Raw genomic sequence first — 57,671 nt, forward strand, 5'->3', positions numbered from 1 at the left:
CGGCGCGGCGCAACGTGATTCCCTCGCTCCCGGGTCCGGTCATCGTGCGTCTTCGCACATGGAGGCGGCGCGACCGTACCAAAGGGTCGCTTCGCCGTAACGGCGGGACCTCAACGGCTCGAAACCCTCCGGCCAGCCGAATCCCCCGCCTCTGGTGGCTCGTTCCACGGTGACGAGTGCGCCCTCGGCAAGCCAGCCCCGCGAGCCGAGTGTGAGGAGGATCTCCCGAAGATCGTCGTCGGTGACGACGTAGGGCGGGTCCAGGAAGACCACGTCGTACGGGTCGGCGGGCGCCGGTCCGGCGACCGCCTGTTCGGCCTTGCCGGTACGGACCTCGGCGCCGGGCAGGCCCACGGCGCGGACGTTCTCGCGGACGGTACGGACGGCCTTCGGGTCGGCCTCCACGAGCAGCGCGTGGACCGCGCCCCGGGAGAGCGCTTCGAGACCGACCGCGCCGGAGCCCGCGTACAGGTCGGCGATCCGGACGCCCTCGAGCGTGCCGAGCAGCGCCTCCCAGGTCGAGAAGAGGCCCTCGCGCGCACGGTCGGAGGTGGGGCGGGTGCCGTTGCCGGGCGGTACGGCCAGGCGGCGTCCACCGGCCGAGCCGGCGATCACGCGGGTCATGGGAGTCGGTCCTCGGGTCGCGGGACGGCACGCGGGGGTCGCGCGCCTCTGGGGCTCTCGCGCGGACCGGCGGCCCGGTCCGCGCGAGAGGACCCTGGTTCCACGATATGGCGTGCGGACGGCACGGACCCGGGCACCTCCCCGGCCGTCGGGTCACCCCTTGTCGAGGAACTCCTCGCGGTCCTTGTCGAGCAGGGCGTCCAGGGCGGTCCGCAGCTCCGGGTGGCCGGTCAGCTCGGGGTCGGCGGCGACGATCCGGGTGGCCTCGGCGCGCGCGGCGGTGATGATCTCCTCGTCGTCGATGACGGTGAGCATCCGCAGCGAGGAGCGGACCCCGGACTGGGCCTGGCCGAGCACATCGCCCTCGCGGCGCTGTTCGAGGTCGATCCGGGAGAGCTCGAAGCCGTCCAGGGTGGCGGCGACCGCGCCGAGCCGGGCTCGGGCCGGGCTCGCCTCGTGGGCCTCGCTGACCAGCAGGCAGAGCCCGGCGGCGGAGCCGCGGCCGACCCGGCCGCGCAGCTGGTGGAGCTGGGAGACGCCGAACCGGTCCGCGTCCATGATCACCATCGCGGTGGCGTTGGGGACGTTCACCCCGACCTCGATCACGGTGGTGGCCACCAGTACGTCGACCTGGCCGGCGGCGAACCGGCGCATCACGTCGTCCTTGTCGTCCGGGTTCATCCGCCCGTGCAGCACCTCGGTCCGGAGCCCGGCGAGCGGTCCCGCGGACAGCCGGGCCGCGACGTCGAGCACGGCGAGCGGGGGCCGCTTGTCGCCGTCGGAGCCGCTCGGGGCGCCCTGCGCGTCCGGCGCGTCCGGTTCCTTCGCGGCGGTCCTCGCGGGGGCCTTCGCGCCCGTCTTCGTACCGGCCTTCGCGCCGCCCTTGGCTCCGGTCGCCTCCTCGGGGTCGTCACCGATGCGGGGGCAGACCACGTACGCCTGGTGGCCGCCCTCCACTTCCTCGCGGACCCGTTCCCAGGCCCGCGCGAGGAAGTGCGGTTTGTCGGCGGCGGGCACGACGTGGGTGGCGATCGGCGAGCGCCCGGCGGGGAGCTGGTCGAGGACGGACGTCTCCAGGTCACCGAAGACCGTCATCGCGACCGTGCGCGGGATGGGTGTGGCGGTCATCACCAGCAGGTGCGGCGGCTGCTTGCCCTTGGAGCGCAGGGCGTCGCGCTGCTCCACTCCGAAGCGGTGCTGCTCGTCGACGACGACGAGACCGAGGTCGTGGAAGGAGACCTTGTCCTCGATCAGCGCGTGGGTGCCGATGACGAGTCCGGCCTCGCCGGTGGCCAGGTCCAGCAGCGCCCGGCGGCGGGCCGCCGTCCCCATGGAACCGGTGAGCAGGACCACCTTCGTGCCGAGCGCGGAGCCGCCGAGCATCCCGCCCTCGGCGAGGTCGCCCATCATCTCGGTGATGGAGCGGTGGTGCTGCTGGGCGAGCACCTCGGTGGGGGCGAGCATCGCGGCCTGCCCGCCGCTGTCCACGACGGCGAGCATCGCGCGCAGGGCGACCATCGTCTTGCCGGAGCCGACCTCGCCCTGGAGCAGCCGGTGCATGGGGTGTTCGGTGGCGAGGTCGCCGAAGATCTCGCCGGACACCTTCCGCTGGCCCTCGGTGAGGGTGAACGGCAGCCGGGCGTCGAAGGCGTCGAGCAGCCCGTCGGGGGCCGGGCGGCGGGCGACGGCGGGGAGCTGGGTGTCGGCGTACCGGCGGCGGGCCAGCGCGACCTGGAGGACGAACGCCTCGTCCCACTTCAGCCGCTCCCTGGCGTCCTCGATGTCCGCCTTGGTCTGCGGCCGGTGCACCTTGACCAGGGCCTCGGGCAGGGAGACGAAGCCCCGTCCGTCCCGCAGCGCGGCGGGCAGCGGGTCGACGGCCTCCTGGGCGCTGGGCAGCACGGTGTCCACGGCCTTGGCGATGCGCCAGGAGTCGAGCTGCTTGCAGGCCGGATAGAGGGGCAGCAGGCGCCCCGCGAAGGCGTCCACGGCCTCGCGCACGCCGGCCTCGCCCTCGGGCGCTTCGGCGTCGAGCAGCTGGTACGTGGGGTGGGCGAGCTGCGTCTTGCGGTTGAAGACGCCGACCTTGCCCGCGAACATCGCCCGGCGGCCGGGCAGGAGTTCCTGGTGCGGCTTGTGCACCCCGTGGCCGAAGAAGACGAGCTGGAGCCGGCCGCTGCCGTCGGTGAGGGTGACCTCCAGGCGTTTGCCGCGTCCGTTGTTGAAGCCCAGCACCCGGGCGTCGGCGACCTGGGCGACCACGGTCACGTGTTCGTCCAGCGGGAGGTCGGAGAGCGGGGTGAGCCGGCCCCGCTCCTCGTACCGTCGCGGGTAGTGGTGCAGGAGGTCGCCGACGGTGTGCAGGCCGAGGTGTTCGGCCATCACCTTCGCGGTGGCTCCGCCGAGCAGCTTCTTGAGGGGTTCATCGAGCGCGGACACGGGTTCCATTGCACACCACGCCACCGACAGTCGTCCGGCGGGAGTGCCCGGGGCGTGTCCGGTGGCCGGGCCGGCGTGGGCGGGGAGTGCGGCTACTCGACGCCGATGAGCAGCGGGGTTCCCGGGTGCCCGCCCCGGTAGACCGTGGTGTCGACGGCCAGGTGCCCTTCGCGTACGTACGCCTCCAGCGCGTCGCCGAGGGTGTCCGGTACGTGTTCGCCGAGGACGAGGGTGACCAGTTCCCCGCCGGCGGCGAGCATGCGGTCGAGGACGGTGCGCGCGGTGCCGGGGAGGTCCGCGCCGATGACGGCCACGTCCCCGTCGATCAGGCCGAGGATGTCGCCGGCCTGGCAGATTCCGGCGGTGGTCCACGACTGCCTTTCGGCGACGGCGAGTTCGGCGTGGCGGGTGGCTCCGGCGGCGGCGGTCATGGCGACGACGTCCTCGTCGAAGCTGCGGCCGGGCTCGTGGACCGCGAGGGCGGCGATGCCCTGGACGACGGCGCGGGTCGGGATGACGGCGACCCGGATGCCGTCGGCCCTGACCTGCTCGGCGGCGACGGCCGCGACGTGGCGGAGGTTCGCGTCGTTGGGGAGCAGGACGACCTCGCGGGCGTGGGCGCGGCGGATGGCCTCGACGAGTTCGCCGCTGGCGGGCGGCTTGCCCGGGCGCGCGAGGACGGTGACGGCGTCGGCCTCCTCGCAGAGGCCGCGGAGTTCCTCGCCGGGCACGACCACGACCACGGAGCGCGGGGCGGGTTCGGCGTGCGGCTGGACCCGTGCGGCGCCGAAGTGGGTGATCCGGATGCGGTGCGGGCGTCCCGCCGCCACGCCCGCCTCCACGGCGGCCCCGGCGTCGTCGACGTGCACATGGACGTTCCACAGCCCGTCGCCGCCGACCACGACGAGGGAGTCGCCGAGGGTGTCCAGCCGGTCGCGGAGCCGGTCCACCGCCTCGTCCCCGGCCTCCAGCAGGTAGATGACCTCGAAGGCGGGCCCGTCGCCGGGCACCGCCCCGTCCCCGGTGCTCGCGGGGCCGGCGCACGCTCCGCCGTGCTCCCCCGCGGAGGAGGCGTGTTCCCCTGCGCGGGAGTCGCCACCCCCGGCCCGCGCGGGGAGCGCTCCGGGCGCCTGCCGGGGGACGTGTACGGGCGCCCGCCCGGTCACCGTCTCCAGCAGCGCTCCCAGGACGGTCACCAGGCCCTGGCCGCCGGCGTCCACGACTCCGGCGCGGCCGAGCACCGGCAGCCGCCCCGGGGTCTCCTCCAGTGCCTCGGCGGCGCCCGCGTGCGCCGCCCGGGCGACGGCCGCCAGACCGCTCCCGGCCGTGACCTCCCCGGCGGCCCGCGCGGCCGCTGCGGCGACGGTGAGGATGGTGCCCTCCACGGGGTGGGCGACGGCCCGGCGGGCGGCAGTGGCGGCGTGTGCCAGTGACCGTGCCAGGTGGTCCGCGTCCCCGCCGTCCGCGAGCACGGCCGCCATCCCGCGGAGCAGCTGGGCGAGGATGGTGCCGGAGTTGCCCCGCGCCCCGATGAGCGCCCCGTGCGCCATGGCGCGTACGGCCTCGGCGGCGGCCGGTCCGGTGGAGGGGGGCCCGGCGGAGTCCGGCCCCGAGTGGTCCGTGCCGTGGGCCGCGAAGACGGCCTCGACGGCGGCCCGCGCGGATTCCACGGTGAGGAAGAGGTTGGTGCCGGTGTCCCCGTCGGGGACCGGGTAGACGTTGATCGCGTCGATCGCGGCGCGCTCCCGGCCCAGCGCTTCGAGGGCCAGGGAGCACCAGGTGCGTACCGCGACGGCGTCGAAATCGTCGGGGAGTTGCGGCACCTGGGTCCTCCTTGAAGCGGCCGTGTACGGCGGGCTGCACCGCAGGTTAACCCCGGGCCGCCGGTGAGTGGACCGGGACAGGGGGGCGGGAGGGCGGCCTGCGGAACCGTGGTAGTTTCGTTGTACCGAGGCAGCCGTTGTATGGTGTTTCGGTTGCCCGATGAAAGTCGGGCCATTCCTCCGGTGCCGTCACTTCAGTTCGCTGATTCCGGCGCGCCGGAATTCACTGTAAGTGCACCTGAAGTCTTTGGAGTGACCCGTGGCTGCCAACTGCGACGTCTGCGGCAAGGGGCCGGGCTTCGGCAACAACATTTCGCACTCGCACCGCCGTACGTCTCGTCGCTGGAATCCCAACATCCAGCGCGTGCGTGCCGTGGTCGGTCGGACGCCGAAGCGGCTCAACGTCTGCACCTCGTGCATCAAGGCCGGCAAGGTCGCGCGCTGACGTTCCCGTCGTAGCGCAGCCTTCCGGTTGCCCAAAAAGCCGGTCCACCTCGGTGGACCGGCTTTTTGCTGTGCCCGGACGGGGGTTGCCCGCCGTCGGCCCGGGGGCCGACGGCGGCCAGGGCCTCAGCCGCGGCGGCTCCGCCAGCCGTGGTCGACCGGGCCGATCCCGGCGCCGAGCGGGAATCCGGCCTCGATCGCCCCGGTGACGTAGGTCTTCGCGTTCCGTACCGCCGTGGGCACGTTCTGGCCGCGGGCGAGGCCGCAGGCGATGGCCGAGGCGAGGGTGCAGCCCGTGCCGTGGGTGTGCCGGTTGTCGTGGCGCGGGGCACGCAGCCAGTGTTCCTTGTCGCCGTCGGTGAGCAGATCGACGGCCTCGCCGGACAGATGGCCGCCCTTGATCACCACCCAGCGCGGGCCGAAGGCGAGCACGGCGGCGGCGGCCCGCCGCATGTCCTGCTCCTCGGTGACCTCCACGCCCGTGAGCTGTGCCACTTCGTCCAGGTTCGGGGTGGCGACGGTGGCCAGCGGCAGCAGCTTCGCGCGTACGGATTCCAGGGCCTCGGCGGCGAGCAGCGCGTCGCCGTGCTTGGAGATGCCCACCGGGTCCACGACGACCGGGGCGGCGGTCTCCGCGAGGAGTCCGGCGACGGTCTCGACCAGGGCGGCGGACGCGAGCATGCCGGTCTTCACCGCCTGGACGCCGATGTCGTCGACGACGCTGCGGTACTGGGCGCGTACCGCTTCGGGCGGCAACTCCCAGGCGCCCTGCACGCCCAGGGAGTTCTGGGCGGTCACGGCGGTGAGCACACTCATCCCGTGCACGCCGAGGGCCAGCATCGTCTTGAGGTCGGCCTGGATGCCGGCACCGCCGCCGGAATCCGATCCGGCGACGGTGAGGACACGGGGCGGTACGGCGGCAGTTGTGGGCATGGACCGCAATCTACTTCGGGCCGCGAGCACCCGTGCGAGCGGTCCGACGGGCGGACGGGCAGGCGAGCGGACGGGCGGGCCGGCCGACGGTCCCGCCCGGACGTCCGCCTACGGGGCGTCCTCGACGTCGCCGAAGTGGTCCCAGCCTCCCCTGCTGGTCCAGGGTGCGCCGTCGACGGTGACCTGGGGCAGGGCGGACGGGTTGAGGACCTCGCCGATCACCTTCCAGCGGGCGGGGAGCTTCACGTCGGGCGGGAAGGTCGCCACGATCGCGTGGTCCTCTCCCCCGGTGAGCACCCACTGGAGCGGGTCGACGCCGACGGCCTGTCCGATGTCCGACATCTGGGACGGGATGTCGATGAGTCCGGAACGCAGGTCGATGCGGACCTTGCTGGCCTCGGCGATGTGTCCGAGGTCGGCGACGAGGCCGTCGCTGACGTCGGTCATCGCGGTCGCGCCGAGTCCGGCCGCCGCGGGGCCCGCGTGGTACGGCGGTTCGGGGCGCCGGTGGGCTTCGACGAAGGCGCGGGGCGAGCGGAATCCCCGGGAGAGTACGGCGAAACCGGCGGCGGACCAGCCGAGCCAGCCGGTGACGGCGACGACGTCCCCGGGCCGGGCGCCGCCCCGGGTGACCGGTTCGTGGTTGCGGAGGTCGCCGAGGGCGGTGATCGCGACGGTGATGAGGTCGCCGCCGACCACGTCGCCGCCGACGACGGCCGCCCCGGCGACCTGGCACTCGTCACGGAGCCCGTCCATGAGTTCGGTCGCCCAGGTCACCGGGAGGGTCGCCGGGACGACGAGGCCGAGGAGGAGCGCGGTGGGAACGGCGCCCATCGCCGCGATGTCCGCGAGGTTCTGCGCCGCCGCCTTGCGCCCGACGTCGTACGCCGTGGACCAGTCGCGGCGGAAGTGGCGTCCTTCGATCAGTACGTCGGTACTGGCCACGACCCTGCGGTCCGGAGCGGCCACGACCGCGGCGTCGTCGCCGGGCCCCAGCCGTACCGCCGGAGTGGTGGTGAGGCGGGCGGTGAGCTCTCTGATGAGCCCGAACTCCCCCAACTCACCCACGGTTCCCTTCACCGGGTGTCACCTCTCGTTCGTCGCACCGGGCGTCCGGTGCGGGCTGCTCCGACGTGTCCGCGCACCGGACGCGGCCCTCCCCCGGGCCGGGCCGGTCCGCGGTAGCGGGCGGTCACCGCTGTCTGTAGTGTCGGGAGACACGTCGTTCCGTGTCGCCCGTACGCCACGCTACGGACCTCTCCCGGTCCCCGGGTCTCCCCGCTCCCGTCGGTGACGCGATAACGTGGCGTTCCTCTCCCCCACATGATCCTCGTGGCCGCCCTGGAGGTTCCGTGGTACAGGCGTACATCCTTATTCAGACCGAGGTGGGCAAGGCGTCGATCGTCGCCGAGACCATCGCGAAACTTCCGGGAGTGATCCAGGCAGAGGACGTCACCGGCCCCTACGACGTGATCGTGCGCGCCCAGTCCGACACGGTGGACGAGCTCGGCCGCATGGTGGTCGCCCGGGTCCAGCAGGTGGAAGGCATCACGCGAACCCTGACCTGCCCCGTAGTCCACCTCTGACCCCCGTCTACGCTGGTCCGGTGACGTCTTCCCGCCGCCGGTCGCTCCGCCCGTCGTTCCTCGTGCCGTCCGCCGCCGCGCTCCTGCTGGCGGCGGGCTGCTCCGGCGGCTCGCAGCCGTCGGTCGCGGTGCCCACTCCGTCCAAGGACGCGGCCGCGTACTGTTCGGCGCTGCACAAGGCGCTGCCGAAGACCGTGGCCGGGCTGGAACGCAGTGATCCCGCACCGGAGTCGGAGCTGACCGCCGGCTGGGGGGACGGGGCGATCGTACTTCGCTGCGGTGTTCCCCGGCCCGCCGCCATGGCGGACGCGGCTTCCAAGGGGATCGACGCGGACGGCGTCAACTGGCTGCTGGAGCAACGCCCGGACGAGGGGCCCCGGTTCACGACGACGTACCGCAAGGCGTACGTCGAGGTCTCCATGGGGACGCGGTTCGCCCACGACGCCAGCCCGCTCGCCGAGTTCGCGAAGCCGGTCCGCGAGACGGTCCCGGACAGCCTCTGAACCGCTGCCGCCGTCGCTGCGGCCGTCCCGCCGGCAGGTCGTCACCGGCCGGCGGGAGGTACGCGGTCAGCGCAGGCCGGTGGACCGGGTCAGGGCCGCCTGAAGGAGCCGGTCGATCAGCTCCGGGTAGTCGACGCCGCTCTCCTGCCACATCCTCGGGAACATCGAGATGGGCGTGAACCCGGGCAGGGTGTTGATCTCGTTGATGACGAACTCGCCCTCGTCCGTGAGGAAGAAGTCGGCGCGCACCAGGCCCTCGCAGGAGACGGACTCGAAGGCGGCGACGGCGAGGCGCTGGACCTCGGCGGTCTGCTCCGGGGTGAGCGGGGCGGGCACGAGTCCAGCGGCCGCGTCGATGTACTTGGCCTCGAAGTCGTAGAAGTCGTGCGCGGTGACCGGCGGGATCTCGGCCGGCACGCTGGCACGCGGCCCGTCCTCGAACTCCAGCACCCCGCACTCGATCTCGCGACCGCTCAGCAGCGACTCGACGAGGAACTTCGGGTCGTGCCGGCGGGCCTCCTCGATCGCCGCGTCCAGGCCGCCGGGCCCGTCGACCTTGGTGATGCCCACCGACGAGCCGCCGCGCGCGGGCTTCACGAAGAGCGGCCAGCCGTGCTCGCCGGCGAAGTCGACGATCCGCTTCCGGGCGGCGGCGGGGTCGTTCCGCCACTCGCGGGGCCGCACCACCAGGTAGGGGCCGACGGAGAGGCCGAAGGAGATGAAGACCCGCTTCATGTACTCCTTGTCCTGGCCGACGGCGGAGGCGAGGACGCCCGCGCCGACGTAGGGGACGCCGGAGAGTTCCAGGAGGCCCTGGAGGGTGCCGTCCTCGCCGTACGGGCCGTGCAGCACGGGGAAGACGACGTCGACCTCGCCCAGCGCCCGGGGCACCGATCCGGGCTCGTTGAAGACGACTTCGCGGCTGCCCGGGTCCACGGAGAGAACCACGCCGCCCTTCTCCGACTCGGCGAGCGCGTCCACGTCGGGCACCTGCCGGTCGGTGATGGCCATGCGGGCCGGATCGTCGCCGGTGAGGGCCCAGCGGCCGTCCTTGGTGATGCCGATCGGCAGGACGTCGTAGACGGTCCGGTCGATGGCGTTCAGGACGGCGCCGGCCGTGACGACCGAGATGCCGTGTTCGGAGCTGCGTCCGCCGAACACGACAGCCACGCGCGGCTTGCGGCGCTGCTGCTCAGGGCTCTTCGGACGCTCAGGGCTCTGGGGGAGGTTCTCGCTGCTCATATCGCGATGAGCGTACCTGCTGGTACCGAAAGGAGTCAGCGCCGCTCGGGCTTGGCGCTCCGCGACATCAGCTCCTTGACCGCGACCGCGGGCGGCTTGCCCTCGTGGACGATCCCCACGACGGTCTCCGTGATGGGCATGTCGACTCCGTGCCGGCGGGCCAGATCGAGCACCGACTCGCAGGACTTGACGCCCTCCGCGGTCTGGCTGGTGGCGGCGATCGCCTCCTGGAGCGTCATGCCCCGGCCGAGGTTGGTGCCGAAGGTGTGGTTGCGCGAGAGCGGCGAGGAGCAGGTCGCCACCAGGTCGCCGAGGCCCGCGAGTCCGGAGAACGTCAGCGGGTCCGCGCCCATGGCGAGGCCCAGTCGGGTGGTCTCGGCGAGTCCGCGGGTGATGAGCGAACCCTTGGCGTTGTCGCCCAGCCCCATGCCGTCGGCGATGCCGACCGCGAGGCTGATGACGTTCTTGACGGCGCCGCCGAGTTCGCAGCCGACGACGTCGGTGTTGGTGTACGGGCGGAAGTACGGGGTGTGGCAGGCGGCCTGGAGCCGCTGGGCCACCGATTCGTCCTGGCAGGCCACGACGGCCGCCGCGGGGCGCCTTTCGGCGATCTCACCGGCGAGGTTGGGGCCGGTGACGACGGCGATGCGGTCGGCGGAGACCTTCGTCACGTCCGCGATCACCTCGCTCATCAGCTTGGCGGTACCGAGCTCGACGCCCTTCATCAGGGAGACGAGGACGGTGTCCGGTTCCAGGTGCGGGGCCCACTCCGCGAGGTTGGCGCGCAGCGTCTGGGAGGGCACCACCAGCACCGCGAACTCGGCGCCGCGCAGCGCCTCGGCGGGGTCGGTGGTGGCGCGGACGGACTTGGGGAGTTCGGCGCCGGGGAGGTAGCCGGGGTTGGTCCGGGTGGTGTTGATGGACTCGGCGACTTCGGCACGGCGGGCCCAGACGGTGACGTCGCAGCCGGCGTCACCCAGGATCACGGCGAAGGCGGTGCCCCAGGAACCCGCCCCGAAGACGGCCACTCTGCGCGGGTCGGTCACTGGGAGCCCTTCTCTTCGGCCTCGCGGCGCTTCTTCGCGCGGGCCTTGCGGTGGTCGTACGGCTCGGCGGGAGCCTTCTCGCCGCGCACGGTCTCCAGTTGCTCGGTGATCGCGGCCATGATGACCTCGGTGACCTCGCGCAGCACGTCGGGCGTCGGCTCGGAGCCGTAGAAGCGGCTGAGGTCGACGGGCGGCCCGGCCTGCACCCGGAGGGTCTTCCGGGGGAAGAACCGGTACTTGTTCTCCTTGGCGTACGGCGGCATCGCGAGGTTCGCGCCCCACTGGGCGACCGGGATGACGGGTGCGCGGGTCATCAGCGCGACGCGGGCGGCGCCGGTCTTGCCGTTCATCGGCCACATGCCGGGGTCGCGGGTCAGGGTGCCTTCGGGGTAAAAGGCGACGCACTCGCCGTCCTCGATCGCGGCCACGGCGGCGCGGAAGGCGTTCAGCGCGTCGGTGGTCTCGCGGTAGACGGGGATCTGGCCGGTGCCGCGCAGCATCATGCCGACGAACGGGGCCCGGAAGAGGGCGGCCTTCGCCAGGAACCTCGGCACCCGGCCGGTGTTGTACTGGAAGTGCCCGTACGAGAGCGGGTCCAGGTAGGAGTTGTGGTTGACGGCCGTGATGAATCCGCCGTCGGCCGGAATGTGTTCCATTCCCCGCCAGTCACGCTTGAAGAGAACCACCAGTGGCGGCTTGGCGATGACCGCCGCCAGGCGGTACCAGAAGCCGATTCTGCGGCGGGACACACGGACCCCTTTCACTCGGGTTTCTCATCGACCGGACCTGCTGCTCGGCCACGGACGGTCATGTCCCGCCCCAGGCCCCTGCTCTGTCGAGAACACCGTACGCCCCGCTTCCCGGGCCGTCCCGGCAGGCTGTCGCACCGGCAGGCGAGAATGGGGGCCGACGTTCACGGAGGGGGAGATCGCCACGAACACCGACCCGGCGGGCCGCTGGTCCCTGGTCGTCCCGCTGAAGCCCTTGGCGTACGCCAAGAGCAGGCTGCGGGATGCCCTGGGCGACGCTCTGCGGCCCCGACTCGCCCTGGCCTTCGCCGAGGACACGGTCGCGGCGGCTCTCTCCTGTACAGACGTGCGTGATGTGGTGGTCGTCACGGACGACACGGTGGCGGCGGACCGTCTGACGGCGCTGGGGGCCCGTGTCGCACCGGACTTCCCGGCCGCCGGTCTCAACGCGGCGCTCGCGTACGGAGCGGGGCTGGCCCGTGCCGCCAGGCCGTCGGCTCCGGTCGCCGCGCTCAACGCGGATCTCCCCGCACTGCGCCCCTCGGAATTGTCGCGGGTCCTCGAATTCTCTTCCGGATTTCCCCGGACATTCCTTTCGGACGCCGCGGGAATCGGGACGACATTTCTCTCGGCGGCCGCCGGAGTGGAATTGCGGCCCGCTTTCGGCGGCCCTTCGCGCGCCCGGCATCTCGCGTCGGGTGCGCGGGAGGTGCCGCCGGAGGGGCTGGATTCGGTCCGCCGGGACGTGGACACCGGGGACGATCTGCTGGTGGCGCTGGCCCTGGGCGTGGGACCGCGTACGGCGGAACTGCGGGGCGCGGTACGGCTGGGGGCCGTCCCCGGCCCGGCGGCCGGGCCCACGCGGTCCGCGCCCACCGGGCGATAGGCTGCGGCCCATGCAGGCGACCGCGTACACGTACGACCCCGAGACCCGCAGCGGCAGTGTGCTGCTCGACGACGGCACCCCGGTGGACTTCCCGGCGGCCGCGTTCGACGCGGGCGGCCTGCGGCTGCTCCGCCCCGGTCAGCGGGTGCGGATCGAGGGTTCGGGCGAGGGTGCCTCGCTCCGGATCGACCTGGTGACCCTGCAGACCTTCTGAGCGGGGCCCGTTCGGCCGAACGGGCGGGAACCCGCCGGGACTCCGACCGGCTCCCGGACAGCCCGCGGGCCGGGCTCCCCGAGGGGAACCCGGCCCGGCGCGTCGTGCGAGAGCGAGCGGGTGCCCGGTCTCACTTCTTGCGAGCGGTGGCCTTCTTGGCCGTGGTGGTGCGCGCCGTGGTCTTCTTGGCGGGCGCCTTCTTGGCGGTGGCCTTCTTGGCCGGGGCCGTCTTCTTCGCGACGGCGGCGGTCTTCTTCGCCGGCGTGGCCGCCTTCTTCGCGGCCGCCGTGGTCTTCTTCGCCGCTGCGGCGGTCGTCGCCTTCTTGGCGGGCGTGGCGGTGGTCTTCTTCGCCGTGGTCGCGGCGGCGGTGGTGGTCTTCTTCGCCGTCGCGGCCTTGCGGGCGGTGGCCTTCTTGGCCGCGGCCTTGGTGGTCGTACGGGTGGAAGCACCGCCCGAGAGGCTGCCCTTGGGGGCCTTCTTGACGGCCACGTCGTTCTTGGGGAGCTTCTTGGAGCCGCTCACCAGGTCCTTGAAGCCCTGCCCCGCGCGGAAGCGGGGCACCGAGGTCTTCTTGACCCGGACGCGCTCGCCGGTCTGCGGGTTGCGGGCGTACCGCGCCGGGCGGTCGACCTTCTCGAACGAGCCGAAACCGGTGACCGAGACACGGTCTCCGGCCACGACGGCGCGGACGATCGCGTCCAGTACCGCGTCCACCGCGTCCGCGGCCTGCTGGCGGCCGCCGACCTTCTCGGCAATCGCTTCTACGAGCTGTGCCTTGTTCACGTCTTCCCCTTCGGAGACATTGCCAGAACGAAAGTGTTCAAGCGTTTTCGCACGTTAGGCAGATATATACCGCAAATCAAACACGAAACGGGCTAATCACCCTAGTGCCGCAACGAAGTCGACTGATGCGGACTTCCGCGGAGTCAGTCACCTTCGGGGAATCGGCCCTCATCGAGGTCCTTCATCAACCGGTCCAGACGCCTTGCCGCGCCTGAGAGATCGTGCTTCGCCGTGGCCGTGACGGCCAACAGCTTCCGGGACAGCGCCATCCGTACGCCCTCCGGGACTTGCAGTGCGCGCACCCTTCCGTGCGCTTCCTTCAATTGGTCGGCGACTTGGCCATAGAGCTTGAGTTGGTTGTCGCCTTCCATGCACCGATTGTGCCATCTGAGGCGAGTTGTCGCCCGACAGGGTCTCAACAAGCGACTGCGCCCCCTACCCGAAGGCAGGGGGCGCAGTCTGGAAAAGCGCTGCTCAGACCTCAATTGTACGCGGCTTGAAGGTCGGCCTTGCCACCTCATATGCCGCGATGTCCGCTTCGTTCTGAAGGGTGAGGCTGATGTCGTCCAGCCCGTTCAGCAGACGCCAGCGGGCGTTCTCGTCGAGCTCGAACGCGGCCTCGATGCCCTCGGCCCGGACCTGGCGGGCCTCCAGGTCGACGGTGACCTCGGCGGTGGGGTCGGCCTCGGTCAGCTCCCACAGCGCGTCCACGACGGACTGCTCGAGAACGACGGTCAACAGGCCGTTCTTCAGCGAGTTGCCGCGGAAGATGTCCGCGAACCGGGCCGAGATCACGGTCTTGAAACCGTAGTTCTGGAGGGCCCAGACGGCGTGCTCGCGGGAGGAGCCGGTACCGAAGTCGGGGCCGGCCACCAGGACCGAGGCACCCTGCCGCTCGGGGCGGTTGAGGACGAAGTCCTCGTCCTTGCGCCAGGCTTCGAAGAGGCCGTCCTCGAACCCGTCGCGGGTGACCTTCTTCAGCCAGTGCGCGGGGATGATCTGGTCGGTGTCGACGTTGCTGCGGCGCAGCGGGACGGCCCGGCCGGTGTGCGTGGTGAAAGCTTCCATGGTTCTCAGACTCCGGCAGGCGTGCGGTCGTCGGACAGGTCGGCGGGCGAGGCCAGGTGGCCGAGCACCGCGGTGGCGGCGGCGACCTGCGGGGAGACCAGGTGCGTCCGGCCGCCCTTGCCCTGCCGGCCCTCGAAGTTGCGGTTCGAGGTGGAGGCGGAGCGCTCACCGGGCGCCAGCTGGTCCGGGTTCATGCCGAGGCACATCGAGCAGCCCGCGTGGCGCCATTCGGCGCCGGCCTCGGTGAAGACCTTGTCCAGGCCCTCGGAGACGGCCTGGAGGGCGACCCGGACCGAGCCGGGGACGACCAGCATCCGTACGCCGTCGGCGACTTTGCGGCCCTCGAGGACGGCTGCGGCGTTGCGCAGGTCCTCGATGCGGCCATTGGTGCAGGAACCGACGAAGACGGTGTCCACGCCGATCTCGCGGAGCGGCTGTCCAGCGGTCAACCCCATGTACTCCAGGGCCTTTTCGGCGGCGAACCGCTCCGATGCGTCCTCGTACGAAGCGGGGTCGGGGACGTTCGAGGAGAGCGGAGCGCCCTGGCCGGGGTTGGTGCCCCAGGTGACGAAGGGGGCGAGCCGGGTGGCGTCGATGACCACCTCGGCGTCGAAGACCGCGTCGTCGTCGCTGCGCAGGGTCTTCCAGTACGCGACGGCGGCGTCCCAGTCCTCGCCCTGGGGGGCGTGGGCACGCCCTCCGAGGTAGGCGAAGGTGGTCTCGTCCGGGGCGATCATGCCCGCGCGGGCGCCGGCCTCGATCGACATGTTGCAGATGGTCATCCGGGCTTCCATCGAGAGCTTCTCGATGGCGGAGCCGCGGTATTCGAGGATGTAGCCCTGGCCGCCGCCGGTGCCGATCCGGGCGATGATCGCCAGGATGAGGTCCTTGGCCGTGACGTCCTCGGGGAGTTCGCCGTCGATGGTGATGGCCATCGTCTTCGGGCGGGCCATCGGCAGCGTCTGGGTGGCCAGCACGTGCTCCACCTGGCTGGTGCCGATGCCGAACGCCAGGGCGCCGAAGGCTCCGTGGGTGGAGGTGTGCGAGTCGCCGCAGACGACGGTGGTGCCGGGCTGGGTCAGGCCCAGCTGGGGGCCGACCACGTGCACGACGCCCTGCTCGACGTCGCCGAGCGGGTGCAGACGGACGCCGAACTCCGCGCAGTTCTTGCGCAGGGTCTCCAGCTGGGCGCGCGAGACCGGGTCGGCGATCGGCTTGTCGATGTCGAGGGTCGGGGTGTTGTGATCCTCGGTGGCGATGGTGAGGTCGAGGCGCCGCACCGGGCGTCCGGCCTGCCGCAGCCCGTCGAAGGCCTGCGGGCTGGTCACCTCGTGCAGCAGGTGCAGATCGATGTAGAGGAGGTCGGGCTCGCCCTCTGCGCGCCGGACGACGTGGTCGTCCCAGACCTTCTCCGCGAGTGTCCTACCCATCGCTTTCCCTCCGACCGGCGTCTTCGCCGGCCCAACTAGAGATTCGGTGCGCCACCGTCCCGGTCCCGTACGGGACGCCTCCCCCGAACGGGGCGGCGGCTGCGGGCCGTCGTACGGCCGCTGGTACAGGTTCGCAACTTCTGGAGAAAATTGAACTTGCGTTTCACAGAGTGAGACGCGAATATCGTCGTATGGACAACTCTAGCGGCGTCGGCGTACTCGACAAGGCTGCACTCGTACTGAGCGCACTGGAGTCCGGTCCGGCCACCCTCGCCGGGCTGGTCGCGGCGACCGGTCTCGCGCGTCCCACGGCCCACCGACTGGCCGTGGCACTCGAACACCACCGCCTGGTGGCCCGGGACATGCAGGGCCGGTTCATCCTCGGCCCGCGGCTCGCCGAGCTCGCGGCGGCGGCCGGCGAGGACCGTCTCCTGGCGACGGCCGGACCCGTGCTCACCCACCTGCGCGACATCACCGGCGAGAGCGCCCAGCTCTACCGCCGCCAGGGCGACATGCGTATCTGTGTCGCCGCTGCCGAGCGGCTCTCCGGGCTCAGGGACACCGTGCCGGTCGGCTCCACGCTCACCATGAAGGCGGGATCCTCCGCGCAGATCCTGATGGCCTGGGAGGAGCCCGAGCGCCTCCACCGGGGCCTCCAGGGCGCCCGGTTCACGGCGACGGCCCTCTCCGGAGTGCGCCGCAGGGGGTGGGCCCAGTCGATCGGCGAGCGCGAGCCGGGCGTCGCCTCGGTCTCCGCACCGGTGCGCGGACCGTCGAACCGGGTGGTGGCCGCCGTCTCCATCTCCGGCCCGATCGAGCGGCTCACGCGGCACCCGGGGCGGATGCACGCGCAGGCGGTCATCGACTCGGCCGCCCGTCTCAGCGAGGCCCTGCGCCGCGGCTGACCAGTCCGCCGACCTTCCCCCGCCCGCCGTTACCGCGTCACCGCTCTTGCTTCCGCTTCCGCACCTGTTCGTACTGGCCGCCCCAGCGTCGTGGCGGCCTTCTTCATGTCCGGGCCCGAACGGCCGGGCGCACTCGGGGTGTTGGGCCGTCCGGTGTCCGGACACACGAAAAAGGCCCTTCACCGAGGTGAAGGGCCTTTCTCTACTGCCGAGTTGTACCCCCGACCGGATTCGAACCGGCGCTACTGCCGTGAGAGGGCAGCGTGCTAGGCCGCTACACAACGGGGGCTTGTTACGTGAAGTCCTGCGAACTTCGGTCTTGCGCTGGGCTACCAGGACTCGAACCTAGAATGACGGTACCAGAAACCGTAGTGTTGCCAATTACACCATAGCCCATGGTGTGGTACGTACCCCCGACCGGATTCGAACCGGCGCTACTGCCGTGAGAGGGCAGCGTGCTAGGCCGCTACACAACGGGGGCCCTAGCGATCCTGCATCAAGAACATCGGGTGCGACCCGGATTGTTCCCGCGGGAAGGATCTGTACCCCCGACCGGATTCGAACCGGCGCTACTGCCGTGAGAGGGCAGCGTGCTAGGCCGCTACACAACGGGGGCTTGTTACGTGAAGTCCTGCGAACTTCGGTCTTGCGCTGGGCTACCAGGACTCGAACCTAGAATGACGGTACCAGAAACCGTAGTGTTGCCAATTACACCATAGCCCACTGAAACGCAACCTCTGAAGGCTTTGTCTCTGTCTGCGCTTCCCGGCCGGATCTTTCGGCCCGCTCGGGCGGCGCAGAAAGAACATTACCCGAAGGTGTCCGACGCTCCAAAACGGGTATCCCGCGACAGCACCCCGGGCAGCTCGTGGAGGCCCGTGATCCGTACGAGATCGACCCTGCCGCCCCGCTCCGCCCGGTCCAGCCAGATCCCCGTCAGCCCGGCCGCGACCGCCCCGGCGGCGTCGATGTCGGGCTCGTCCCCCACGTACGCCACCTCGTGCGGTTCCAGAGCGAGCGCCTCGCAGGCGGCGTGGAAGGCGCCGGGGTCGGGTTTGGAGACGCCGAGCTCCACGGCGCACAGCAGCGCCTCGAAACGGTGGCGTACGCCCAGCGCGCTCAGCTTGCGGTCCTGCTGTCCGGCACTGGCGTTGGACAGGACTCCGTGGCGGTAGCCGTCCAGCAGGTCGAGGACCGGGAGCACGTCGGGGAAAAGGCTCCAGGCGGCTTCGTAGTGGGCCGCGTGCCGACGGAACCACGCGTCGGCCTCCGCGTCCTCCAGGTCCCGCCCCAGGAACTCCCGCACCCGGTCCCTGCGCTGCCCCTCGTAGTCCGTCTCCCCCGCGGAGAAGCGCGCCCAGTGGCGACCGGTGAGCGCCCGCCATCCGTCCAGCGCCTCGTCGGGCGTGGTCCAGCCGCCGGGCAGCCCCTCCAGCTCCAGCAGCCGCGCCATGGCGACGCGGTCGGCGCCGGAGTAGTCGAAGAGCGTGTCGTCGACGTCCCAGAGCACCGCGCGGATCGGCATGTACGCCACGCTACCGGGCCTCCTCCGGCCCCACCCGGCGACAACCGGCCAAAGGAGCCGCGCGAGCCCGCGCGCAAGGGCTCGGAGAGCCCGGGAACGCCCGAGGGGCGGACCACCGGGTGTGTCTCCGGTGGTCCGCCCCTGCGGGGACGTGCGCAAGCCGCCGCGCTACGCGGTGAGCTTCGCGAGTGCCGCGTCCACCCGGGACAGGGTCTTCTCGCGGCCCAGGATCTCCATGGACTCGAAGAGCGGCAGGCCGACCGTGCGGCCGGTGACGGCGACGCGCACCGGGGCCTGGGCCTTGCCGAGCTTGAGGCCGTGGGCCTCGCCCGCCGCGAGGACCGCGTTCTTCAGCGCCTCGGCGGTCCACTCGGCGCCGGCCAGGTTGGCGCGGGCGGTGGTCAGCAGGGCGTCGGAGCCCTCCTTCATCGCCTTGGCCCAGGACGCCTCGTCCTCCACCGGCTCGTCGAGGAAGAGGAAGTCGACGTTGGCGGTGATGTCGGAGAGGACGGTCACCCGGGTCTGGGCGTGCGGCGCGATCTCGGCGAACTTGTCCGCGTCGAACGCCTCGGGGGCCCAGTTCGCGTACGGCGCGCGCAGCCAGGGGCCGCACGCGTCGGTGAAGTCCTTCACGTCGAGCCGGCGGATGTGCTCGGCGTTGATGTGCTCGGCCTTCTTGAGGTCGAAGCGGGCCGGGTTGGCGTTGACGTCCGCGATGTCGAAGGCCGCCACCATCTCCTCGACCGAGAAGATGTCGCGGTCCTCGGCCATCGACCAGCCCAGCAGCGAGAGGTAGTTGAGCAGCCCCTCGGGGAGGAAGCCGCGCTCGCGGTAGAGGTTGAGGGAGGCCTGCGGGTCCCGCTTGGAGAGCTTCTTGTTCCCCTCGCCCATGACGTACGGGAGGTGGCCGAAGACCGGGGTGGCCTTGGCGATTCCCAGCTCGGTGAGGGCCGCGTACAGGGCGAGCTGGCGGGGGGTGGAGGAGAGCAGGTCCTCGCCGCGCAGGACGTGGGTGATCTCCATCAGCGCGTCGTCGACCGGGTTGACCAGCGTGTAGAGCGGGGCGCCGTTGGCGCGGACGATGCCGTAGTCCGGCACGTTCTCCGGCTGGAAGGTCAGCTCGCCGCGCACCAGGTCGGTGAAGGTCTGCGGCACGTCGGGCATCCGGAAGCGCACGATGTGCGCGCGGCCCTCGGCCACGTACGCCGCGACCTGCTCGGCGGTGAGGTCGCGGCAGTGGCCGTCGTACCCGGACGGCTTGCCGGCGGCGCGGGCCGCGTCGCGGCGGGCGTCGAGCTCCTCGGTGGTGCAGTAGCAGTCGTACGCGTGGCCGCCGGCCTTCAGCTTCTCGGCGACGTCACGGTAGATGTCCATCCGCTGCGACTGCCGGTACGGAGCGTGCGGGCCGCCGACCTCGGGGCCCTCGTCCCAGTCGAAGCCGAGCCAGCGCATCGAGTCGAGCAGCTGCTGGTACGACTCCTCCGAGTCGCGCGCCGCGTCGGTGTCCTCGATGCGGAAGACCAGCGAGCCCTCGTTGTGCCGGGCGAACGCCCAGTTGAAGAGAGCCGTCCGGACCAGGCCCACGTGGGGGTTGCCGGTCGGGGAGGGACAGAACCGGACACGGGGGGAAGATCCGTTAACCACGCTTGATCACCTTGTTGGTGAGAGTGCCGATGCCTTCGATGGTGACGGCGACCTCGTCGCCGACGTGCAGGGGGCCGACCCCTGCGGGGGTTCCGGTGAGGATGACGTCGCCGGGGAGGAGCGTCATCGCCTCGGTGATGTGGACGACCAGGTCCTCGATGGAGCGGATCATCTCGCTCGTACGGCCGAGCTGGCGCTGCTCGCCGTTGACCGTCGTCTGGATGGTCAGGTCGGACGGGTCCAGGTCGGTCTCCACCCAGGGGCCGAGCGGGCAGGACGTGTCGAAGCCCTTGGCCCGGGCCCACTGCTTCTCGCGCTTCTGCGCGTCACGGGCGGTGACGTCGTTGGCGCAGGTGTAGCCGAGGATGACGTCCTTGACGCGCTCGCGGGGGACCTCACGGCACATCCGGCCGATCACCACGGCCAGTTCGGCCTCGTAGTGGACCTCGTCGGAGAAGGAGGGGTACTCGATGGCGTCGCCGGAGCCGATCACCGAGGTGGTGGGCTTGAAGAAGGCGACCGGGACGTCCGGGACCTCGTTGCCCAGTTCGGCGGCGTGCTCCGCGTAGTTGCGGCCGATGGCCACGACCTTGTTGGGGAGCACGGGGGGCAGGAGCCTGACCTTGCTCAGCGGGACCTTGGTGCCGGAGAGCTCGAAGTCGGCGTACGGAATGCCCTTGATGATGTCGAGGACGAGGCCACCGGATTCCACGGTGCCCTCACCCTCGACGGCGCCGAAGGCGACATTGCCGTCGATGGAGAACCTGGCGATGCGCACGGGATGCTGTCGCCCCTCACTTGCTGGCTGGCTGAAGACTGACGCTCCAGGCTATCGCCTCGCCGTGCGGGGACCGGGGAGTGTCCGGCGGATCGCCGCCGTCCCTCCGGAGGGTGCGGACGGCGGGACGGGCGAGTCGGCCGGACTCCCGGCGGAGAGGTGCCTACCTGAGGATGGTGCGGCGCGGGTTGGCCGTCTGCGTGGGGAGCGCGGTGGTGTACTCGGGCCGCTCGGAGAGCTCGGGGGCGCGCAGCGTGGAGGCGTCCGTGAGGTGCGCCAGCGTGGTGCGCCGGGGGTTGGCGAGCTTGCGGGACTGCGTCGTGTTCATCTGCCGTGAGGACCTTGTCGCCGGGGGCGCACCCCTGGGTGCGCCCAGTTGGTCGGGTTCGCCATCCCAGTAAAGCGTCAGGCTAAACATCGGATTCCCGGCCGCACCCCGGATGAGACGGCGATCATCATGTGAGTTTGCTCACGACCAGCACCATAAAAGGTGCATTTCGGAATGATGATCACGCAAATGGAAACGGACATTGCGTCACTGAATGTTCTATTCCGCTCCTGATCATCAGGACTGGGACACCACACTCGTCCGACTGACCTGTCCGTAATGATCCACTTTCCGCACGAACACGCTGCACGGCTGGTCACACGGCCATCACGCCCCGTAACACCTGCCCATGGGGAACCCACGGGCCTTGTTGGAGGTCCGGCACTGTGCTGGAATTCCACGCACCGCCGCGGGTAGAGACCGGCGCGCAGGGGCGCAACGCAGCGCCGAGTGGCGGCGGAGGGGGTTCAAGAACGCCGGTCGTTCAACGACCACCATGGGGCGCGTCCAGCGCCCCACGACGCCGACACCGTCACCGCCGCGCATGCGGAGGGACGCCTGGTCCAGAGGTTGCGACGCTAGTGCAGGGACGTTTCAAGAGGGATGGCAGCGCTCCGGCGGAACAGGAGCCGCGCGGCGGGACCGACCGCGGCTCCTCGCCCCAGCACGCCCAGAACCCGGGGTCGGCAGGCGCCGGCGACGGCGCGGAGCAGGCCACGCGCCCGGGTTCCACGACGACCGAAAGCGCCGAACCGGCAGCGGCGGCGAAACCCCGGGACCCGGTGAGCACGGGTTCACGCGTAGCCCTGCGTAACTGGCGCATCAGCACCCGTCTGGTCTCCCTCCTGGCACTCCCCGTGGTCGCGGCGACCTCGCTGGGCGGACTCCGCATCAACGAGTCGATGAACGACATCCAGCAGCTGGAGCACATGCAGCTGCTGACGCAGATGACCAAGCAGGCCACCGCGCTCGCCCAGGCCCTGCAGGTCGAGCGCGACGAGTCGGCGGGACCGCTCTCCAACGGCGTCAAGGCGACCAACTACAAGGTCACCGAACCCCGGAAGAAGACGGACCGGGCCAAGGACGCCTTCCTCGACGCCACCATGGCCATCGGGGACACCGAGGGCGACGAGGCCCTCGAGGGCATCCACGCCAGCGTCAACATGATCGCGACGCAGCTCGGGCAGATCCGCGACATCCGCAAGACCGCGTACGCCAAGGGCTCTCCGAGCGTCAACACGATCGACCAGTACAGCCAGTTGATCACCTCGCTGCTGAGCCTCTCCCAGGACATGGCGCAGGCGACCTCCAGCCCCGAAATGATCAAGCGCACCCGTGCGCTGGCGGCCTTCTCCTCCGCCAAGGAGTACGCCTCGGTCCAGCGGGCGATCATCGCCGCCGCGCTGCCGGGCGGGAACAGCACCAAGACCAACCTCGGTGACAACGACAAGCAGTTCGGCCGCAACGCGCTCCGCAAGGAGAGCCTGGCGATGAACTCCTTCGAGACCATCTACGCGACCACCGGGAACAGCGCGTCCGACCTCACGGCACCGCTGACCAGCGGCAACCCGGAGATCCAGGCGGCCAACACCTACGCCAAGCAGGTGCTCGACACCACCGTCGGCCTGAGCGGGCGCAAGCCGCGTTCCTACCTCGACTGGTACGACCAGAGCTCCACCAAGATCCAGGCGATGGAGACGATCGAGGCGACCCTCCTCAGCGACATGGAGGGCAAGGCCCGCGAGCTGCGCGAGGCCTCCCAGCGCGAGGCGATCCTCAACGGCGCCATCATCCTGCTGGTGCTCGGCGTCTCGCTCGTCGGTGCCTTCGTCGTGGCACGGTCCATGATCCGCTCGCTGCGCCGCCTCCAGGACACCGCCACCCGGGTCGCCCAGGACCGCCTGCCCGAGCTCGTCCGCCAGCTCTCCGAGACCGACCCGCAGGACGTCGACACCTCCGTCGAGTCCGTCGGCGTCCACTCCCGCGACGAGATCGGCCAGGTGGCCGCGGCCTTCGACGACGTGCACCGCGAGGCCGTCCGCCTCGCCGCCGAGCAGGCCCTCCTCCGGGGGAACGTCAACGCGATGTTCACCAACCTCTCGCGCCGCAGCCAGGGCCTCATCCAGCGTCAGCTCTCGCTCATCTCCGAGCTGGAGTCCCGCGAGGCCGACCCGGACCAGCTCTCCTCGCTCTTCAAGCTCGACCACCTCGCGACCCGTATGCGCCGGAACGGCGAGAACCTCCTCGTCCTCGCCGGTGAGGAACCGGGCCGCCGCTGGACCCGGCCCGTCCCGCTGGTCGACGTGCTCCGCGCCGCCGCCTCCGAGGTGGAGCAGTACGAGCGCATCGAGCTGGCCGCGGTGCCCGCCACCGAAGTGGCCGGCCGGGTCGTCAACGACCTCGTGCACCTCCTCGCCGAGCTGCTGGAGAACGCCACGTCGTTCTCCTCGCCGCAGACGAAGGTCCGGGTCACCGGTCACGCCCTGCCGGACGGGCGGGTGCTCGTCGAGATCCACGACACCGGTATCGGCCTCTCGCCCGAGGACCTCGCGGCGATCAACGAGCGGCTCGCCTCGCCGCCCACCGTGGACGTTTCGGTCTCCCGCCGCATGGGTCTGTTCGTGGTCGGCCGGCTCTCCCTCCGTCACGGCATCCGCATCCAGCTGCGTCCCTCCGATTCCGGCGGCACCACGGCACTCGTCATGCTGCCCGTGGATGTCGCGCACGGTGGCAAGCAGCCGCCGTCCAAGCAGGGTGCGGGCCAGCAGGCGGCCGCGCCCGGCGGTCTGCTCGGCGGCGCCGGCGCTCCGCGCGCCGGTCTCGGCGGCCCGCAGGCCAGTTCCAAGGGGCTCGCCGGTTCGGCGCCCGCCCGGGGCCAGGTCGGCGCGGGTTCCGGTCCGCGTGCGGCGCTGCCCTCGCGCGACACCGCGGCGCGCGGGTCCCAGCAGTCCGGGCCGCAGGCCGGTGGTCCTCAGCGGCAGCCCGGCGGACCGTCCGTACCGCAGGGAGGCCCGCAGCCCGGTCGCCCCCAGGCGCCGCAGGACTTCGGGCGGCCCGAGCGGCAGGGTGGTGGCGCCCTCGGCGGCGGCGCCCGGCTGGGCGCACGCGGTGCGCAGGGCGGTACGGAGCAGGACCGGACGAACCTCTTCGGGCACGGCGCCCCGGCCCAGCAGGCCCCGATGACCCGGCCCGAGCAGGGCGGCCGTCCGGTACGTCAGGACGTGTTCGGCTCCACCGGACCGCAAGCGCAGTGGCAGGGCCAGAACAACCAGGGCAACCAGGGCAACCAGTTCGGCCAGGGCATGGACCAGGGCGCTCCGGCAGGCCAGTTCGGCCAGGGCATGGATCAGGGCCAGGGCGGCCGCCCCGCGTTCGGCCAGAACCAGGACCAGGACCAGAACCAGGGCCGGAACCAGGACCTGGGCGGCCGGCCGGGCATGCAGCCCCAGCACGGCCAGGGCGGTCCGGGTCAGCGCGGGTTCCAGCAGCCCACCGGGCCCGGCCGTCAGCTGCCGCCCCCCGGTGGTCCGCGGGCCGAGCTGCCCGGGGGCAACCCGCAGCCGCAGCATCCGCAGCCGCAGACCACCACCTGGGGCGCGGAGGACCGGGGTGCCCAGCACCGCGGGCCCTCCGACACCCCCCGGGGGCACGAAGAGGCGGAGGCCACGGGCCAGTTCGCCGCCCCGACGGGACCCGTCCCGAACCGGAACTTCAACTCCCCGCTGAACCGGCGCACTCCGGGCGACGACCGCCAAGGACCCGGTGCCACCTCGGAGTTCGCCCGCCCGGACTTCTCGGCGCCGCAGGTCCCGCAGCCGCAGGACCCCGCGAGCACCGCGCAGTTCGCCCGTCCCGACTTCGGTGCTCCGGATCAGGGGCTGCCCGCTCCGCGCCAGTACGGCAACGGCGGCGAGCAGGGTGTGCCGCGTCCGGCTCCGGCCGGCGAGCCGCCCCAGCGTTCGCTGCCGCCGCGCCGGTCCGCGCCCGAGGCGCTGCCGCCGGCCGGTCCGGGCGACGGCCGCACCCCGCTGTACGACACGCTGGAGACCAACTGGTTCCACGGTCCGCAGCAGGGCGGCCGGCCGCAGGCGGAGGCGGCTCCCGCACAGCCCGACGGGATTCCGGCACCGGCCGCGCCCCGGCGCTCCTCCGGCGACGCGAGCCCGGCGGGTCCGTGGCGGCCTTCGCCCAACGACGAACTCGTACGTCAGGCCGAGCGGGTCAAGAAACCGGCCGCGGGCGGTGTCACCACTTCGGGGCTTCCCCGGCGGGTTCCGCGTGCCAATTTGGTTCCGGGTACCGCTCAGCAGCAGAATCACCAGTCCGGACCTCAGGTTTCGCGTGCGCCCGATGACGTGCGCGGGCGTCTGACCAATCTCCGCCGGGGCATCCAGCAGGGTCGGCAGGCGAACAGCCAGTCGACCGGCAGCTTCCAACTCGGCCCCACTCACCAGCAGGAGCGTTAGTTGAGCCCCATGAGTCAGGCCGCGCAGAATCTGAACTGGCTGATCACCAACTTCGTGGACAACACCCCCGGGGTGTCTCACACGGTGGTGGTGTCGGCGGACGGACTCCTGCTGGCCATGTCCGAAGGATTCCCGCGCGACCGCGCCGACCAGCTGGCCGCGGTCGCCTCCGGGCTCACCTCGCTGACCGCCGGCGCCTCCCGGATCTTCGAGGGCGGCGCCGTCAGCCAGACGGTGGTGGAGATGGAGCGCGGCTTCCTGTTCCTGATGTCGGTCTCGGACGGCTCGTCGCTGGCCGTGCTCGCCCACCCCGAGGCCGACATCGGTCTCGTCGGTTACGAAATGGCTCTGCTCGTCGACCGTGCCGGCACCGTCCTCACGCCCGACCTGCGCGCCGAGCTCCAAGGAAGTCTGCTCCACTAGGCGGCCACGCAGCGGGGATCTCTCGGGATCTCCTCAGGTACTGCCCACCACCCTCACTCGTCCGGCCGCTCACCGCCCCCACCGGCCCCTTGCAGACGGCGAGTAGACACATCGCTGTCACGCCCGGAGGATTCATGACCCCGCCACCCGCCTCACCCGATCCGTACGGCGCTCTGCACCACGCGTCGTACGACGGGGAGGGCGACCAGCCGCTGGTTCGTCCGTACGCCATGACCGGTGGACGCACACGACCGCGTTACCAGCTCGCCATCGAGGCGTTGGTCAGTACGACGGCCGACCCCGCGCATCTGGGAACGCTGCTGCCCGAGCACCAGCGGATCTGCCACCTCTGCCGCGAGGTCAAGTCGGTGGCCGAGGTTTCGGCACTGCTGTCCATGCCGCTCGGTGTGGCCCGGATCCTGGTCGCGGACCTGGCGGAAGCCGGCATGGTGGCCATCCACCAGCCGGGCAACGGAGAGGCCGGCGGAACGCCGGATGTGACACTGCTCGAAAGGGTGCTCAGTGGACTTCGCAAGCTCTAGCGGCGGTTCGGCCCGCTCCACCACCTCGGCGAAGATCGTGGTGGCAGGGGGCTTCGGCGTGGGTAAGACCACGTTCGTCGGTGCCGTTTCGGAGATCAGTCCGCTGCGCACCGAAGCCGTGATGACGTCCGCTTCCGCGGGCATCGACGACCTGACCCACACCGGGGACAAGACCACCACCACGGTGGCCATGGACTTCGGACGCATCACCCTGGACCAGGACCTGATCCTGTACCTGTTCGGCACCCCCGGGCAGGACCTTTTCTGGTTCATGTGGGACGACCTCGTCCGCGGCGCCATCGGCGCCGTCGTCCTGGTCGACACCCGCCGCCTCGCCGACTGCTTCCCCGCAGTCGACTACTTCGAGAACAGCGGCCTCCCCTTCGTCATCGCCCTCAACGGCTTCGACGGACACCAGCCCTACACCCCCGACGAAGTACGCGAAGCACTCCAGATCGGACCCGACACCCCGATCCTCACCACCGACGCCCGCCACCGCGCCGACGCCAAGAGCGCCCTCATCACCCTCGTCGAGCACGCCCTCATGGCCCGGCTGAAGTAGGCATAAGTCGGTATTGGCATAGGCAAGTTGCCGTAGTCACGCGGGGGTGGCCCCTGTGTCCTTCGACACGATCCGCCCCCGCGTTCATAACGTTTCGACAGAGAATTTCCCGTGGTCCGACACCCGACGCATCCGCCCGGTGCCGCTCCGCTCATGTGAGCCTCGCCTTTTGGCGGGGCTCGTTCTTTATGCCCGTTTTATCTGAGGCTTGCGCCACTCGGACCGATCGGGTCCGAGTGTTTGGAACGCGGCAGCTCCCCATGCTGGAATGCGGCGAACTCCCGAGTAGTACGGCCCTGAACGAATTTACCGGCACAACGTAGGTGCCGACGCCGAGAGGTTGTTGGTCGAGTGAGGCGAAGCAACGAGGGCTCCCCGACGCAGCCTGAGCGGGGCAACTTCACGCCGCCGCGCACCGCTGTATCCCCCGGGGAGCGCGCCGACCGCACGGACGCGGCCGACGACGGATCGCCCGTCGGCAGCACGAGCAAGCTGTCCCCGCGCAACTGGCGCGTGGCGACGCGGCTGAACGCGATCCTCCTGATCCCCGCGCTGGTGGGCCTCACCATGGGTGGCTTCCAGGTGAAGGGGTCGATCGACACCTGGAACGAGGCCCAGGACGCCGAGAAGACCGCTCTCGTCGTGCGCTCGGCCTCCGTGTACGGGCAGGCGCTGCTGAACGAGCGCGACCTCACCGCCCAGCCGCTCCTGAACAAGGAGTCCACCGCCTCGGCCGTGACGCGGACCCGCGCCGACACCGACACCGCGGCCTCGGGGTTCACCGCCGCGGTGGCCAACATGCCGGAGAAGCCCGGTCTCCAGCGTCGGCTGAAGCTCTTCAGGAGCGAGGAGCCGAAGCTCGCCGCGCTGCGCAAGGCCGCGTACACCAAGAGCCTGGACCCGGTGAAGACCGAGGAGGGCTACACCCAGATCCAGCACTCGCTGATGGAGTTCGCCAACGAGCTCGGCCTGGGTACCGGCAACGTCACCAGCTACGGTCGTACCGTCTACGCGCTCGAACTCTCGCAGGCGGCGGAGTCCCTCCAGCGCTCGATCGGTCTGCACCTGCTGGTGCGCCCGAGCGAGGACGAGGACACCTTCAACGCCCAGGTCAAGGCCTTCGGCTCGTACAACTATCTGGAGCAGATCGCCCTCGGCGAATTCAACTCCGGCGGTACCCAGACGGACGTCGACCGCCTCAAGGAGGTCATGGCCGGGAAGGCCACCGAGGGTGCCGCGCAGCTGAAGGCCGCCAAGGAGAAGGCCGAGGCCGCCGGGGCGCCGTTCGTGACCCCGCCCAGCGTCGGCGGCTCCGTCTTCGACGGGATGGCCGCGCAGATCGGCCGGGGGCTGTCACCGTCCGAGCTGAAGGCGAAGGGGATCACCCCGGAGACCTGGACGGCCGCCGCCACCGCGAAGTTCGAGGGGTACGCCACCGTCACGGACGAGCTCGTCGACAAGGCGGTGGAGGAGGCCGCGCAGATCTCCTCGGACGCCAAGACCGACGCCGTCGTCAACGCCTCGATCGTCGTCGTCGCCCTGCTCGCCGCGTTCGTCGTGGCCGGGTTCATGGCCCGGCAGATGAGCCGGGCGATGCGCCGGCTGCGCACCGCCGCCTTCGAGGTCGCCGAGCAGCGTCTGCCGTCGCTGGTCGACCAGCTGTCGCGGACCGAGCCGGGCCGGGTCGACACCCGCGTCAAGCCCATCCCGATCAACACCAGCGACGAGATCGGCGAGGTCGCCCGCGCCTTCGACCAGGTGCACCGCGAGGCCGTCCGGCTCGCCTCCGAGCAGGCGATGCTGCGGGGGAACGTCAACGCGATCTTCACCAACCTCTCGCGCCGCAACCAGTCGCTCATCGAGGGCCAGCTGACCCTCATCACCGGCCTGGAGAACAACGAGGCCGACCCGGACCAGCTGGAGAGCCTCTTCAAGCTGGACCACCTGGCCACCCGTATGCGCCGCAACGGCGAGAACCTCCTGGTCCTCGCCGGTGAGGAGCCGGGCCGCCGCTGGAACCAGCCGGTGCCGCTGGTGGACGTGCTCCGCGCCGCCTCCTCCGAGGTGGAGTCGTACGAGCGCATCGAGCTCACCGGGGTCCCGGACACCGAGATCCACGGCCAGGCCGTGACCGACCTCGTGCACCTGCTGGCGGAGCTGCTGGAGAACGCCACGGTGTTCTCCTCGCCGCAGACCAAGGTCCGCGTCACCGCGACCCGGCTGCCGGACGGCCGGGTGATGATCGAGATCCACGACAAGGGGATCGGCCTCACCGCCGAGGACTTCGCCGACATCAACCACAAGCTGGCCAACCCGCCGACCGTGGACGCCGCGGTCTCCCAGCGGATGGGTCTCTTCGTGGTCGGCAGGCTCTCCGACCGCCACGGCGTCCGGGTGCAGCTGCGCCCCTCGGGCGAGCAGGCCGGTACGACATCCCTGGTCATGCTGCCGGACGCGATCACCCACGGTGGCGGCGGCGAACCCGCCGCGGAGCCGGACAGCTTCACCGTCTCGTCGATCATCCCGGAGCAGGAGCAGTCCTTCGCTCCCGCTCCGCAGCTCTCGGGTATGCGCACGGCGGCCGAACTCGGCTTCGACGACTCGCGCTACGACGGCGAGTCGCCCGCGCTCGACCCGGTGGGACGCTCGCTGATGCGCGAGGAGCGCCGGGCCGCGCTGGAGGCCGCCCACACCGGCGAGCAGTCCCCCTTCCAGGGCGGCGCGGGTGGCGAGGCCGACGGCCCGGGTGCCCCGCTGCAGCAGGGCTTCGAGCAGAACGGCTACGCGGCGTCCGGTTACGAGCAGCAGGTCTCGTACGACCAGAACGGTTACCCGCAGGGCACGTTCGAGCAGGGGTCCTTCGGGCAGGGTCCGGCGGAGCAGGGCGCGTTCGAGCAGCCCTCCTTCGGTCAGCCGCAGCAGGGCTTCGAGCAGAACGGCCATCCGGAGGCGTACGAGCCGTACGCCTCGGACACGGGCTACCGGCCGGACGCCGAGCAGCTCCCCCAAAGCGGCTATGCGGAACAGGCGTACACGGCCCCGGATGCGCAACAGCCTTCGTACGGTGATCAGTTCGCGCCACTCGGTGATCAGCCCCAGCAGGACGGGTGGCCGGAACAGGGTGGTTTCCAGGGAGGTTACGAGACCTCCGTCCAGGAAGAAACGGAATCCGCTCCCAGCGCTCCCGAGGAGACGCCCGAGCGCGTAGGCTTCGATCATTCGGGTCCCACCGCGAACGCGGGTCACGACATGACCGATGCGGGGCTCCCGCGCCGGGGCGGGCAGCAGCACTGGCAGCCCAACGGGCCGGCCGGCGAGCGGTCCGCGACGGCCGACCGGCCCCAGCGGCAGGAATCCCCGTCGGCCGCCGAACCGCAGGACGGCAACGGCACGGACGACTGGCGTTCGACCAACGACGAGCGCTGGGAACGGGCCGAGAGGCTCCGGGACCCGAAGGCCGGCGGAATAACCCTCTCGGGGCTTCCCCGGCGAGTGCCCAAGGCCAACTTGGTCGAGGGCACCGCGGAGCAGACCCAGCAGGGCGGCCCACAGGTCTCCCGTGCGCCCGAGGACATCCGCGGCAGGTTGAGCAACCTGCGGCGCGGCATCCAGCAGGGGCGCAAGCAGGGGTCGGACACCAGTAATACCTACAACCAGGAGCGTTAGTGTGAGCCCGATGAGCCAGGCGGCGCAGAATCTCAACTGGTTGATCACCAGCTTCGTGGACAGCACCCCCGGGGTGTCGCACACGGTGGTGGTCTCCGCCGACGGACTCCTGCTGGCCATGTCCGAAGGATTCCCGCGCGACCGCGCCGACCAGTTGGCGGCCGTCGCCTCCGGTCTGACGTCACTGACCGCGGGTGCCTCCCGGATCTTCGAGGGCGGCGCCGTCAACCAGACCGTTGTGGAGATGGAGCGAGGATTTCTCTTCATCATGTCGATTTCTGACGGATCTTCGCTTGCTGTTCTGGCCCACCCGGACGCCGATATCGGTCTGGTTGGGTACGAAATGGCACTTTTGGTGGACCGTGCGGGCGGTGTCCTGACGCCGGATCTGCGCGCCGAACTCCAGGGAAGTCTTCTCAACTAAGGAGACAGACAGTGCGTTTCTCGTCACCGCGCCATAGGGTGCGGTGGCGCGGCCCCACTGGGATCGGCGAATGGCAGCAGGAGGAGGAGACGTGGCAGCACCCACAGGCGGACACCCGTATGACGGCAGTCAGCGGGTTCCGGACGAGCACGGGGAAAACCGCTTCAACTTCCCTTCCGCGCCGAGCGGCGCGGGCGGCGCACAGGGCTACGACCCGTACCTGACGCCCCAGCAGCCCGTTCAGCAGCACCGGCGCGGAGCCGACTGGCCCCAGCAGCCGGGGCCTGAGTGGTCCCAGCGGCAGCAGTCCGAGTGGCAGCCCCGGCAGGAGCCGCCACAGCGGTTCGACGCCCCGGCGCCCCGGATCCAGCCGGTGGCGCAGCCGGCTCCGCGGCCCGCACCGGCGGCACCCGCCGCTCACAACCCGTTGGTCCGTCCGTACGCCATGACCGGTGGACGGACGCGGCCGCGTTACCAGCTCGCCATCGAGGCGCTGGTCAGTACGACGGCCGATCCGTCAAGGCTGCAAGGGCAGTTGCCCGAGCACCAGCGGATCTGCCGGCTCTGCTTCGAGATCAAGTCGGTGGCCGAGATCTCGGCCCTTCTCTCGATCCCGCTCGGCGTTGCCCGGATCCTCGTCGCCGACCTGGCCGAGGCCGGACTCGTCGCTATCCATCAGCCCGGCGGCGACGAGACCGCCGGCGGCCAGCCAGATGTGACACTGCTCGAAAGGGTGCTCAGTGGACTTCGCAAGCTCTAGCGGCGGAGCGGCCCGCTCCACCACCTCGGCGAAGATCGTGGTGGCAGGGGGCTTCGGCGTGGGTAAGACCACGTTTGTCGGTGCCGTTTCGGAGATCAACCCGCTGCGCACCGAAGCCGTGATGACGTCCGCTTCCGCGGGCATCGACGACCTGACCCACACCGGGGACAAGACCACCACCACGGTGGCCATGGACTTCGGACGCATCACCCTGGACCAGGACCTGATCCTGTACCTGTTCGGCACCCCCGGGCAGGACCGTTTCTGGTTCATGTGGGACGACCTCGTACGCGGCGCCATCGGCGCCGTCGTCCTGGTCGACACCCGCCGCCTCGCCGACTGCTTCCCCGCAGTCGACTACTTCGAGAACAGCGGCCTCCCCTTCGTCATCGCCCTCAACGGCTTCGACGGACACCAGCCCTACACCCCCGACGAAGTACGCGAAGCACTCCAGATCGGACCCGACACCCCGATCCTCACCACCGACGCCCGCCACCGCGCCGACGCCAAGAGCGCCCTCATCACCCTCGTCGAGCACGCCCTCATGGCCCGGCTGCGCTGACGACGGGTACGACCCGCACGGAGAGAAGCCCCGCCCCCGGTTGTCCACCGGAAGGCGGGGCTTCTCTCCGTGTGTGGCCCCGTGCGGCTCCGCACCGCCCCCCGCGCGGCTCCTCACGGGGAGGCCGAGCGCACTCTCCGGTGGAGGCCGTGGCGGCTGTTTCCGGCCATGCAATGGCCCCGGCCGGAGAATTCCGGGCCGGGGCCTCGTGCGGCCCCCGGAACGGCCCTCCAGGGCCTTCCGGGGTGGTGCGAGCGGGAATGTCCGCCTGTTCCGGGCTGGGGAAAGCCCGGGAGGGGGTGTCAGCCCTGCCAGCTGTGCGGAGCGCGGAAGCCGGGGGTGCGCTCCAGGCGACGCCATCCGGCCGTGTCGCGGCCCTGGCGGACGGGGGCGGGCCGGGGGGCCGCCGCGCGGGCGAGCAGGACGGCGGTGATGGCCGCGAGCTCCTCGGGGGCGGCGTGGCCCTTCTCGACGCGCAGCACGGACTCGGCAGTGGTGACGCTCATGGGGTGTCTCCGTCTTCTCGGCAGGATTCGGCAGAAGCTCGTGCGCCGGTGCGCGGGTACCGCGCGGGCGCCGTCGACTACTGCGGGGGGTTGCCGTGCTTGCGGGACGGCAGGTCGGCGTGCTTGTTGCGGAGCATCGCGAGCGAGGCGATCAGCACCTCGCGGGTCTCGGCCGGGTCGATCACGTCGTCGACCAGTCCGCGCTCCGCCGCGTAGTACGGGTGCATCAGCTCGGCCTTGTACTCCTTGACCATGCGGGTCCGCATGGCCTCGGGGTCCTCGGCCTCGGCGATCTGGCGGCGGAAGATGACGTTGGCGGCACCTTCGGCTCCCATGACCGCGATCTCGTTGGTCGGCCAGGCGTAGGTCAGGTCGGCGCCGATGGACTGGCTGTCCATGACGATGTACGCGCCGCCGTAGGCCTTGCGCAGGATCAGCGAGATCCTCGGCACGGTGGCGTTGCAGTAGGCGTAGAGCAGCTTGGCGCCGTGCCGGATGATCCCACCGTGCTCCTGGTCCACGCCCGGGAGGAAGCCGGGTACGTCCAGAAGAGTGATGATGGGAATGTTGAAGGCGTCACACATCTGGACGAATCGCGCGGCCTTCTCGGACGCCTCGATGTCCAGGACACCGGCCAGGGACTGCGGCTGGTTGGCGACGATGCCGACGACCTGCCCGTCCATCCGGGCGAGGGCGCAGACGATGTTGCGGGCCCAGCGCTCGTGGACCTCCAGGAAGTCGCCGTCGTCGACGAGCTCCTCGATGACCTTGTGCATGTCGTACGGGCGGTTGCCGTCGGCCGGCACCAGGTCCAGCAGGACGTCGCCGCGGCGGTCCGCCGGGTCGTCGCTCGGCACCGTCGGCGGGTTCTCCCGGTTGTTCGAGGGGAGCATCCCGATGAGGTAGCGGACCTCGGCGATGCAGGTCTCCTCGTCGTCGTACGCGAAGTGCGCGACGCCCGAGGTCTCGGCGTGCACGTCCGCGCCGCCGAGGCCGTTCTGGGTGATCTCCTCACCGGTGACCGCCTTGACGACGTCCGGGCCGGTGATGAACATCTGCGAGGTCTCGCGGACCATGAAGACGAAGTCGGTGAGGGCGGGGCTGTAGGCCGCACCGCCGGCGCACGGGCCGAGCATCACGCTGATCTGCGGGATGACACCGGACGCCCGGGTGTTGCGCTGGAAGATGCCGCCGTATCCGGCGAGCGCGCTGACGCCCTCCTGGATACGGGCGCCGGCGCCGTCGTTCAGCGAGACCAGCGGCGCACCGGCCGAGATGGCCATGTCCATGATCTTGTGGATCTTGGTGGCGTGGGCTTCGCCCAGAGCGCCGCCGAAGATGCGGAAGTCGTGTGCGTAGACGAAGACCGTCCGGCCGTCGACCGTGCCCCAGCCGGTGATGACACCGTCGGTGTACGGCTTCTTGGACTCCAGGCCGAAGCCGGTGGCCCGGTGGCGCCTGAGCTGCTCGACCTCCTTGAACGAACCGGCGTCCAGCAGGAGCTCGATGCGCTCGCGGGCGGTCAGCTTGCCCTTGGCGTGCTGCGCCTCGGTCGCCCGGTCGCTCGGGCCGCGCCGCGCCTGCTCACGCAGGGCCAGCAGTTCGGCCACCCGGCCACGCGTGTCGCTCGGCTCACCCGGGATTTCGTCCACAACGGTCATGTACCGACCCTACGAATCCGGCAGCGGAAATACCGCCGTCGAATCCGTACAGTCTCCTGACCGGTTTCCTGGCGAGGACCGACAGAACCCGCGCACCATGCGTGCGATCCACCATCTGAGACCCACTCCGCGTTATGGGGTTCCCACAAAGAGGCGGAGAGGCGGCCCGGGAGGGGCCGGGTGGGCGCACAGGGGACCGAGCCTAGTGGAACACCCCTTGCGGGAGACAACGGCGACAGCGGTCGCGGCCCCCTCCGGGCCGGCCCCCTCCGGGCCGGCCCCCTCCGGGCCGGCCCCCTCCAGGCCGGCCGCCGGCCTGGCACCTTCCCGGCACCCCCTCCCCGGCCGGCCACTGGCGCGGACCGGGCGGCCCGCCCTCCCCTTCACCTCTTGACCGGTACGGCGCGAACGAGGCGGCCCCGCGCCCCTGAGCGCTTCAACGCGCGGGCCGTGAAGACGAGTTGTGAAGAATTCCAGTTTCTGAGAGCGCTCTCAGTCGCACCTATTGACGCCTGTGACGGGCGTGGCGAGAGTGGTCCGCACCACAGCGCGGCCCCCACAGCCGCCCCGCACGGCCCGGCCGTGCTCCCCCCATGTCATCCATTTTCCGGAGCTCCTCGTGATCTCTCGCCGTAACTTCCTCACCGGCGCGGCCGCCTCCGCCGCGGCGCTCAGCTACCCGGTCTGGGGGAGCGCTCTCTCCCCGCGCGCCTCGGCTGCCGCCGCGACGTGCGAGCTGGCCCTGGTGAACCGCTCGCTGCCGGGCACGGTGCGCGCGTACGTCACCGGCCACGAGCAGGGCACCGACCGCTGGGTACTGCTCCGGGCGGACGGCAGCCTCTACCGGCCGGACTCCCCCTCCGCCGCGCAGACCCCGTTGCCGGTCGACTGCTCGATCCCGCTGAACGCGGCGGGCGGCGACCCGGTGGTGCTGACGCTCCCCCAGATGTACGGCGCCCGGGTGTACTTCGTACGCGACGACACGCTGGACTTCTACCTGAACCCGGGCCCTGCGCTGGTGGAGCCGGCCTTCGCGACCTCGACGGACCCGAACTACGGGCGGACCTGGTCCTTCTGCGAGTTCACCTTCAACCCGCAGCAGCTCTACGCCAACATCAGCTACGTCGACCTCGTCACGGCGCTCCCCATCGGGCTCACCCTGGAGGGCGACACCACCCACACCGTCGCCCCGCTGCCGGACGGCGCGGTGCAGCGGATCGCGGACGGGCTGATCGCGCAGGCCGCGGCGGACGGGCAGCCCTGGGACCAGTTGGTCACCCGGGGGCCGGACGGCCAGGTGCTGCGGGTCGTCTCCCCGCAGAACCTCATGGCGCCGTACTTCGACCGCCCGGACCAGATGCCCTTCCGGGACCTGTTCACGGCGCAGATCGACCAGGTCTGGGAGAAGTACCGCTCGACCGATCTCCGGATCGACCTGCAGGGCGGCCGGGGTGTGCTGACCGGCCGGGTCAGCGGGGACGACCTGGTCTTCGACGGCGGCCACACCTTCACCAAGCCGGTGTCCAAGGACGTCTTCACCTGCAACCACGGGCCCTTCACCAACAACCCCGCCGACTCGGACGACAAGAAGGCCCTGCTGGCGCGGCTCGCGGCCGGGTTCAACCGCTCGATCATGCTCAGCCACCCGGACCAGCCGAACGGGACGACCACCGCGGACTACTACCAGGAGGCGGTGACCAACCACTGGTCCCGCATCGTGCACGCCAACAGCCCGATCGGGTACGCCTTCCCCTACGACGACGTGCGCCCCGACGGCCAGCCCGACGTCTCGGGCGCCGCCAACGACGGCAACCCCCGGCGCTTCACGGTGAGCGTCGGCTCCTGAGCGGACACCCGGCCGGTCCACGGACCCCCACGGCGCGTGTGCCCCTCTCCCGACGGCGGGAGAGGGGCACACGTGTGCGGGGTGCTCTCCGGGTGTCCGGCGCGGGCCGTCGCCGCCGCGCGGGGTGCCGGATACCCGGATACCCGGATACCGGAAGGAGGGCGCCGGGTCAGCAGCCGCCGCAGTTGTAGTACGTCGTGTCCCAGTGGTTGCCCTCGTTGACGTAGATGTTGCCGGAGGCCGCCTGGTACTGGGCGTATCCGTCACCGCGGAGCCCGATGTAGGTGAAGGTGCCGGTGACGTAGTTGTTCAGGCAGGTGTTCTTGGCGAAGTCGAGCTTGTAGCCGTTCCAGTGCGAGTAGGTGCCGCTCGCGTGGCCCGTCTCCGTACCGCCGGTGATGTTGATGGCGCAGCCGGTGGCGCTCTTGAGGGTCTGGGCGCCCTGGGCGGTGGCCAGGTTGAGCTGGTCGAAGGAGGTACAGGTCGAGTTGTTGCGGTCGGAGCAGCCGCCCGAGGAGGACCAGGTGATCCCGGAGGAGCTGAACCGGGCGGTGGCCTGGGCGTGGGTGAGCTTGGTGGCGGCGTGGGCGTCGGTGGCGCCGCCGAGCACGCCGACTCCCGGCGCGAAGAGGACGCCCAGCACGAGGGCGAGGGCGGTGAGGGCGGAGCGGAGCCTGGGGTGGGTCGACATGTGGGGGGTCTCCTCCTGTTCATGACAACTTCTGACGAGCCGCCGCGCGACGGTCGGGGGCGCGGAGAGCGTCGCGAGATGCGGCATGGCGATACTGCCCGAGTTCTACGCGCGTCCGCCAGACCGCGTCCGTGGGGATGCGGTGAATCCCGGGGGCCGCCGGAGGTGCGCCCCGCCGGGTGTCGCGCCCTTGGAGGGCGCCCCGTGACGACTTCCCCGCCTGATGTTGAACTTTGAACTAAACAGGTCTACAGTCAATGTCGTTGAAGGTTGAACAAACCGAGGCCTTCGACTTCGAGGAAGACGTCTCCCGAGGAGGAGCCATGGCTCTGTTCAACCGCAAGTCCGCCGCCACGACCGCTGTCGCCGAGAAGCCGGCCGTGGACCCCGCGCTCGCCGCCCTGACCGGCACCTACACGATCGACCCGGCCCACAGCAGCATCGGCTTCACGGTGCGCCACGCCATGGTGACGAACGTGCGCGGCTCCTTCGGTGAGCACGAGGGCACCCTGGTGCTGAACGGCACCGACCCGCACCACTCCACCGCGTCGATCGACGTCAGGATCGCCAGCATCGACACCGGCATCGCCGACCGCGACGGCCACCTGCGCAGCGGCGACTTCTTCGACGCCGAGACGTTCCCGCTGATGACGTTCCGCTCCACCTCCGCCGAGCAGCTCGGTGGCGACACCTACCGGATCACCGGCGACCTCACCATCAAGGACGTCACCCGCCCGCTCTCCATCGACCTGGAGTTCAACGGCTCGGCCACCGACGTCTACGGCAACCAGCGCGTGGGCTTCGAGGGCAACGCCGACATCCTCCGCTCCGACTGGGGCCTGACCTGGAACGCCGCACTGGAGACCGGCGGCGTGATGGTCAGCGACAAGGTCAAGCTGACCTTCGACATCTCCGCGATCAAGGCCGCCGCCTGATCCCCGCCCCACCCGAGCGCGCCCGCCCCACCCTCCCCCACCGGGGAGGACCGGGGCGGGCGCTCGTGCGTGTGCGGGCGCCACGGCACGCCGCACCCGGTCCGCTCCGCCCGGGTCACCCCGTGCGGCGCACCTTCAGCGCGTTGTCCGTACGGGTGGTGGGGTTGCCGTCCGGGTCGTTCTGCACCCGCTCGTGCTCGCCGCTGAGCAGCACCTCCCACTCCCCCGGTGCCGGCTCCAGCTGGGCCAGCACCTCGTCGGGGGTCGGGAACCGCACGGCGGGGTCCGGATTCTTCTCCCAGTGCGGGAAGCCCACGTGGCCGACGACCAGCAGGATCCCGCCGGGCGCGACGGCGACGGCCGCCCGCCGCAGGATGCGCTCCCTCGGCAGGTCCCCCATGGAGTGCAGGAACTGCGCGGAGACCAGGTCGTACTCCCCTTCCGGGAAGGACACCCCCAGGTCGTGCCACTGCCAGTCGATGCGGTCGGCGACTCCGGCGTCCACCGCATGGACGGCCGCCCGTCCGAGCGCCACCCGCGAGAGGTCGGTCGCGGTGACCTGCCAGCCCCGGCCGGCCAGCCAGACGGCGTCGGCGCCCTCGCCGCAGCCGAGGTCCAGGGCGCGTCCCGGCTCCAGGTCCGACACCTCGCGGACCAGCACGGTATTGGGGTTCCCGCTCCAGATCCGGTCGCTCCGGCGGTAGCGCTCGTCCCACAGCTCGGCGTCGGTGCGCGGGGTGGCGGAATCGGTGCCGGTCATGGGGTCTCCCTGGGTGTCCGTGGATGTGCGGCGGGACTCCACCGCGAGGCGGGTGTCCTCGGCGACGAGGTCCGCGTTGAGTGCGGCTGCCGCCTTCAGCCCGGCCGCGGCGGCTCCGACGACCTGCTCCATCAGGTTGGTGATGTTGCCCGCCGCCCACACTCCCGGTACCTCGGTGGCCCCGGCCGGATCGGCGGCGATGTACGTACCGAGGACCCGGCCGCCCATCTCCATCGGAGTGGGGACGAGCCCCAGGCTCTCCAGTACACCGGAGCGAGCGGTGAAGCGCGGCTGGACGACAAGCGCCTCGCGCGGGATCACCGTGCCCGAGGCCAGCCGGACGCCGGTGAGCCGGCCGTCCCGCTCCTCGATCCCCGCCACCTCGCCGTCCACGACGGTGATGCCCCGTGCGGCGAGCTGCTCGTACTCGTCGTCGCCGAAGTCGTTCTCCAGGTGCCGGAACAACGTCACGTCGTCCGTCCACTGCCGCCACAGCAGTGCCTGGTGCACGGCCATCGGCCCCGTGGCCAGGATTCCGACCGGGCGGGTCCTCACCTCCCAGCCGTGGCAGTACGGGCAGTGCAGGACGCCGGTTCCCCAGTGCTCGGCGAGGCCGGGGACGGGAGGCAGCTCGTCGACCAGGCCGGTGGTGACGAGAAGCCTGCGTGCCTCGGCCTCCGTCCCGTCCGCGTACTCCACCCGGAATCCACCGTCCGGCAGCCTCCGGGCCGCCGCCACCTCGCCCTCGACGATCTCCGCTCCGTACGCGGCCGCCTCGGCCCTGCCGTCCGCCAGCAGCTCCAGCGGCGGGACGCCCTCGCGGCCCAGGTAGTTGTGGGCGTGGGCCGCAGGCGCGTTGCGCGGGTCACCCGCGTCGACCACCAGCACCGAACGCCTGGCCCGGGACAGCGCCAGGGCTCCGCTCAGCCCGGCGGCGCCACCGCCGATCACCACGACGTCGTACCTCTGGGACCTGTCACTCATGTCGGTACACCTCCATGGCGAGCGATGGTGCACTCGTGCGGGCTCGGCGACAAGCGCGCTTGCCGAAGCGGCAAATCCCGTGCGCGAGGGGACCGTCCGGACGGACGGGACGGACCGTCCGGACGGGCCGCTCACACCCCGGCCGCCGGTAACCCGGACGGACCGCTCACACCCCCCGGCCGCCGGTAACCCGGACGGACCGCTCACGCACCGGCCGACGTACCGGATACCGGTCGGCACGCCCGTCCGAAACGGCCCACGGGGCAAGGACGGCCACCGGAGAAAGGGCCGGGGAGCCTCCCGCCGATTCCCTGTCGAATCGGAACCGATTTCCTCCGGGAATCCGCGGACCCACCCACTCGACCACACATATTCACCATGCACGGATCATTACCGAAAATCGATCGACCGACGCCCCCGCCCCGAGAAAGCGCACTGGTCACGGACGACCGGCACGTTCCGGGAAGACGTCCGACCCCCACCGCCTGGCCGAATCAAAGCGTTCACTGTTCCGAAGTCCCGCCTGTCCGGCGGTGACCGGCCCGCGCCTGACGGGCGCGGGACCTTCCCCCGGTTCGCCCACACATGAACCAGTTCATGGCCGCAGACAAGAACTCACAGATTTAACAAAGGCGCCGTTGACATGAACCTTGCAACTCACGGCTAATGGGTGACCGGCGAAAACAATTCGCCGTCGACCCGAAAAGCGTGTGGTCGACCCGTGCATCACATGGGAGACACGTGACTTTCTCCGGAACATCCAGACCGGCTGCCGAACGGACCGCCGAACGGAGGAGACGCACCTGGACCGGGCTGACCGCCCTGGTCGGCGCCTCGGCCCTCGTCGTCATGGGGCTCACCGCGCCGGTGGCGAACGCGGCGGAACCCGCGGCCGCCGGCACGGACACCAAACCGTCCGTCGAGGCCTCCTGCGCCGAGCCCGGGGCAGGTGAGGTCCGCTGCTTCGCGCTGCGGCGCACCGACGTGGAGTCCGGGAAGGGCGTCCAGCCCGACGCCGCCACCCCGTCCGGCTGGGGTGCCACCGCCCTCCAGGACGCCTACGACCTGCCGGCCGGCGGCGGGGCGGGCCAGACGATCGCCGTCGTCGACGCCTACGACGACCCGACCGCCGAGGAGGACCTCGCGGTCTACCGGGCGCAGTACGGGCTGCCCGCCTGCACCACGGAGAACGGCTGCTTCAAGAAGACCGACCAGCGGGGCGGCACCGACTACCCGGCGGCGAACAGCGGCTGGGCCGGGGAGATCTCCCTCGACCTGGACATGGTCTCGGCGGCCGCGCCGAACGCGAAGATCGTTCTGGTGGAGGCCGACTCCGCCTCCTTCGAGGACATGGGCACCTCGGTCGACCAGGCGGTCGCGCAGGGCGCCAAGTTCGTCTCCAACTCGTACGGCACGAGCTACACCAGTGCTCCGGGCAGCGGTGAGGACCCGGCGGAGACCACCGAGTTCGACGCCCACTACAACCACCCGGGTGTCGCCGTGGTCGCTTCCTCGGGTGACGACGCCTACGGTGTCGCCTACCCCGCGGCCTCGCAGTTCGTGACCTCCGTGGGCGGCACCGCGCTGGCGCGGGATTCCTCCACCACGCGCGGCTGGTCCGAGTCGGTCTGGTTCAACAGCCACGGCGGCCCGGGTTCGGGCTGCTCGGTCTACGAGGCCAAGCCCGCCTGGCAGGAGGGCCTCGCCACCGGCTGCGACCAGCGAGCGGTCGCCGACGTGGCGGCGGTCGCCGACCCGCTGACCGGCGTCTCGGTGTACCAGACCTACGGCGGGGACGGCTGGTCCGTCTACGGCGGCACCAGCGCCTCCTCGCCGATCATCGCCGGTGTGTACGCCGCGGCCGGCACCCCGCCCACCGGTTCCTACCCGGCGGCCTACCCCTACGCGGCCGGCGGCAGCGGGCTGAACGACGTCGTCGACGGCGACAACGGCTCCTGCGCCCCGGCCGGCCTCTGCACCGCGGGCACGGGCTGGGACGGTCCGACCGGCCTCGGTACGCCCAACGGCGTGCAGGCCTTCCGCAGCGGTCCGCACGGCGGGCTGACCGGCACCGTCACCAGCGCCGACACCGGTGAACCGGTCGCGGGCGCGGAGATCACCGCGGGCGGCTCCCGGGCCGAGTCCGGGGCGGACGGCACCTATGCGCTGACCCTGACGCCGGGCAGCTACGACCTGGAGGTCGCCGCCTACGGCTACACCACCGCCACCTTCGCGGGCGTCGAGATCACCGATGGCTCCTCGGTGACCAAGAGCTTCGCGCTAGCCCCGGTGCGGAGCCGGACGGTCTCCGGCAAGGTCACCGACGGTTCCGGACACGGCTGGCCGCTCTACGCGGCGATCGCCGTCGACGGAGTACCGGGCGCGCCCGTCGAGACCGACCCCGCCACCGGCGCCTGGTCGGTCGACCTCCCGGCCGGCAGGAAGTACGCCCTGAAGGTCACCAGCAACTATCCGGGCTACCAGAGCGTCACCAAGATCGTCACCGTGGGCGACTCGGCGGTCTCCGCCAACGTGAGCCTGCCGGTGGACGCCTGGGCCGGTACCGCGGCCGGGTACACGGCGACGGACGAGGGCAGCACCGAACCGTTCGACTCGACCGCCTCGGCCCCCGAGGGCTGGACCGTCACCAACGCCGCGGGCACCACCGGCGGCTGGCAGTTCGACGACCCGGGCAAGCGGACCAACAGCACCGGCGGCAAGGGCGCCTTCGCCATCGTCGACAGCGACAAGGCGGGCAGCGGCAAGGTCCAGGACTCCGTGCTGACCAGCCCGTCGTACGACTTCACCGGCACGGACCTGCCCGAACTCGCCTACCGGACCAGCTACAAGACGTACTCCGGCCAGACCGCCAAGGTCGAGGTGAGCGCGGACGGCGGCACCACCTGGTCCGCGGTCTCCTCGCACACCACCGCGGTCACCGGTTCCAAGGTCACCGTCGCGCTGACCGACTACGCGGGCGAGCCCGACGTGCGGGTGCGGTTCCACTTCGCCGGCAAGTTCGGCTGGTGGTGGCAGGTCGACGACGTGTTCGTCGGCTCCCGCGGCGTGGCGGCCGTCCCCGGCGGCCTGGTCGTCGGGCAGGTCGCCGACGCCAACACCGGTGACGGCGTCGTCGGGGCCGCGCTCGACGGCACCGGCGCCGGCGCCGTGAGCACGGCCTCGGCGGCCACGCCGGACGACGCGGCGCTCGGCGACGGCTTCTACTGGGCGTTCGCACCGGTCGGCAAGCAGACCCTGACCGCCGCGAAGTCCCGGTACACCTCCGCCGCCAAGGCGGTGACCTTCGCCGCGGACTCGGTGGTGTCGAAGGACTTCTCCCTCAAGGCCGGGCGCCTCAAGGTCACCCCCGCCGCGGTGACCGCCCCGGTCGCCTGGGGCGGATCGGCGACGAAGACCGTCACGGTCAAGAACACCGGTGGCGCCCCCGCCACTGTCGAACTCTCCGAGAAGAGCGGGGAGTTCACCCCGGCCGCCGCGGGTGCGCCGCTGATCACCAAGAAGGGGGACTACTCGCCGCTGTCCGCGAAGAGCCGGGCGGGCCGGGCCGGTGACGCCGCGGCCGCTCCGGCCGCTCCGGCCGCGGCGGGCGACGCTTGGCAGACCGTCGCCGATCTGCCCGGCGCCATCGAGGACAACGCCGTCGCCGCCGACGGCGGCAAGCTCTACTCGGCGTTCGGCTACGACGGTGTCGACGACACCCGGTCGCTGTACGCGTACGAGTCGGAGACCGGCTGGACGAAGCTGGCCGACGCGGCCGATACCCGGGAGGCTCCGGCCCACGGCTTCATCGACGGGAAGCTGTACGCCGTCGGCGGCTGGGCGGCCGACGGGAGCACGGACGCCAAGCTGGAGATCTACGATCCCGCCTCCAACACCTGGACGACGGGCGCCCCCTCCCCCGATCCACTGGCGGGCTCGGGCTCCGCGGTCCTGGACGGCAAGCTGTACTCGGTCGGCGGCTGCACCGACGTCTGCGGCTCCGGCTCGGTGACGGTCTACGACCCGTCGGACGACTCCTGGACCACCGCCGCGAACTACCCCGAGGACGTCGCCTGGGAGGCCTGCGGCGCCATCGGCGGACTGTTGTACTGCGCCGGCGGCACCAACGACTCCGGTGAGCTGAAGTCCGCGTACGCCTACGACCCGGCGGCCGACGCCTGGTCGGCCCTGCCGGACCTCCCGCAGCCCCTGTGGGCCTCCTCCTCCACCGCGGCCAACGGCCTGTTGCTGGCCTCGTCCGGCGTCAGCGACGGTGAGCTCACCAACGCGGGTTACGCCTACGACCCGGCCGCCGGGTCCTGGTCGGCCCTGCCCAACGCCGGTGTCGCGGCCTACCGGGGCGGCGGCGCCCCGGGCTTCTTCAAGGTCGGCGGTGCCGACGGCCCCTCCAGCCCGTCCACCGCGGTCGAACTGCTCCCCGGCTACGACCAGACCGGCGGCTCGGACGTCAGCTGGCTTTCGCTGGGCACCTCGGAGTTCACCCTCGCTCCGGGAGCCAGTGCCTCGGTCGCGGTGTCGGTGAAGGCCTCGGTCGAGGAGATCACCCAGCCCGGTGACTTCACGGCCAAGATCGGCATCTCGGCCGACACCCCGTACGCCGTGGCGTCCGTCCCGGTCACCATGACGGTGGCCGCGCCCAGCACCTGGGGCAAGATCACCGGAACGGTGCTCGGCAAGTCGTCCACCGGCGCCACGGCACCCCTCAAGGGGGCGACCGTCCAGGTCGACTCGTGGGCGTCCTCGTACACCCTGATCACGGACGAGGACGGCCACTACGCACTCTGGCTGGACGCCCGGAACAACCCGCTCACCGTGATCGTGGCCAAGGACGGGTACGCCCCGACCGCGACCACCGTCAAGGTCGTCAAGAAGGGCACGGTGACCACGGACTTCACCCTGAAGAAGGCGTAGTCCGCGCGGAGAACCACGGCCCCCGTTGCCTCCTGCCGCAGGAGGGAACGGGGGCCGACGCGTACGCGAAGGTCCTCACTCCGCGCCGCGCCGGGCCGGGAGCACGACGCGGTAGTGGGTGGTCAGGCGCCGGTCGTCGTCCAGGACGTGGAAGGCGAGGCCGGGCGGCTGCTCGCGGTCGGCCGCCTCGTCGCCCTCCCAGGGCATGCGCAGGGTCCAGGTGACGGCGGGCCCGACGATCAGCGGGAGCCCGGCGAAGGTCGAGGCCGCCGCGGTGTGGGCGTGGCCGGTGAGGACGGCGGCCACCCGCGGATGGCGGGCGAGCAGGTCGGCCAGCCGTCCGGGCTCCTGGAGCATGCAGGCGTCGGGCAGCGGGTGGTGGAGCGCGACCGGCGGCTGGTGGAAGGCGATCAGCGCCGGGGTGTCCCCGGGCAGCGCGGTGAGCGTCGTGTCGATCCAGGCGAGGGTCTCGGCGTCGAGGCGCCCCTCGTCGTGCCCCGGGATGGTGGAGTCGCACATCAGGACGGCGGTTCCGGTGATGTGGTGCACCGCGTTGACGGGGCCCTGGCCGGGCTCGGCCTTGAGCAGGGCCTTGCGGTAGGCGGTCCGTACGTCGTGGTTCCCCGGACAGGTGAGGACGGGGAAGGGGGCGGCCAGGATCCGGGCCGCCTCCTCGTACTCGCTCTCCGTGCCGTGGTCGGCGATGTCGCCGGTGACCAGGAGGGCGTCGACCGGCCGGGGCAGGGCGCGCAGGTACTCCATGACACGGGTGGCACGCTCGGTCGCCCTCCCGCTGCCGTCCAGGTGCAGGTCGCTGATGTGCGCGAGCAGGGTCGTCATACGTCGGTCTCCTCCATCGGCGGGCACGGCCCGCCGGTCCGTAGCGGTCCGTAGCGGTTCATGGCGTTCCGCAGCGGCTCATATCGGTCCGCACCGGGGCGGGGCAGGACCGTGCGGCTCCACCGCTCCGACTCTCCGCACCCCGTGGTCTAACGGAAGTTCTCGTTTTACCGTTAGGGACGTTAGCGTGGGCGCATGGTGTGATCAAGGGGTTGTGGGCTGGTCGGCGCCTGGGACGCCGGCACGGGCGAACGGCCCGGGGCAACCCGCGGAGCAGGCGGAGGAGAGGGGATCAGCTGTGGAGCGCTGGCTCGCACTGGAACTGGCGAGCACCGTCCGCCACGACGGCGACGGCGGTGTCGCGGACGACCTGGCCACGGTCGGGGGAACGGCCCGCTGGATCCACGGACAGGGCGAGCTGCTCGCCGGCCTGGTACCGGCGGGAGGGATCGAGGCGGACGAGGAGCTCAGGCTCGCGGTGACCGGCCTGCGGCGCGCGGTCCGCGCGCTCTTCGCCCGGGTGGTCAGTCCCGCTCCGCCCAGCCCGGCGGACGCCCACCGGCTGATGCCCGTCGAGGAGGCGCTGGCCCATCTCAACGCGGTGGCCGCACGGGAGCCGGTCGCCCCTCAGCTGGACTGGCCGGCCGGCGGGGAACCCGCGAGCCGGCTCCTTTCGGACCAGCGCGACCCGCACCTGCGCCTGGTCGCGGCCCTGGCCCGCGCCGCCGTCGACTTCCTCAGCGGCCCGCACCGCGAGCAGCTGCGCGCCTGCTCCGCGCCCCGGTGCGTGCGTTACTTCGTCAAGAGCCACGGGCGGCAGGAGTGGTGCAAGCCCTCCTGCGGGAACCGGGCCCGGGCGGCCCGCCACTACGAGCGGCGGCGTACGGCCCAGGAAGGTTCCACGCCCTCGTGAGGTCCCGGCGGGTTCAGAACCCGCCGCCTCCGTCGAAGCCGCCACCGCTGCCGAAGCCGCCGCCGTCCCCGAAGCCGCCCCCGTCGCCGAAGCCGGAGGAGTCGAAGTCGGATCCGGAGACGTCACCGCCGGACCAGTCGCCGCCGGAGCCGAAGTCCCCGCCGCCGTACTCGGCCGCGTACGCCGGGGTGGAGAGCATCGAGCCGAGCATCGTGCCGACCAGCAGGCCCGGGAGCAGCCCGCCGCCGAAGTAGCCGCCGGCCCAGGGGCCGTAGGCGGGTCCGGCCTCCCAGTACGGGCGCCGGGCGCCGTCGCCCACGTCCACGGTGCGGCTCATCGGGTCCTCGCCGTCCTCCAGGCGGGCCCGGTCGGCGGCGCAGACGGGGACCTCGCGGGAGGCGGCGCCGGCCGGGCGCCAGCGCACGTCGGCGACGGAGGGGCCGTGGCGGGGGTCGAAGAAGCACGGGGGCCGGCGGTCGGGCAGGGGGGTCCCGGCGCGGCGGGCCGCCAGCACGGCGAGGGAGTAGCGGCCGTCCTCCAGCGCCTGGGTGACGGGCCGGACGTCGGCGGGACGCTCGGCTTTCCCCATGCGGGATTTGGCGCTCTCGTACGAGTCGAGCGCGTGCTCGTAGTCGGTGCGCATCGCCTCGTCCGCGCCGGGCTCGCCGGGGTGGAAGTCGAGCCGTTCGAGGGTTTCGCCGTAGGCGGTGATGTCCTCGTCGACGACGACCCTGAGCTTGTCGAGCGCGGCGCGCTCCTCGGCGCGTTCCCGGCGGCGGTTGCGGCGCATGATCGCGTAGGCGCCCGCGCCGCCCGCGGCGGCGACTCCGGCGAGGACGAGCAGCCCGGTGCCGGCGGAGCCGGGGCCGGAGGAGCCGTTCCCGTCGGACCAGGATGCCGGGGCGGTGCCGTTGGCCTGTTCGAGTGCGCCGTCCACGAAGGCGTCGAGCTGGGCGTCGGTGGCGGTGTCGGCGGCCGGGGCCTTCACCGACGCGGTGAGGTTGTCGACCGCGCGGACCGGCATGACCTGCGGGTCCGCGCCCGCGTCGAATCCGTCGCCGAGGCGGACGGCGTACACCCCGGTGATGCCGGTGTCGTTGCGCAGGGTGGCGAGCAGGCCGTCCGCGGGGAAGGCGGAGGTGTCCGGGAGGACGGCGACGAACACCGGCTTGTCGGCCTTGGTGATCCGGTCCTCCAGGGCCTTCTCCTGCCCGGTGGAGAGCTGGTCGCGGGCGCCCGGGTCCACGTAGACGGGGTCCTCGCGCAGCGCCTGGGCCGCGTCCTCGATCGTCGCGGCCGGGGCGTGTCCCGGGGAGGCCGAGGCGGCGGAGACCGTCGAGGACGCGGTCCAGAGCAGGGCCGAGAGGACCAGCAGCAAACCGGCCAGAAATGCGAACATCTGCCTTTTTCGCATACTTCACGCTACTCCGGACGACCCGGGCCGCGCGTTCTCCCGGGTGCGCGCGGACGTCCCGGCGCACGGGCCGCAGGCGTGGCGGACGCCCCGACGCACGGGTGTGCCCGGGCACGAACGCTCTGCCCGGGCACACCCTCGTACGCTCGCTACCGCCGGGTCACGCGGCCCGGTAGGCCGCCCGCAGCTTGGCCACCGCGCCGGTGAGGTCACCGGTGAGCAGCAGGTGGTCGGCCTCGGCGAACGGCTTGGAGACCGCCGCCGTCAGCTTTCCGCCGGTCTTCTGCTGGACCAGCAGTCGCGCCTGGTCCACGATCGCCTTGCCCGCCGCGGTCTTGCCGAGGTGGGCCTTCTCCGCGATCCCGGCGGCCACCGCGAGAGCGGTCAGGGTGACCTCGCCGCCCGCGGGGGCCTTCTTCAGGGTGGTGAGACCCCAGCCGAAGGGGAACTGCGGGTCGTAGGTGGCGTCGCCCACGTTGATGGGCAGCTGGGCCTCGGACTTCGGCCAGGTGACGGGCAGCTGGCCGGTGAAGGCGCGCTTGCCGTAGAGCACGTCGGCCACGCCGTCGCCCTCGGTGCCCGGGAGCCAGGAGGCGACCAGGGAGTCGATGGCGCCGAGGCGGTCGCCGACGAGCTGGGGGCGGCCGGAGACGACCAGGACGGCGCACTTCATCGCGGCGCAGACCTTGTCGATCGCGGCCTTGTCGGCGGCGGTGAGCTCCAGGTCGTTGCCGTTGCCGACGTCGCCGATGCCCTCGGCGTACGGCGTCTCGCCGACGACGACCACACCCACGTCGTAGCCGTCGGTGGCGGCGGAGGCGTCCTTGGAGTACGTGACGTTCGCGGAGTCCTTCCGCATGCCCTGCAGGATGGTGGTGCCCTCGGTGATGGCACCGGAGGAGCCCTGCCAGCTGACGGTCCAGCCGCCGGCCTGGTTGCCGATGTTGTCGGCGTTGGAGCCGGCGACGTAGACCTTCTGGTCCGCCTTCAGCGGGAGGACGGCGCCGTCGTTCTTCAGCAGCACCTGGGACTTGGCCGCGGCCTCGCGGGCCACCGCGCGGTGGGCGGCGGACCCGATGCCGCCGATGTTCGAGGTGTCCGCGTACGGCTTCTCGAAGAGGCCCAGCTTGAACTTCTGGGTCAGGATGCGGGAAACCGCGTCGTCGATCCGGGCCTGGCTGATGCGGCCGGCGGTGACCTCGCTCTTGAGCGTGGTGGTGAAGTCCTGGTACGCGGTCGGCACCATGATCATGTCGAGGCCGGCGTTGACCGAGGTGCGCACGTCGCTGGCGTAGTCACCGGGGAGCTGGTCGATGGCCTGCCAGTCGCTGATGACGAAGCCCTCGAAGCCCATCCGGTCCTTGAGGACGCCGTTGATCATCTCGGCGTTGCCGTGCATCTTCACCGGGCCCTGGTCGTCGCCCAGGATGTCCAGGGAGGAGTAGGACGGCATGACGGTGCCGATACCGCGGTCCACCGCCTCCTGGAACGGTGCGAGGTGCACCGCCTCCAGCTCCTCGCGGGTGACCTTGGTGACGCCCTGGTCGATCGTGTACGAGCCGGTGGTGGAGGAACCGAACTCGGTTCCGCCGTCGCCGACGTAGTGCTTCGCGGTGGCGAGCACCTTGTCGTCGCGGTCCAGGTCCTTGCCCGACGCGGCGCCCTGCATGCCCTGGATCACGGTCTCCATGGACTCGACGAGCGCCGGGTCCTCGCCGTAGGACTCGTAGGACCGGCCCCAGCGCTCGTCACGGGTGACGCAGACGCAGGGGGCGAAGTCCCACGGGACGCCGGTGGCGCGGACCTCGCTCGCGGTGACCGCGCCGGTCTTCTCGGCGGCCTGCGGGTCGCGGGTGGCGCCGATGCCGATGTTGTGCGGCATGATCGTCGACCCGACGACGTTGTTGTGGCCGTGCACCGCGTCCACGCCGTAGATCAGCGGGATCTGGAAGCGGGTCGCCTGGGCGCGCAGCTGGAACGAGTCGATCATCTGCGCCCACGCCTCGGGGGTGTTGGGCGTGGGGACCGAGCCGCCGCCGGAGAGCAGCGAGCCGAGGTCGTACGAGGCGATGTCGCCGGGGCTGCGCAGGGCGTTGCGCTCGGCCTGCGTCATCTGGCCGGCCTTCTCGGCGGGCGAGAGCCTGGAGAGCAGGTCGGCGACGCGCTGCTTCACCGGGAGCTTGGCGTTCTGGTACGGGAGGCCGTGGGCGTTGATGACGACCTGCGGGGTCTCCGTCGGGGCCTTGGCGCCGGTGACGGTGAGGACGAGCGGGACGGTCCGGGCCTCGGACGCCTTCTTCGCCTTCCTGGTGGTCACCGTGACGGTGTGGGTGGCGCCGGACGCGGTGCCCGCCGGGAAGGTGTACGTACCGGTGACCGGGGTGTAGTCGGTGCCGGCCACCGCGGTGCCGCCCTGCGTGGTGTACGCGACGGTGACGGGCTCCTCGACGGGCTTCCCGCCGGTGGTGGTGAGGGTGAGGCCGACGCTCGCGACGGCGCCGTTGTCGACCGGGTGCACGGTGGTGTCCGTGGCGACGGCGGCGGTCAGCGCCGGGTCGGCCTTGCCGTAGAGCTCCATGCCGTCGATGGCGAAGGAGCCGGGGGCGCCGGTCGGCAGGGTGAGGGCGTAGCCCCACATGCGGTCCAGGCCGAGGATGTGGTCGATGCCGCCGACGGGCTGGTAGTCGCCGCGGTAGACGAAGTCCGCGAACGGGACCTCGACCTGGTGCCAGCCTTCCCAGTCGTCGGTGAAGGACATGGTCCACAGCTCGGAGGCGCCGCCGTTGGCGCCGCCGTCCTTGATCTCGAAGCTGATCTTCTTGCCGGAACCGGGCGGCAGGGGCGCCTTGTTCTGCCCGTACCACCAGAAGCGGATGCCCTTGTGGGCGCTCCAGTCCTGGGGGGCCTGGTCGACGGCGAACTCGTGGCTCAGCCCGCCCCAGCCGCTGATGTCGTAGGTGCCTTCGAGGACCTTGGAGCCCTCGGGGGCGTCGGCGCGCTCGGTGAAGGCGAGCTTCGGCTGGTCGTCGGTGTCCGAGCCCCAGGTGAAGATCGAGTCGGCGGGCGGGGCGCTGAGGGGGACCTCGCCCTCGAACCGGTCGACGAGCACGGGTGCGGGGTCGTCGGCCGACGCGGGGACGGCGGCCGTGATCAGTCCGGCGAGGACCGTGACGGCGGCGAGGAGGGCGCGTGCCGATCCTCTTCGGTGGCGGGTGGCTGGCATGTGGCGGCTCTTCTCTCGGCTCGGCTGCACGGGGGTCCTGCAGCGGTGCGGGCGGGCGCGGGGGGTGGGGCGGGAGGATCGTGGGGCCAGGGCCGTGGGGGTGGGCGGGTCCCGGCGCGGGCGGCCGTCCGCGGCCGCGGGTGCGCGGGGAGAGGGGTCAGGGCGCCGAGCGGCGCACCACGAGTTCGGTGGGGAGCACGGCCGGTTCGTCCGGCGCGGGTGTGCCGCCCAGGTGGGCGAGGAGCATCCGGGCCGCCGTCTCCCCCATCGCCCGGGTGGGCTGGCGGACGGTGGTCAGCGGGGGCGCGGTGTGCGCGGCCATCGGGATGTCGTCGAAGCCGATGACGGCGACGTCGTCCGGGACCCGGCGGCCGGCCGCGTGGAGCGCTCTCAGGGCGCCGGTGGCGCTGACGTCGTTGTGCGCGAAGACCGCGTCGAACCGTGCGCCGGAGGCGAGGAGTCGGGCCATGACGCGTTCGCCGCCGCGTTCGGTGAAGTCGCCCTGGGCGACGAGGGCTTCCGGCAGTACGGAGCGGAATCCGTCGAGCCGTTCGCGTACGCAGCCGAAATGCGCGGGGCCGCTGAGGACCACCGGGCGGGTGCGCCCGTCGGCCCGCAGGTGGCGGGCGGCGCTCGCGCCGCCCTCGTGGTTGGTGGTCACGACCGAGGGGAACTCGGGGTGGTGGCCCCGGTCGTCGATGAGCACGATCGGCAGGCCGCCGCGGTGGAGTGCGGTGAGGTGGCCGAGGGTGTTCTCCGGCTCCACGACCACGAGTCCGTCGAAGGCGCGGGCGGAGACCTGCGTGGTGAAGCGGCGGACGGAGTCGGCGCCCCGGTTGCAGGTGAAGAGCAGCAGGCCGTACTCGGCGGCTTCGACGGTGTCGACGACGCCCTGAAGGACCTCGCCCATCCAGGACCAGGTCAGCGAGGGCACCAGCATCCCGACGGTGCGGCTGCTGCCGCGGGCCAGGCCGACCGCTCCGGAGCTGGGGACGTAGCCGAGGTGTGCGATCACTTCACGAACGCGGGAGGCGGTGGAACGGTCCACGTCGGACTTGGTGTTGAGCACCCGCGAGACGGTGGTCTTGCTGACTCCGGCGGCGCGGGCCACATCGGCGATGGTGACGCGCAACGGAGCCTCCCTGAGACGGCGGAACACGGAACTCAGAGGCCCGACCGGTGCTTTTCGGCCCCGGAAGGGCTGTTTTCGGCATGTGCCTGACACGCGTCGGACGCCGGGCGGCCCCCGGGGACCGCCACCGTGCGGTACCGGTCCCGGAACCGGTACCGGCGTCGCGGCTGGAGTTAACCCCGCCGGAACAGAGCCGTCAATACTTCACACCGAGATTGGTCCATGCCCATCAGGCGTGCAGGAGAGGGCAGTTGTGCCTTCACTTCTTGTACGTACGCGCCCTCTTGACGCGGGCCGGTGGGGGCAGTTCACTCACGCCTCGATCGACGGCAGCACCCCACCCCTGTGCCGAAGAAGGGCATTCCCCCATGATTCGATTGATGCGATCGAACCGGACCGCCGCGGTGCTCGCGGCGACCGCGCTCGCCGCGACCGGCCTCACCGGGCTCGCCGCGCCCGCCGCCCAGGCGGCCGGCGAGAGCGTCTCCATCGTCCTGACCACCACCGACGACTCCGGCGGCCGTCATGTCACCCGCGGCCTCCAGGCCCAGACACCGGTCGCCTTCGGGTCCGGCAGCGGGAGCGCGGGCACCGTGGTGACGGTCGACGAGAACACCCGGTACCAGACGTTCACCGGCGGCGGCGCGTCCTTCACCGACACGGCGGCCTGGCTGATGAAGAGCAGCGGGGCGCTGAGCGACGCGACCCGGGACGCCACGATGAAGAAGCTCTTCTCCCCCACGGAGGGCATCGGGCTCTCGTTCGTACGCAATCCCATGGGCGGTTCGGACCTGGCGCGGACCGGATACACCTACGACGACCTGCCCGCCGGGCAGACCGACCCCACGCTGGCGAAGTTCTCGGTGGCGCACGACCTCGCGGACGTCCTGCCACTGACGAAGCAGGCCAAGCAGCTCAATCCGTCCCTCACCACGATGGCGTCGCCCTGGACCGCCCCGGCGTGGATGAAGGACAGCGGCCAGCTCAACGGCGGCTGGCTGAAGGCCGAGGACTACGGCGCGTACGCCGACTACTTCGTGAAGTACCTCCAGGCGTACCAGGCCCAGGGCGTCCCGGTCCAGTACGTCACCGCGCAGAACGAGCCGACCTGCTGCTCGGGCTACCCCTCGATGAGCTGGAACGGCTCGGGGCTCGCCTACTTCACCAAGAGCGAGCTGCTGCCGAAGCTCCAGGCGGCGGGGCTCACCACCAAGGTGCTGGCGCACGACTGGAACTGGGACACCTACGACGCCTACGCCGCGCCGACCGTGGACGACGCCGCGGTGCGCAACCACCCCAACTTCGGCGGGGTCGCCTGGCACGGCTACGGCGGCGACATCGCCAAGCAGACCGCCGTGCACAACCAGTACCCCACGATGGACGCCTTCCAGACCGAGCACTCGGGCGGCACCTGGATCGCCGACCAGCAGAAGGAGGACATGCTCAACATCATCGACTACACCCGCAACTGGGCGAAGTCGGTCACCAAGTGGTCCCTCGCGGTGGACCAGAACCGGGGCCCGCACAACGGCGGTTGCGGCACGTGCGACGGGCTGATCACGGTGCACAACGGTGACGGCAGCAGCGGGCAGGTGGACTACAACATCGAGTACTACACGATGGGCCACCTCACGAAGTTCGTCCGCCCGGGCGCCTCCCGGATCGCCTCCACCGCCAGCTCCACCGTCCCGAACGTCGCCTGGCGCAACACGGACGGCTCCAAGGCGCTGATCGCCTACAACGGCGGCTCCTCCGCCCAGCAGCTCACCGTCAACTGGGGCGGATCGACCTTCGGTTACTCGCTGCCCGCCCGCACCTCGGCCACCTTCACCTGGTCCGGCACCCAGTCCGGCACCGGCGGTTCGACCGGCACCTCCGGGGCGTTCACCGGCACCGGCGGCAAGTGCCTGGACGCGGCGAACGGCAGCGCGGCGAACGGCACGGCGGTCCAGCTCTACGACTGCAACGGCTCGGCCGCGCAGCGCTGGACGGTCCAGTCCGACGGCACCATCCGGACGCTGGGCGTCTGCCTCGACGTGACCTCGGCATCGACGGCGGACGGCGCGAAGGTCCAGCTCTACACCTGCAACGGCACGGGCGCGCAGCGGTGGACGTACAACGCCTCCACCGGGGACGTGGTGAACACGGCGGCGAACAAGTGCCTGGACATCACGGACGCCTCGACGGCCAACGGGGCCCGCGCCCAGATCTGGAGCTGCACCGGGGCCGCCAACCAGAAGTGGCGGCTCGGGTGACCACCGGCTCCCGATGAGCCGGTCCGGCCGTCCCGCGACGCGTGGGACGGCCGGTCTCCCGTACCCGTCCGCGACGCGTGGGACGGCCGGTCTCCCGTACCCGTCCGCGACGCGTGGGACGGCCGCTCACCGGGTCCTACTCCGTCGGCTCGATCCCGGCCCGCAGCAGACCGAAGGTGTACGCGTCCTCCAGCGCCTGCCAGGACGCGGCGATGACGTTCTCCCCGACCCCGACGGTCGACCACTCGCCGGCGCCGTCGCCCGTGGTGATCAGCACGCGGGTGGTGGACTCGGTGCCGGTACGCCCCTCCAGGATGCGGACCTTGTAGTCGACCAGTTCCAGCTTCGCGAGCTGCGGGTAGATCCGCTCCAGCGCCACCCGCAGCGCCCGGTCCAGGGCGTTGACGGGACCGTTGCCCTCGGCGGTGGCGACGATTCGCTCGCCCTTGGCCCAGAGCTTCACGGTCGCCTCGTTGGCGTGCACCCCGTCGGGGCGGTCCTCGACGATGGCCCGCCACGACTCGGTGCGGAAGTAGCGGGGCGCGGTGCCGGCGACCTCGCCGCGGAGCAGCAGTTCGAAGGAGGCGTCGGCCGCCTCGTAGGTGTAGCCCCTCAGTTCGCGCTCCTTGACGCGCTCGACGACGCGGCCGACCAGCTCGCGGTCGCCGCCGAGTTCGATGCCGAGCTCCTTGCCCTTCAGCTCGATCGAGGCGCGCCCGGCCATGTCGGAGACGAGCATCCGCATGCTGTTGCCGACGAGCGCGGGGTCGATGTGCTGGTAGAGGTCGGGGTCGACCTTGATCGCGGAGGCGTGCAGTCCGGCCTTGTGGGCGAAGGCCGAGACACCCACGTACGGCTGGTGCGTGGAGGGGGTCAGGTTGACGACCTCGGCGATGGCGTGGGAGATGCGGGTCATCTCACCGAGGGCGCCCTCGGTGAGCACCTTCTTGCCGTACTTCAGTTCCAGGGCGGCGACGACCGGGAAGAGGTTGGCGTTGCCGACGCGTTCGCCGTAGCCGTTGGCCGTGCACTGGACGTGGGTGGCACCCGCGTCGACGGCGGCCAGGGTGTTGGCGACGGCGCAGCCGGTGTCGTCCTGGGCGTGGATGCCGAGCCGGGCGCCGGTGTCGGCGAGCACGGTGGAGACGACGGCCTGGACCTGGGCGGGGAGCATCCCGCCGTTGGTGTCGCAGAGGATGACGACGTCGGCGCCGGCCTCGGAGGCGGCGCGGACGACGGACTTCGCGTACTCGGGGTTGGCGCGGTACCCGTCGAAGAAGTGCTCGCAGTCGACGAAGACCCGGCGGCCCTGCTCGCGCAGGTGGGAGACGGTGTCGGAGACCATTTCCAGGTTCTCGTCCAGGGTGGTGCGCAGGGCGAGTTCGACATGGCGGTCGTGGGACTTGGCGACCAGCGTGATCACCGGGGCGCCGGAGTCGAGCAGCGCCTTGACCTGCGGGTCCTCGGCGGCCTTGCCACCGGCCCTGCGGGTCGCGCCGAACGCCACGAGCTGGGCGTTGGCGAAGGTGATCTCCTGCTGGGCGCGGGCGAAGAACTCGGTGTCCCGGGGGTTGGCGCCGGGCCAGCCGCCCTCGATGAATCCGACGCCGAAGTCGTCCAGGTGCCGGGCGATGGTCAGCTTGTCGGCGACCGTCAGGTTGATGCCTTCACGCTGTGCACCGTCGCGCAGGGTGGTGTCGAAGACATGGAAACTGTCGTCGGTGGCGGTGGCCTTGGTGGTCATGCTGATGCGACTCCTGTCGGATGAGTGGATGCGGACTATCGGCCTCCACTTGCCCCCATCATCCCGCGAGCGCCGTCCCGGCCTGGGTGGGGGCCGTAAAACGAAAAAACCCCTCGCGGGTGCGAGAGGTCTGCGCGCGGGTCTGGGGCACGGTGAGCGTGCCGTACGTGGTGGTACGGGACGTCACTGCGGACCGGCGCGCCTGCTGCCAATAATCGTGGACAACGAGGACACGGGAGCAGTTTGGCACAGCACCGCCCCCGTGTCGGACCCGTCTCAGAATGCGGTCGTGACACTCGTCCCGCCCGAGGGCAGGCCCGGGGCGGCCCCGGGCGCCTCTCCCGCGCCGATCCGGTGCAGGTCCAGATCGCGCGTCTCCCGCATGCTCAGGTAGACGACGAGCGAGACGGCCGCGCAGCCGGCCACGTACCAGAAGTACCCGGACTCGGCGCCCGCGTTCTTGAACCAGAGCGCGATGTACTCGGCCGTCCCGCCGAAGAGCGCGTTGGCGACGGCGTACGGGAGCGCCACCCCGAGCGCGCGAACGCCGGTCGGGAACAGTTCGGCCTTCACGCAGGCGTTGATCGAGGTGTAGCCGGTGACGACGACCAGGGCCAGCAGCGAGAGGCCGAGGGCCGGCCAGAACGTCCCGGCGTGCTTGAGCATCATCAGGACCGGCACCGTGAGGAAGGTGGAACCGACGGCGAACCCGATGAGCAGCGGGCGCCGCCCGATCCGGTCGGAGAGCATCCCGGCGAGGGGCTGGAGGCACATGAAGACGAAGAGGGCGCAGAAGCTGACGAGGGTGGCGGTGGACTTCTCCATCCCGGCGCTCTTGGAGAGGAACTTCGTCAGGTACGTGGTGTACGTGTAGTACGCGACGGTTCCGCCCATGGTCAGCGCGACGACGAGGAACGCCTCGCGCCGGTGCGCCCACAGGGCCTTGAGGGTGCCCCGGTCGGCGTCCTCGGCGGCGCCGGACTCCGCGTAGACCTCGGTCTCCAGCATGGTGCGGCGCAGGTAGAAGACGACGGCGGCACCGAGCGCCCCGACGACGAACGGCACCCGCCAGCCCCAGTCGTGCAGGGCGTCCTCGGAGAGGGTGTGCTGGAGGAGGATGAGGAGCCCGAGTCCGAGCAGCTGACCCGCCGTCATCGACACGTACTGGAAGCTGGAGGCGAACCCGCGCCGGTCGGGCCGCGACGCCTCGGTGAGGTACGTGGCGCTCGCCGCGTACTCACCGCCCACCGACAGGCCCTGGAGCAGCCGGGCCACCATGAGCACGGCGACCCCGCCGTACCCGGCGACCGCGTAGGTCGGGGCGACGGCGATGAGGATCGCGGAGGCCGACATCAGCGTGACGGTGAGGGTCAGCGCGGCCTTGCGGCCCCGGCGGTCGCCGATCCGGCCGAGCAGCCAGCCGCCGACCGGCCGCATGAAGAACCCCACGGCGAAGATGCCCATGGTGTTCATCAGGTT

At 71.4% G+C, this 57,671-nt stretch carries 46 protein-coding genes and 5 tRNA genes (2 of these 51 running past the window's edge); 19 read left to right on the top strand and 32 right to left on the bottom strand.

The window, feature by feature from the left end; all coding sequences use genetic code 11:
- The 4 genes from coaD to ACWCSV_RS05645 form a co-directional block, all read right to left on the bottom strand.
- Positions 1–13 carry the beginning of a pantetheine-phosphate adenylyltransferase gene (gene coaD / locus ACWCSV_RS05630; protein WP_451139100.1) on the bottom strand. The gene continues 467 nt to the left of window position 1, outside the view, so only the first 13 of its 480 coding nucleotides appear in the window; it begins with the start codon at positions 11–13; the stop codon falls past the left edge of the window.
- A 26-nt stretch (positions 14–39) separates the two neighbouring features.
- The gene (rsmD, locus tag ACWCSV_RS05635; protein ID WP_451138807.1) at positions 40–624 is read right to left on the bottom strand and encodes a 16S rRNA (guanine(966)-N(2))-methyltransferase RsmD; all 585 of its coding nucleotides are present in this window, start codon (positions 622–624) and stop codon (positions 40–42) included.
- A 153-nt stretch (positions 625–777) separates the two neighbouring features.
- Entirely contained in the window at positions 778–3,072 is a 2,295-nt protein-coding gene (gene recG / locus ACWCSV_RS05640) for an ATP-dependent DNA helicase RecG (protein ID WP_451138809.1), read from the bottom strand.
- Between the two features lie 83 nt (positions 3,073–3,155).
- Positions 3,156–4,886, bottom strand: coding sequence for a DAK2 domain-containing protein (locus tag ACWCSV_RS05645; protein WP_451138811.1), 1,731 nt, complete (start codon positions 4,884–4,886; stop codon positions 3,156–3,158).
- Positions 4,887–5,145: 259 nt separating this feature from the next.
- Between ACWCSV_RS05645 and rpmB the strand changes: the two genes are divergently transcribed.
- Positions 5,146–5,331 carry a 50S ribosomal protein L28 gene (rpmB, locus tag ACWCSV_RS05650; protein ID WP_030928661.1) on the top strand — a complete coding sequence of 62 codons (186 nt, stop codon included), beginning with the start codon at positions 5,146–5,148 and terminating at the stop codon, positions 5,329–5,331.
- Between the two features lie 125 nt (positions 5,332–5,456).
- Here the strand turns inward: rpmB and thiD are convergent, their stop codons facing one another.
- Together thiD and ACWCSV_RS05660 are read right to left on the bottom strand one after the other, a co-directional pair.
- The gene (thiD, locus tag ACWCSV_RS05655) at positions 5,457–6,263 is read right to left on the bottom strand and encodes a bifunctional hydroxymethylpyrimidine kinase/phosphomethylpyrimidine kinase (RefSeq protein ID WP_451138812.1); all 807 of its coding nucleotides are present in this window, start codon (positions 6,261–6,263) and stop codon (positions 5,457–5,459) included.
- A 108-nt stretch (positions 6,264–6,371) separates the two neighbouring features.
- A complete protein-coding gene (locus ACWCSV_RS05660; protein ID WP_451138814.1) occupies positions 6,372–7,343 on the bottom strand; it encodes a thiamine-phosphate kinase in 972 nt (323 codons plus the stop codon).
- Between the two features lie 272 nt (positions 7,344–7,615).
- Between ACWCSV_RS05660 and ACWCSV_RS05665 the strand changes: the two genes are divergently transcribed.
- Together ACWCSV_RS05665 and ACWCSV_RS05670 are read left to right on the top strand one after the other, a co-directional pair.
- Positions 7,616–7,849: an Lrp/AsnC ligand binding domain-containing protein gene (locus ACWCSV_RS05665; RefSeq protein ID WP_327178207.1), complete on the top strand. Its 234-nt coding sequence runs from the start codon at positions 7,616–7,618 to the stop codon at positions 7,847–7,849.
- Positions 7,850–7,869: 20 nt separating this feature from the next.
- Positions 7,870–8,352 (top strand): DUF3515 domain-containing protein, encoded by a 483-nt coding sequence (locus ACWCSV_RS05670; RefSeq protein ID WP_451138816.1) that lies wholly within the window; start codon positions 7,870–7,872, stop codon positions 8,350–8,352.
- A gap of 66 nt (positions 8,353–8,418) precedes the next feature.
- Here ACWCSV_RS05670 and ACWCSV_RS05675 read toward each other — a convergent pair whose 3' ends face one another.
- Genes ACWCSV_RS05675 through ACWCSV_RS05685 form a run of 3 tightly spaced genes read right to left on the bottom strand, consistent with a single transcriptional unit; the run spans position 8,419 to position 11,389 of the window.
- Positions 8,419–9,594: a D-alanine--D-alanine ligase family protein gene (locus ACWCSV_RS05675; protein ID WP_451138818.1), complete on the bottom strand. Its 1,176-nt coding sequence runs from the start codon at positions 9,592–9,594 to the stop codon at positions 8,419–8,421.
- 35 nt (positions 9,595–9,629) lie between these two features.
- On the bottom strand, positions 9,630–10,640 hold the full coding sequence (locus ACWCSV_RS05680; RefSeq protein WP_451138820.1) for an NAD(P)H-dependent glycerol-3-phosphate dehydrogenase: 1,011 nt from the start codon (positions 10,638–10,640) through the stop codon (positions 9,630–9,632).
- On the bottom strand, positions 10,637–11,389 hold the full coding sequence (locus tag ACWCSV_RS05685) for a lysophospholipid acyltransferase family protein (protein WP_451138822.1): 753 nt from the start codon (positions 11,387–11,389) through the stop codon (positions 10,637–10,639). Before ACWCSV_RS05685 ends, ACWCSV_RS05680 begins: the two co-directional genes overlap by 4 nt.
- 178 nt (positions 11,390–11,567) lie before the next feature.
- Here ACWCSV_RS05685 and cofC point away from each other — a divergent pair, with 178 nt between their 5' ends.
- Together cofC and ACWCSV_RS05695 are read left to right on the top strand one after the other, a co-directional pair.
- Positions 11,568–12,275: a 2-phospho-L-lactate guanylyltransferase gene (gene cofC / locus ACWCSV_RS05690; RefSeq protein WP_451139102.1), complete on the top strand. Its 708-nt coding sequence runs from the start codon at positions 11,568–11,570 to the stop codon at positions 12,273–12,275.
- 10 nt (positions 12,276–12,285) lie between these two features.
- On the top strand, positions 12,286–12,489 hold the full coding sequence (locus ACWCSV_RS05695) for a hypothetical protein (RefSeq protein ID WP_327178202.1): 204 nt from the start codon (positions 12,286–12,288) through the stop codon (positions 12,487–12,489).
- 130 nt (positions 12,490–12,619) lie between these two features.
- On the opposite strand, the gene ACWCSV_RS05700 is transcribed toward ACWCSV_RS05695, so the two are convergent.
- The 4 genes from ACWCSV_RS05700 to leuC all read right to left on the bottom strand — a co-directional run bounded on the left by ACWCSV_RS05700 (position 12,620) and on the right by leuC (position 15,771).
- Entirely contained in the window at positions 12,620–13,273 is a 654-nt protein-coding gene (locus ACWCSV_RS05700; RefSeq protein WP_327178201.1) for an HU family DNA-binding protein, read from the bottom strand.
- A 143-nt stretch (positions 13,274–13,416) separates the two neighbouring features.
- Complete coding sequence (locus ACWCSV_RS05705; protein WP_327178200.1) at positions 13,417–13,644, bottom strand: SCO5555 family protein; 228 nt, start codon at positions 13,642–13,644, stop codon at positions 13,417–13,419.
- A 103-nt stretch (positions 13,645–13,747) separates the two neighbouring features.
- Positions 13,748–14,341, bottom strand: a complete 594-nt coding sequence (gene leuD / locus ACWCSV_RS05710; RefSeq protein ID WP_451138825.1) for a 3-isopropylmalate dehydratase small subunit — start codon at positions 14,339–14,341, stop codon at positions 13,748–13,750.
- A gap of 5 nt (positions 14,342–14,346) precedes the next feature.
- Entirely contained in the window at positions 14,347–15,771 is a 1,425-nt protein-coding gene (gene leuC, locus ACWCSV_RS05715) for a 3-isopropylmalate dehydratase large subunit (protein WP_451138827.1), read from the bottom strand.
- 191 nt (positions 15,772–15,962) lie between these two features.
- Between leuC and ndgR the strand changes: the two genes are divergently transcribed.
- Entirely contained in the window at positions 15,963–16,676 is a 714-nt protein-coding gene (ndgR, locus tag ACWCSV_RS05720; protein ID WP_275491887.1) for an IclR family transcriptional regulator NdgR, read from the top strand.
- Between the two features lie 216 nt (positions 16,677–16,892).
- On the opposite strand, the gene ACWCSV_RS05725 is transcribed toward ndgR, so the two are convergent.
- The 9 genes from ACWCSV_RS05725 to ACWCSV_RS05765 form a co-directional block, all read right to left on the bottom strand.
- Positions 16,893–16,965 (bottom strand) — tRNA-Glu (locus ACWCSV_RS05725).
- Between the two features lie 35 nt (positions 16,966–17,000).
- Positions 17,001–17,072, bottom strand: a tRNA-Gln gene (locus tag ACWCSV_RS05730).
- A 12-nt stretch (positions 17,073–17,084) separates the two neighbouring features.
- Positions 17,085–17,157 (bottom strand) — tRNA-Glu (locus ACWCSV_RS05735).
- Positions 17,158–17,219: 62 nt separating this feature from the next.
- Positions 17,220–17,292: transfer RNA gene (locus ACWCSV_RS05740), tRNA-Glu, on the bottom strand.
- A 35-nt stretch (positions 17,293–17,327) separates the two neighbouring features.
- Positions 17,328–17,399 (bottom strand) — tRNA-Gln (locus ACWCSV_RS05745).
- Between the two features lie 85 nt (positions 17,400–17,484).
- Positions 17,485–18,201 carry an HAD family hydrolase gene (locus ACWCSV_RS05750; RefSeq protein ID WP_451139104.1) on the bottom strand — a complete coding sequence of 239 codons (717 nt, stop codon included), beginning with the start codon at positions 18,199–18,201 and terminating at the stop codon, positions 17,485–17,487.
- A 168-nt stretch (positions 18,202–18,369) separates the two neighbouring features.
- A complete protein-coding gene (gene gltX / locus ACWCSV_RS05755) occupies positions 18,370–19,845 on the bottom strand; it encodes a glutamate--tRNA ligase (protein WP_451138829.1) in 1,476 nt (491 codons plus the stop codon).
- Positions 19,838–20,623, bottom strand: coding sequence for a fumarylacetoacetate hydrolase family protein (locus ACWCSV_RS05760; protein ID WP_451138831.1), 786 nt, complete (start codon positions 20,621–20,623; stop codon positions 19,838–19,840). The genes gltX and ACWCSV_RS05760 overlap by 8 nt, the downstream gene beginning before the upstream one ends.
- Before the next feature lie 163 nt (positions 20,624–20,786).
- Positions 20,787–20,951, bottom strand: coding sequence for a hypothetical protein (locus ACWCSV_RS05765; RefSeq protein ID WP_451138833.1), 165 nt, complete (start codon positions 20,949–20,951; stop codon positions 20,787–20,789).
- 581 nt (positions 20,952–21,532) lie between these two features.
- Here ACWCSV_RS05765 and ACWCSV_RS05770 point away from each other — a divergent pair.
- From ACWCSV_RS05770 to ACWCSV_RS05805, 8 genes are all read left to right on the top strand, one after another.
- The gene (locus ACWCSV_RS05770; protein ID WP_451138835.1) at positions 21,533–25,417 is read left to right on the top strand and encodes a nitrate- and nitrite sensing domain-containing protein; all 3,885 of its coding nucleotides are present in this window, start codon (positions 21,533–21,535) and stop codon (positions 25,415–25,417) included.
- Between the two features lie 9 nt (positions 25,418–25,426).
- Complete coding sequence (locus ACWCSV_RS05775) at positions 25,427–25,840, top strand: roadblock/LC7 domain-containing protein (RefSeq protein WP_323180487.1); 414 nt, start codon at positions 25,427–25,429, stop codon at positions 25,838–25,840.
- A 134-nt stretch (positions 25,841–25,974) separates the two neighbouring features.
- Positions 25,975–26,382, top strand: a complete 408-nt coding sequence (locus ACWCSV_RS05780) for a DUF742 domain-containing protein (RefSeq protein WP_266709549.1) — start codon at positions 25,975–25,977, stop codon at positions 26,380–26,382.
- Positions 26,363–26,944 carry a GTP-binding protein gene (locus ACWCSV_RS05785; RefSeq protein ID WP_451138837.1) on the top strand — a complete coding sequence of 194 codons (582 nt, stop codon included), beginning with the start codon at positions 26,363–26,365 and terminating at the stop codon, positions 26,942–26,944. Before ACWCSV_RS05780 ends, ACWCSV_RS05785 begins: the two co-directional genes overlap by 20 nt.
- A 351-nt stretch (positions 26,945–27,295) precedes the next feature.
- Positions 27,296–30,610: a nitrate- and nitrite sensing domain-containing protein gene (locus ACWCSV_RS05790; RefSeq protein ID WP_451138839.1), complete on the top strand. Its 3,315-nt coding sequence runs from the start codon at positions 27,296–27,298 to the stop codon at positions 30,608–30,610.
- Between the two features lie 10 nt (positions 30,611–30,620).
- A complete protein-coding gene (locus ACWCSV_RS05795; RefSeq protein WP_266709517.1) occupies positions 30,621–31,034 on the top strand; it encodes a roadblock/LC7 domain-containing protein in 414 nt (137 codons plus the stop codon).
- A gap of 91 nt (positions 31,035–31,125) precedes the next feature.
- A complete protein-coding gene (locus ACWCSV_RS05800) occupies positions 31,126–31,794 on the top strand; it encodes a DUF742 domain-containing protein (RefSeq protein WP_451138841.1) in 669 nt (222 codons plus the stop codon).
- A complete protein-coding gene (locus tag ACWCSV_RS05805) occupies positions 31,775–32,356 on the top strand; it encodes a GTP-binding protein (RefSeq protein ID WP_014048542.1) in 582 nt (193 codons plus the stop codon). The genes ACWCSV_RS05800 and ACWCSV_RS05805 overlap by 20 nt, the downstream gene beginning before the upstream one ends.
- Before the next feature lie 302 nt (positions 32,357–32,658).
- Here ACWCSV_RS05805 and ACWCSV_RS05810 read toward each other — a convergent pair whose 3' ends face one another.
- On the bottom strand, positions 32,659–32,862 hold the full coding sequence (locus ACWCSV_RS05810) for an acyl-CoA carboxylase subunit epsilon (protein WP_451138843.1): 204 nt from the start codon (positions 32,860–32,862) through the stop codon (positions 32,659–32,661).
- Positions 32,863–32,939: 77 nt separating this feature from the next.
- Positions 32,940–34,523: an acyl-CoA carboxylase subunit beta gene (locus ACWCSV_RS05815; RefSeq protein WP_451138845.1), complete on the bottom strand. Its 1,584-nt coding sequence runs from the start codon at positions 34,521–34,523 to the stop codon at positions 32,940–32,942.
- A gap of 619 nt (positions 34,524–35,142) precedes the next feature.
- Between ACWCSV_RS05815 and ACWCSV_RS05820 the strand changes: the two genes are divergently transcribed.
- A complete protein-coding gene (locus ACWCSV_RS05820) occupies positions 35,143–36,369 on the top strand; it encodes a glycoside hydrolase family 64 protein (protein WP_451138847.1) in 1,227 nt (408 codons plus the stop codon).
- 169 nt (positions 36,370–36,538) lie between these two features.
- Here ACWCSV_RS05820 and ACWCSV_RS05825 read toward each other — a convergent pair whose 3' ends face one another.
- A complete protein-coding gene (locus ACWCSV_RS05825) occupies positions 36,539–37,060 on the bottom strand; it encodes a hypothetical protein (protein WP_451138849.1) in 522 nt (173 codons plus the stop codon).
- A gap of 323 nt (positions 37,061–37,383) precedes the next feature.
- Here ACWCSV_RS05825 and ACWCSV_RS05830 point away from each other — a divergent pair, with 323 nt between their 5' ends.
- Positions 37,384–37,995 (top strand): YceI family protein, encoded by a 612-nt coding sequence (locus ACWCSV_RS05830; RefSeq protein WP_451138851.1) that lies wholly within the window; start codon positions 37,384–37,386, stop codon positions 37,993–37,995.
- Positions 37,996–38,110: 115 nt separating this feature from the next.
- Here the strand turns inward: ACWCSV_RS05830 and ACWCSV_RS05835 are convergent, their stop codons facing one another.
- A complete protein-coding gene (locus ACWCSV_RS05835; RefSeq protein ID WP_451138853.1) occupies positions 38,111–39,739 on the bottom strand; it encodes an FAD-dependent oxidoreductase in 1,629 nt (542 codons plus the stop codon).
- A gap of 741 nt (positions 39,740–40,480) precedes the next feature.
- Between ACWCSV_RS05835 and ACWCSV_RS05840 the strand changes: the two genes are divergently transcribed.
- Positions 40,481–44,671: a carboxypeptidase regulatory-like domain-containing protein gene (locus tag ACWCSV_RS05840; RefSeq protein WP_451138855.1), complete on the top strand. Its 4,191-nt coding sequence runs from the start codon at positions 40,481–40,483 to the stop codon at positions 44,669–44,671.
- Positions 44,672–44,746: 75 nt separating this feature from the next.
- On the opposite strand, the gene ACWCSV_RS05845 is transcribed toward ACWCSV_RS05840, so the two are convergent.
- Positions 44,747–45,511 (bottom strand): metallophosphoesterase, encoded by a 765-nt coding sequence (locus ACWCSV_RS05845; protein ID WP_451138857.1) that lies wholly within the window; start codon positions 45,509–45,511, stop codon positions 44,747–44,749.
- A gap of 298 nt (positions 45,512–45,809) precedes the next feature.
- On the opposite strand from ACWCSV_RS05845, the gene ACWCSV_RS05850 reads away from it, so the two are divergent.
- Positions 45,810–46,424, top strand: a complete 615-nt coding sequence (locus ACWCSV_RS05850) for a CGNR zinc finger domain-containing protein (protein WP_451138859.1) — start codon at positions 45,810–45,812, stop codon at positions 46,422–46,424.
- Positions 46,425–46,437: 13 nt separating this feature from the next.
- On the opposite strand, the gene ACWCSV_RS05855 is transcribed toward ACWCSV_RS05850, so the two are convergent.
- The 3 genes from ACWCSV_RS05855 to ACWCSV_RS05865 all read right to left on the bottom strand — a co-directional run bounded on the left by ACWCSV_RS05855 (position 46,438) and on the right by ACWCSV_RS05865 (position 52,220).
- Complete coding sequence (locus ACWCSV_RS05855; RefSeq protein ID WP_451138861.1) at positions 46,438–47,838, bottom strand: hypothetical protein; 1,401 nt, start codon at positions 47,836–47,838, stop codon at positions 46,438–46,440.
- Positions 47,839–47,998: 160 nt separating this feature from the next.
- Positions 47,999–51,061: a glycoside hydrolase family 3 N-terminal domain-containing protein gene (locus ACWCSV_RS05860; protein WP_451138863.1), complete on the bottom strand. Its 3,063-nt coding sequence runs from the start codon at positions 51,059–51,061 to the stop codon at positions 47,999–48,001.
- Positions 51,062–51,218: 157 nt separating this feature from the next.
- Positions 51,219–52,220 (bottom strand): LacI family DNA-binding transcriptional regulator, encoded by a 1,002-nt coding sequence (locus tag ACWCSV_RS05865; RefSeq protein WP_451138865.1) that lies wholly within the window; start codon positions 52,218–52,220, stop codon positions 51,219–51,221.
- Between the two features lie 353 nt (positions 52,221–52,573).
- Here ACWCSV_RS05865 and ACWCSV_RS05870 point away from each other — a divergent pair, with 353 nt between their 5' ends.
- The gene (locus tag ACWCSV_RS05870) at positions 52,574–54,448 is read left to right on the top strand and encodes a lectin (RefSeq protein ID WP_451138867.1); all 1,875 of its coding nucleotides are present in this window, start codon (positions 52,574–52,576) and stop codon (positions 54,446–54,448) included.
- 136 nt (positions 54,449–54,584) lie between these two features.
- Here ACWCSV_RS05870 and cimA read toward each other — a convergent pair whose 3' ends face one another.
- A complete protein-coding gene (cimA, locus tag ACWCSV_RS05875; RefSeq protein ID WP_451138869.1) occupies positions 54,585–56,192 on the bottom strand; it encodes a citramalate synthase in 1,608 nt (535 codons plus the stop codon).
- 276 nt (positions 56,193–56,468) lie between these two features.
- Positions 56,469–57,671, bottom strand: partial view of an MFS transporter gene (locus ACWCSV_RS05880; RefSeq protein ID WP_451138871.1) — the 3' portion only. Its footprint extends 135 nt past the window's final position; the window shows 1,203 of its 1,338 coding nt (coding positions 136–1,338); its start codon lies beyond the right edge, outside the window; its stop codon occupies positions 56,469–56,471.

The sequence above is a fragment of the Streptomyces sp. NPDC001770 genome (genome assembly GCF_053596135.1).

Excerpts from the sequence above, each read along its gene's own strand:
- ACWCSV_RS05830 (WP_451138851.1), top strand. The coding sequence starts at position 37,384 with ATGGCTCTGTTCAACCGCAAGTCCGCCGCCACGACCGCTGTCGCCGAG.
- ACWCSV_RS05695 (WP_327178202.1), top strand. The coding sequence starts at position 12,286 with ATGCAGGCGACCGCGTACACGTACGACCCCGAGACCCGCAGCGGCAGT.
- ACWCSV_RS05795 (WP_266709517.1), top strand. The coding sequence starts at position 30,621 with ATGAGCCAGGCGGCGCAGAATCTCAACTGGTTGATCACCAGCTTCGTG.
- ACWCSV_RS05675 (WP_451138818.1), bottom strand. The coding sequence starts at position 9,594 with ATGAGCAGCGAGAACCTCCCCCAGAGCCCTGAGCGTCCGAAGAGCCCT.
- ACWCSV_RS05825 (WP_451138849.1), bottom strand. The coding sequence starts at position 37,060 with ATGTCGACCCACCCCAGGCTCCGCTCCGCCCTCACCGCCCTCGCCCTC.
- ACWCSV_RS05765 (WP_451138833.1), bottom strand. The coding sequence starts at position 20,951 with ATGAACACGACGCAGTCCCGCAAGCTCGCCAACCCCCGGCGCACCACG.
- ACWCSV_RS05855 (WP_451138861.1), bottom strand. The coding sequence starts at position 47,838 with ATGCGAAAAAGGCAGATGTTCGCATTTCTGGCCGGTTTGCTGCTGGTC.
- ACWCSV_RS05845 (WP_451138857.1), bottom strand. The coding sequence starts at position 45,511 with ATGACGACCCTGCTCGCGCACATCAGCGACCTGCACCTGGACGGCAGC.
- ACWCSV_RS05870 (WP_451138867.1), top strand. The coding sequence starts at position 52,574 with ATGCGATCGAACCGGACCGCCGCGGTGCTCGCGGCGACCGCGCTCGCC.
- ACWCSV_RS05815 (WP_451138845.1), bottom strand. The coding sequence starts at position 34,523 with ATGACCGTTGTGGACGAAATCCCGGGTGAGCCGAGCGACACGCGTGGC.
- ndgR (WP_275491887.1), top strand. The coding sequence starts at position 15,963 with ATGGACAACTCTAGCGGCGTCGGCGTACTCGACAAGGCTGCACTCGTA.
- ACWCSV_RS05750 (WP_451139104.1), bottom strand. The coding sequence starts at position 18,201 with ATGCCGATCCGCGCGGTGCTCTGGGACGTCGACGACACGCTCTTCGAC.
- ACWCSV_RS05780 (WP_266709549.1), top strand. The coding sequence starts at position 25,975 with ATGACCCCGCCACCCGCCTCACCCGATCCGTACGGCGCTCTGCACCAC.
- ACWCSV_RS05705 (WP_327178200.1), bottom strand. The coding sequence starts at position 13,644 with ATGGAAGGCGACAACCAACTCAAGCTCTATGGCCAAGTCGCCGACCAA.
- cimA (WP_451138869.1), bottom strand. The coding sequence starts at position 56,192 with ATGACCACCAAGGCCACCGCCACCGACGACAGTTTCCATGTCTTCGAC.
- thiD (WP_451138812.1), bottom strand. The coding sequence starts at position 6,263 with ATGCCCACAACTGCCGCCGTACCGCCCCGTGTCCTCACCGTCGCCGGA.
- ACWCSV_RS05810 (WP_451138843.1), bottom strand. The coding sequence starts at position 32,862 with ATGAGCGTCACCACTGCCGAGTCCGTGCTGCGCGTCGAGAAGGGCCAC.
- leuC (WP_451138827.1), bottom strand. The coding sequence starts at position 15,771 with ATGGGTAGGACACTCGCGGAGAAGGTCTGGGACGACCACGTCGTCCGG.
- ACWCSV_RS05775 (WP_323180487.1), top strand. The coding sequence starts at position 25,427 with ATGAGTCAGGCCGCGCAGAATCTGAACTGGCTGATCACCAACTTCGTG.
- ACWCSV_RS05860 (WP_451138863.1), bottom strand. The coding sequence starts at position 51,061 with ATGCCAGCCACCCGCCACCGAAGAGGATCGGCACGCGCCCTCCTCGCC.
- recG (WP_451138809.1), bottom strand. The coding sequence starts at position 3,072 with ATGGAACCCGTGTCCGCGCTCGATGAACCCCTCAAGAAGCTGCTCGGC.
- rsmD (WP_451138807.1), bottom strand. The coding sequence starts at position 624 with ATGACCCGCGTGATCGCCGGCTCGGCCGGTGGACGCCGCCTGGCCGTA.
- leuD (WP_451138825.1), bottom strand. The coding sequence starts at position 14,341 with ATGGAAGCTTTCACCACGCACACCGGCCGGGCCGTCCCGCTGCGCCGC.
- ACWCSV_RS05835 (WP_451138853.1), bottom strand. The coding sequence starts at position 39,739 with ATGAGTGACAGGTCCCAGAGGTACGACGTCGTGGTGATCGGCGGTGGC.